Origin of the sequence: Carnobacterium sp. AT7, from assembly GCF_000171855.1 — a bacterium.
GTDB lineage: Bacteria > Bacillota > Bacilli > Lactobacillales > Carnobacteriaceae > Carnobacterium_B > Carnobacterium_B jeotgali.
Map to the genome: position 1 here is coordinate 1 of NZ_ABHH01000018.1, position 48,000 is coordinate 48,000.

The window sequence follows — 48,000 nt, forward strand, 5'->3', positions numbered from 1 at the left end:
CATTGGATTGATCAAATCTTGTTCTTCGTAATAGCGAATCTGTCGAGCAGATAAATCAGTCAACTTCATAACTGTACCAATCGGAAATACCGATCTAGAACGTCTAAGCTCTTTTTCACTCATTTAAGTCCCCCATTCGATTACTTTTATAGAATATCAGTCTTTTTTTCCATTGTCAACAAAAAAATGCATCGAATGTAAGGAAATCTAACATAACAAAATGAACATTACTAGTTTCTATTGGTTAACTGTTCCGATTATAAACACTAAATTGAACTATACCAATTTTAAAAAATCAAAAAAAAGAACCAGTGGATATTTTTCCCACTGGTTCTTTTAGTTCCTACTTACTCTTTTAATACAACGTTAAATACTTTTCTTTTTCCCACTCAGAGACTTGTTCGCGGTAAGCTGCCCATTCAATCTGTTTGGCACTTACAAAACTTTTATAAATATGGTTTCCTAAAGCATCTTGTACAACTTTATCTTGTTGCAAGTATTTAACAGCATTGTGCAACGTAGAAGGAAGATCCTTAATTCCTTTTTTGTATCTTTCTTCTGAAGACATGCGGTAAATATTACGATCAATCGGTTTAGGAGCGATACTTTCCTTTTTCACTCCGTCTAATCCAGATTGCAACAATACTGCAACTGCTAAATAAGGATTTGCACTAGGATCAACACTACGTAATTCTATTCTTGTAGATATTCCTCTCGAACTAGGGATGCGTACCAAAGGAGAACGGTTACGTGCACTCCATGCAATATAAACAGGCGCTTCATAGCCCGGAATCAATCGTTTATAAGAATTTACCGTTGGATTACAAATCGCTGTGTACCCTAAAGCATGATCCAATATACCAGCTAAGAAATGATAAGCTGTCTTACTCAAACCAAGCTCATTTTCTTCATCATACAATACGTTTCCATCTTTGTTGAATAACGACATATTAAAGTGCATACCAGAGCCGCTAACTCCGTATAACGGTTTAGGCATAAAGGTCGCATGCAACCCATGCTTACGAGCAACTGTTTTAACAATCAGTTTAAAGGTTTGAATGTTATCACATGCTTCTACTGCACCGGCATACTTCCAATCAATTTCATGTTGTCCTGGTGCTGTTTCATGATGACTAGCTTCAATCTCAAAGCCTAATTCTTCAAGTTGCAACACAATATCACGACGACAGTTTTCGCCTAAGTCAGTGGGCGCAAAATCAAAATAGCCACCATTATCATTTAATTCAGTTGTTGGTTTTCCATTTTCATCTAATTTAAACAAGAAAAATTCTGGCTCAGGTCCTAAGTTGAATTCTGTATAGCCTTCTTTTTTCATTTCAGTTAGAACACGTTTCAAATTCGTTCTAGGGTCTCCAGAAAAAGGGGTTCCATCTGGATTATAAATATCACAAATTAAACGTGCAACTTTTCCATTTACTTCTTCCCAAGGGAATACTAACCAAGTTGATAAATCGGGGCGCAAAATCATGTCACTTTCTTCAATCCTAACGAATCCATCAATAGATGAGCCGTCAAACATCATTTTATTTTCCATTACTTTTTCTAATTGACTGATTGGCACCTCAACATTTTTTATTGTTCCATCTATATCGGTAAACATTAATCTTAAATAACGAACATTTTGTTCTTTTACACTCATTTCGATTTCTTCTTTTGTAAAATTCTTCATTTTAGTTGTATTTTCTCCCTTTTATTAAATATTTTATAGCCAATGATCTTCAATCTTATCTACTCTAAAAGAACCGTGAAGTCCTTTTTGGATCCATACCTCGCAAAGCTAGAAATTCATCTTGCAAAATTCGGCGAACATCTTCATCCGTTAAAATGGACTTTTCTTCATTTTCCACTTCTTTTTCTTTCAATTCATAGATACGCTTGATACCCGCCATGTTGATTCCATCTGCCAAGTAATCCTTTATCTCAAGAAGTACATCTATATCATTCAAAGAATACATCCGTCTATTTCCTTCGCTGCGTTTAGGACAAATCAACTCTTGTTCTTCGTAATAACGAATTTGACGCGCGGATAAATCGGTCAGCGTCATTACAGTCCCAATTGGAAATACAGACATGGAACGCCTAAGCTCTTTCTCGTTCATGAGGTCCTCCCATCTAGCTTATTACTACAGTAACAATGTCTTTTTAAATTGTCAAAAATTTTACGTGAAATAATCTTTATTACCGAAAAAACAATTCTTCTACAGCTGAGCTGACGGCTAATTTAACATGTTCATACGTCAAGCCACCTTGGACATAAAGTGTATAAGGCGGACGAATTGGACCATCTGCTGTTAATTCCATACTGGAACCTTGGATAAATGTTCCTGCTGCCATAATGACATCATCTTCATAACCCGGCATGTAAGCTCCAATAGGAGAGACGTGCGCGTTTACAGGAGAATATTTTTGGATTGTCTGTGCAAATCTAATCATTTTTTCTTTATTGTTTAAGGAAATCATTTGAATCAGATCTGTTCGTGGTTCATCCCATTTTGGTGTACTTTCAATTCCACAAGCATCTAAAAGTGCAGCTGTATAAACAGCGCCTTTTACTGCTTCTCCAACAGTATGAGGAGACATGAAAAAACCTTGGTACATTTCTTGCAGACTGTATAAAGAAGCACCCGCTTCTCTTCCTATACCAGGAGTAGTTAAACGGTAACCGCACGCTTCAATTAGCTCTGTTTTACCCACAATGTATCCGCCAGTTTTAGCTAATCCACCACCAGGATTCTTGATTAAAGATCCAGCCATCAAATCTGCTCCCACTTCGATTGGCTCTCTTTCTTCAACAAATTCTCCATAACAATTATCAACAAAAACAATCACTTCAGGGTCGATTCCTTTGACAAATCGAATCATTTCTTCAATTTGCTTTATCGTGAACGAAGGTCGGCTGGCATACCCTCTAGAACGTTGAATAGCGACCATTTTTGTTTTTGACGTCATTTTTTCTTTTACTGTTTCAAAATCTATTTGTCCATCCGGCAACAAATCTACTTGATCAAAGCCCATTTGGTATTCCTTGAAGGATCCAATCCCATTTCCTGTAACACCGACAATCTCAAGTAAGGTGTCATAAGGAGATCCAGAAATGTACAACAAGTCATCTCCAGGGCGCATAACACCAAACAAAGCGGTCGAAATAGCATGTGTGCCAGAAATGATTTGTGGTCGAACTAAACCTGCTTCAGCTCCGAAAACTTCAGCATAAACCTCTTCTAATATATCTCTTCCAAAATCATCGTACCCATAACCGGTCGTTGGATTAAAATGCTGTTCCGTAACTTTTTTGTTTCTAAAACTTTGCAAAACTTTATTTTGATTAAATAAAGCTACTTCATGAATGTAGTCATGGACCGGTTTGATTTTTTCTTCTACTTCTTTAATTTTTACAATTAATTCAGGTGCATAGTGATCGTTCCAACTCATGATATTTGATTCTCTCCATTCCATTTCGACGCTGCTTTCGCATACCCCTTAATGACGTATACATTTTTTTCTTCATCGTATTCTTCTGAAATAACTAGCGTTTCTCTTTTTAAACGGACTAACTTATCTCCTTGACTAACGGCTATTTCGATCCGGTAAGGGACCATCAACTCTTGCATTTTTTGCATTATAGCTGTTAGCAATTGCTCGATATCTTCTGGATCATTAGCTGAAATAAATACATTCGGGAAAAGGGATGGATAAAATGAATCTTCGACTAAATCCTTTTTATTATAAACCGTAATCATCGGTATTTTTTCCATACCAAGTTCTTTTAATAACTGAACAACGGTTTGTTCATGTCCGGCCATATTTTCAGCAGAAGCATCTACTACATGCAACAGCAAATCTACACCTTTGGTTTCTTCTAAAGTTGATTTAAAAGACTCAATTAACTGTGTCGGCAAATCTTGAATAAACCCAACCGTATCGGTAAGTGTGACATTCATTCCACTTGGCAACATCAATTGACGTGTCAAAGGATCTAATGTCGCAAACAATTGATTTTCTTCATACGTATCTGCTTGAGTCAACTTATTTAGCAACGTTGATTTCCCCGCATTCGTATACCCCATCAAACCAATTTGAAAGGTTCCACTTTCTTTTCGTTGCTCCCGAGTACGACTGCGGTGTTTTTCCGTTTCTGCTAAATCACGCTTGATATCGGTAATTTGGTCACGAATGTGTCGGCGATCTGTTTCTAGTTTTGTTTCCCCTGGTCCACGTGTTCCAATTCCTCCGCCTAATCGAGACAAATTAATACCTTGTCCAGCTAATCGAGGCAACAAATATTGTAATTGTGCCAACTCAACTTGTAATTTACCTTCTTTGCTTTTAGCTCGCATTGCAAAAATGTCTAAAATCAATTGAATCCGATCAATGACCTTTACTTCGTCTAGTAAAACCTTTTGGATATTTCTCGTTTGACCCGGTGTCAATCCTTGATTGAAGATAACCGTATCTACTTCTAGTTCATCCACTAAAGAAACCAATTCTTCCATTTTTCCTTTACCTAAAAAAGTACGAGAATCTACTCGATCTCTTTTTTGAGTCAGTTCGCCCACTACTTCTCCAAGAGCTGTTTCGGTTAATTGTGCCAACTCTGTCAATGAATATTGGAAATCTTGATTGCTTTCTCTTGTTTGTACACCTACAAGGATAACGCGTTCAGCTGTTTCAGCAGTTTCTTTTGTTTCCATTCCGTTCACCTTCTATTCTAATATTTTAAATACAACAGGAAAGTTTATTCCTTTAGAAATCTTTCCACTTCAATTTCTACTTTTTTTCCGTCTTCAGGAAAGGCTACTAAATCCCACCACTCAACGTGTTCTAAACGATTTTTAAACCACGTCAATTGACGCTTGGCATATCTTCTTGAGTTTTGTTGGATGGCTTCTTTAGCTTCTTGCAACGTCACTTTTTTTTCAAAGTAAGGAAACAATTCTTTGTAGCCAATTCCTCTTGAGGCTTGTGCATCGGGTAACTGTTGTTGATACAACCACTCAGCTTCCTCTATCAATCCTACTTTAAACATCTGCTCTACACGTAAATTGATACGCTGATAAAGTTCTTCACGTTCAGTCGTTAAGCCGATAATTTTAGCTTCATAAAGAAGCTCATTTTCTTTGCGCTCACTTTGATAACTGGAAAAAGGTTGTCCCGTTACGTGGTACACTTCAAGCGCTCGAATAATCCGTCTGCGATTGTTAAAATGAATTTTTTCAGCAGCGACAGGATCGACGTTCGTTAATTGTTCCCATAAATAGAGATTCCCTTTTTCGTTAGCAATTACTTCTTGGGCTTCTCGAAAAGCCAGATCATTTTCACCGCTGCCACCAAAAGTCACATCATACAGTAAGGATTCGATATACAGCCCTGTACCTCCTACAATGATGGGTACTTTCCCCCTAGCTGATATATCTTCAATTAAAAAGCGCGCGCGCTTTTGGAAATCAGATACCGCATAACTCGTTGTGACATCTACTTCATCAATCAAATAATGTGGGATTTCTTTTTGCTCCTCTTTGGACACTTTAGCTGTTCCAATGGTGAGATTGCGGTAAATTTGCATAGAGTCGCCACTAATAATTTCTCCATCAACCGCCTTAGCTAACGACAAACTTAAACTGGTTTTCCCAACAGCAGTGGGGCCTACAATAATAATAATTTTTTTCTTTTTCACACTATTCTCCTTCACCCTGCCACTTATTTCTTATTTCAAGAGCTTTCTGGGGATAATCCGTAATGATACCCGCTAAATTTTTACGAAAACAAAATTGAAGATCATTACTTTTATTAACAGTCCAGACTCGTACTGGCATTTCCGGTATTCGAAAAAGACTAACACTTCTGAACCAACTCAATTTTGGATGCCACATGTTGACTGGAATGTCTGGCGTTAAGAAATGAACATTTTTGCCAGTTTTTTTAAATAATAAGGCAATTTTACAAGTAGCATCAAGTCTTTTTAGCTCAATCAGAGTTTGATAATTAAAACTGGAATATTCAATAGTGAACGGCCAATTCTTTTCAGCTGCAAAGGCAACTACTTTTTCCTCGATTCCTGGATACAAAACTTTATCTGTTTTTAGCTCGATATTGACTAATCCTTGATAGTCAGCTGCGTCTAACAAATAGAAAACTTCTTGTAATGTTGGAATACGAGAAGTGCTGTACTCAGAGGAATACCAGCTTCCGGCATCGAATTGTTTTAATTGGGTTAACGTTAAGTTTTGAACACGGCCTTTTCCATTTGTGGTACGATCAATTGTTTCATCATGGATAACGATCAATTCTTGATCTAAACTTAAATGAACATCTATCTCAATACCATCGCTTCCCACTCGAACAGCTTCTGTGATTGCTTCTATGGTATTCTCCGGATGCGTTCCTTTACTTCCTCGGTGAGCAATAATTTTTGTTTGATTCATGACCGTTGTCCCTCCATTGCTTACGTTCTTAATAATTATAGCATATTTCTATTCTTTGCCCTATAGATTGCTTTTTTTCCATAACAGGAAACAATCGTTTTTTTCTCCAAAGTAACGTACAATAGAACCTGTATTAAGGAGGAAGGCATATGTATTTAACAATCGAAGAAACAGCCCTTTATTTAGAAATTTCTACAACTGATATTATGCGTCTGATTCGTGAAAAACAAATTCGTACTTTATCAGATGGAGAAACTATTTTAATTTATAAAGAGCAATTCAATTTATATTTACGCGAAATTGAGAAGTACAAAAGAGAAGTACAAGAGTATTTAAACGAACCTATCCCAGAAGACATTGATATAAAAGATGAAGATTAACATATGAGCATAATGAAGTAGACTGTCAGGTCCGTTTCATTATGCTTATGTTATTCTCATTCCTACTGTTCCCCTTCACTTATCGAACATACGTTCTTGCAATAGAACTAGCTACTATAAGAAAGGGACCGATTGATGATGATTAAGATGGATTATTCAAATGAACCTAACCAAGATGGTTGCTTAGTTTTAGCAGCTTCTACTAGAGTGAAAAAAGAATATGGCATTAAAACAGGCTCCAGACGATATGAAATTCCTCGTCATTCGTTTATTCAAATTGTTGAACCGCGAATGACCTTATATTTGCGCATCAATGAAATCATCAATGCTATTTTTCTTGAATTTGTATCGGAAAACGATTTGCACCTTTACAGTATTGATGAATCTTTTTTAGATGTAACAGCTTCAAACACTCTTTATGGATCCACAAAAGAAATTGCATTGAAAATACAAGCGACCATTTGGTAACGGCTTCGTTTAGTTGTAACAATTGGCATCGGCGATAACCCACTTATGGAAAAACTAGCTTTGGATAACGCTGCTAAAAAAACACCCAATGGCATAGCAGAATGTCATTATGAAATGGTATCAGAAACCATTTGGAATATCCATCCTATCAACGAAATGTGGGGTATCGGACAACGAACCGCAGCGAATATTTACCGTTTAGGAATTGATTCGGTCTACAGCTTATCAACGAATTCTGCCCAATCCTTAAAACGGACTCATAGGATTATTGGAGAGCAACTATTTTATTATGCTCACGGGATTGACCAAAGCATTATTGCTCAAAATTATATTCCTCTATCAAATTCCTTTAGCAAAAGCCAAATATTAGATAGGGATTACATAGATCAATATGAGATTGAGGTTGTTATTCGGGAGATGGCTGACCAAGTAGCTATAAAACGAAGTGGGCTAGTAGATGGCATCAAGGATAAAAAAAGACACATCACAATTTAATTTAGTGACGTGTCTTTTTATTAGAAACATTTTTAGCCTATTCAATTAATTAATTAATTAATTAATTAGAAACTTTTGTTTTTCCAGTCCAATCACGGTAGCCGCCTTTAAGATGATGAATATCCGTGTGGCCTTCTTTACGTAAGCGAACTGCTGATCGTAAACTTACCGCTTTGTTGTGATCATACAAATAAACTGGTTGATCTTTTCTGATTTCACCACTACGTGTTTTCAAAGTAGAATAAGGAATGTTTCTAGCTCCTAATATATGCCCCGCATCAAAATCTTTTTTCTCGCGGACATCAATTAACTGAACTTTACGCATCTCTTTTTTAAATTCTTCTTCTGTTAATTCAATAGAAGCATTTTTGCGTTTGAAATAACTGTAGACTTCATAACCTGCCCACACTATGATGATAATCCATAAAACTGTATTAATAATCTGACCTGTATTCAATTCTTGTATACCCCTTTCAACTCGTTCTACAGGGATAATTGTACACAAGAATGAGCTGTTTTACTAGCTTTTTTTATTACTACCGTTTTTTCCAATCTTACAACTATACTTACTATGGCATATCGATCAATGAATAAATTGTTTGTTGTTCGATATCTATGATACTTTCATAGCGCCAACCATACAAACTGTATTTGCCATTCTTCGCTATCGAAATAGGCGCATTATCTGGTAGGTCCAAAATAGGTTCAATCGTTTTATGATCAAAATTCAACTTGCCAAATTCAAAATCTCCCGTTTTAAGTTCTAACTGCACCGCTTCTTTTGCAAAAACACCATAAACCGGTGTGTTTCTTGCAGCTTGACTTAAGTAAGGAAAAACTAACCGATCATTCATCGTTACTTTAGGTATAGCCATAAACGATTGATCAACCATGAAAGGGTATTGGTAATTTAATAACAATTCATCATCTGCAAAATCAGAAGGAGTATAGGTTATAAATGTATCTTCATGTACAAAAAAATCTGACACTTGGCTTTTTAATCTCAGCGAATCATTTGTACGGATATCTCCCATATAAAGGTCGCCAGTTTCAAGGGAAAAGTCATCATTATTGTCTACATACAAATACAAATTAGCTGAATACCACATAGGAGTCAACGAAGCTGAAGGTATAGATACGACTTCATTGGTTTCAAGATTCCAATTGCCAACAACTATTTCTGTATCTGATTGATAATAAGAAATAAAAATATGATTTTTATTCGCCGGATTCCAATTCACATTAACGAAACCTTTTGTTTCTAATGGCAACATTTGCATAACGGACCCGCTTTTATCAATTATTCTTAATTCTCCGCCGTTTTCACCGACAACTTGAATCAATACTTGTTGTTTATCTTCTGAAATAATAGCTGTTAAAATAATCGATTCTGCTTCATAAATAGGCGTGATTTCCCCAGTAAAAATGTTAAACAAAGATAAATTATCATTATTTATCTCACCAGTATGCACCAAAACTTCTTCATCAGACATCCAACCGATTACTTTTCTAAAACTTTCATAGTCAATCGGAATTTCTTTATAAGATAATGCCTTTTTTTCTGGCTCAGGAACTTCCGTTGGTTGTTTTTTAGTGCAACTTATTAAAAATAAGGTCGCGGAAAAAAGTAAAATAACTAAGTTGAGGATTTTCACTTTTTTCTTTTTACTTTCCATTCTAATCACCATATTTTTTTTGATTTGTTTACGCGGTTTTATAATGGGATTCTCCTTTGCAAAATCTTTCTCATTAAACTATAACATATACAGCGCCATTTCACACTTTATTAGTCTGTTTTATAGCTAACGAATCCATAAGACGATTTCCATTGCAATACCAAATGAAATAAAAAAAGATGATTTCGGTAAACTGCCGAAATCATCTTTTAGGAATAACATAAGAGGATTATTTTTTTAGGTTATCTCATTTTTAATGTTGATAGACGATTTAATTCGATTACCCAAATTCTGAAGGAATAGGATTGCTTATGACCCAATTGTGGCTTGAAAGTTTTGAATGTTCTAGGATTCAGACAGTCTCAGGGCTCTTACAAGCATATTCATTTATTCCATAAGAGTTTTTTGAAGCACCCACACCCGTTGTTAAACAACCAACTTTTTTAATAAACTACTTATTTTATAAGGTACCATTCATGTGTTCTTTAATTAATGAACTTGCACCGATTACGCCGGCATTGTTTCCTAGTTGGGCTAATCGAATTTTTGTTGTTTCACGAATAGTTGGGTAGGTAAACTTGTCAAAATATGTTTTGATTTGATCTATTAAAAATTCTCCTGCATGAGAAACTCCTCCACCAATCACAATCGTTGATGGATTTAAAACATTTGCCACACTTCCACAAGCCAAGCCTAAGTAGTAAGAAACTTTATCGACAACTTTAACCGCTAATTCATCATTTTCTTTCGCCAAATCAAAAACATCTTTAGCTGTTATCAATTGACCGTCATCAATGATGGTTTTTAAATTTGAATCACCAGCATATTCTTCTGAAAAATCTCTCGCTAAACGTACCACTCCTGTAGCACTTGCAACCGTTTCAAGACAGCCCTTTTTGCCACATGTACAATCGTATCCTTCTGGATTAACTGTGATATGTCCTAACTCACCAGCAGCACCGGCAACACCGTGAATCAAACGCCCACCAGCAATAATTCCACCGCCAACACCAGTTCCTAAAGTAACAAACACAACATCTTCTTCATTTTCTGCAGCACCTCTCCAGCGTTCACCAAGAGCGGCTACGTTTGCATCATTATCAATTGCAAAAGCAATGCCTGTACCTTCTTCAATTAATTGTTTGACCGGTTGAATCGTTGCCCAATTTAAATTGTAGGCTCCCACAACAGTTCCTTCTTTACGATCAACTGTACCAGGAGATCCCATTCCAATACCAATAAAGTCGCTAGGTGATAATTGGTATCTTTCAAGCTGTTCATTGATCGATTCAACTATAGAGGGAACGATATGCGATCCTTTATCTGTTATATCCGTTACAACACTCCATTTTTGTTGAATTTCTCCTTCACTTGTTAAAATAGCAAACTTTATAGTTGTTCCACCTAAATCAATTCCAATAATTTTTTTTGACATGACATTTCCTCCAAATTCAGCATTATTACTCTTTTAATTTTTCTTCTTCTTTTCGATGCTCTTGTTTTAACACGAGTAAAGCAGGCAGGTATTCAGTACTTTCAATTAAACCATTTTCATGCAGTTTTTTTAACTCAACCATCATCAACTCAATATCCCAAGACCGTTTTCCAAGATAAACGTAAATACCAAATCTTTTTAGCAACTGTTGTACATCATACAAATTTGTCATTGCTTCACTCCCTAAAGTCTAAAAGACGAAATAGGTGTATTAAGGTACCCTAGGTAGGCTAATACGACAACCATAACAGCAAAAAGTCCCCCATAAACCAATCGTTTATTGCGCCATTGTTTTACTGGATTAGGTACACTAATCGCTGTTGCAATCAAGAAACCTCCTAGTAAGCCTCCTAGATGTCCTGCCATATCGATTGAAGAACTAAATACGCCAAAAATAATATTAATAATGATCAATGTCCCGAAGCTTTTAGCCATCTGTTGAATAGCCGGGTTATGTTTAAAAGTCTGACCAAGCATAATGGTTGATCCGAATAATCCAAATAAAGCCGTACTAGCCCCTGCAGATAGAGCGTCACTAAAAGCAAAACTTGCAAGATTTCCCGCTATACCGCTGAGTAAGTAGATACCGGCAAACCGCAAATGGCCAAACATACCTTCTAATTGTTCACCTAAATAATAAAGAATTACCGAATTCATCAATAAATGAATAAATCCAATATGCAAGAACATTGGTGTAATCAATCTCCACCATTCTCCCAAAACAATATACGGGTTAAATTTAGCTCCATACTTTAGCAAAGTAACCATATTCGTACTTCCACCATCTAAAGTCATTAAAACAAACGCTAGAATCTGAATGGCTAAAAACAAATAGGTTACGACTGGTTTTCTAAGAAATCGTTTTATTTTCATTTGAGTTCCATACTCCAAACCGTCAACTCCATTCTATTTACTAAACTATCTATTTAAGCGTTCTTACTTATCAAACAATCTTCACTAGTTATTATAGCATAAAGCCTATTGTTCCTGCTTTAAAATTTCGCATAGAAATACTGCTGAAATTTAGATGGTTGATCTAAATTTCAGCAGTATTACTCTTATCAATGGACGTTCGACATTTTATTCCATATTTTCAATATCTTTGCTTAAATTCTTTACAGCGTCTAAGTTTCCTTTTGTGTGTTTCCCTTCAGAATCAACCTCAGATTTGTCTGTATCTTCTTTTGCATCCGTTTCGAAAACTGAAACGGTTACAATTTGATTCGGATTTAAATAATAGGAAGCTCCAGATTCATCTTCTAGTAAAATAAAACTTTCTAACAATTCACCATCTTCATCTGTTGCTTTATTTAGCAATTGTTCAGTAGAACTATTTACTACCAATGATTTCCCATTGCTTAACGCTATTTCACATTTATCCATTTTCAAAACCACCTTCTATTTTAGTACTATTAGTATAACAAATACAAATCATTGAGCCTAATTCTATGACTTTTGAATTAATTTTTCCCATATAAAAAAGCTGAAAGAAAATCTTCCAGCTTAATCTATAACACTATTCTATTTGCGAATTGAAATAACAAAAATGTTATTTTGTTTCACGATGTAAAGTTACAACGCGTTCGCGCGGGCAGTATTTTTTAAATTCAACACGGTCCGGACTGTTACGTTTATTTTTCTTTGAGATGTAATTACGTTCTTTACATTCTGTACATTCCAATGTGATATTTACACGCATGATTTTCCCTCCAAGCATTAAACAGTATTTATTTGAAGACATATTTCGTTGTCTTCTGACTTAAATATCATATCACTTTTTGTATAAACATGCTAGTATTTTTTTAGAGGTTGTAAAGTTTTTTTACTTTACGCTCCTGTTTCGTTTTACTTTCAGTCTAATTATTACCCATCAACACATTAGCCAACTGTTCATAATCCATCTCACTAGATACTTCATACGAACCTGGGCGAATTAGTGCAGCATAATCATTATTTTCTAAAAAGCCATCAAAATCAAAAGCATCTTCAATCAATCCTTGTGCTTGTAATTGTTGGCTAGCAACACTACTCGGATCCCCATCATTGATGGTAACGGTAATTTTTTTCTCACTAGGTTCAGAAGATTCAGCTTCAGCACTTTCCGTTGACTCACTTGTCGCTTCTTCTTTAACCGCATCTGGCTCACTTGTTGCTGTTTCTTTTTCTAAATTAGCGATTTCCGTTTCAGCTAGTAAAGCTTCATATTTTTCTTTGTACGATACTTCTTCTTTCGTTAATGCTGATTCTTCAACCACTGTATCTTCAGAGGCTATAGTTTGAACATCATAAAAGAACAGTCGATAGCCTGCAAGAACAATAGCAGATACTAGAAATCCTAATGATAAATAACGTAAAGCGGGTTTACTCATTCTGTCATTCTCCTTTATCAGGGATTAATTATTTTTCACATACTCATCAATAACAACTTTTACAGTTGCTTCAGATAAACGGGTTTGCATCACAATGTCTTCGATTGCAACACCTTGTGTATACAAACTAACCACATGTTTCTTTAAAACATTATGAATCTTAGCTGAGGTAGGTGTTTCCTTTGTCTGTATATTTAATTCTTCCTCTAAAACTGAAACACGTTTTTTCAAACTATAAATGTCTTGTAACAGTTGCAAAGATAATTCTTCAAATTCTTCTTTAATTTTCTCGCCATTGTCTTTTCTATAAAACGACCAGCCAATCAATGCAATTGCAATGACTAATAAGATAATGACAATTATCCATAAGTCCATTAAATTCACCTCTTCTTTTTATTCTCAAAACTCAGTTTAACATACCTCCGTTTAAAAAAGTACTTTGTAAAATAAATTTAATAATTTAATCTAGCTTAAAAAAGTTGAAACAACTCCTCACATTAATTTGCAGTTTCTGATAAAAAAAGATCTTGCCCGCTTTGTGGCAAAATCTTTTTTTATTATTACTCTTCAGTTGTTGGTTAATTTTCTTCAGCAATATCTTTTGAAAGATCAGCGTAATCGCCAACTTGGAAATAAGCATCAAGAACTTTACGAGCAATGATCGTATTTTCGTGGTTCGTATTTGTATTTGGCAAATAAGGAATGATGACAAAGACCGCAATCTCAGGATTATCATAAGGAGCATAACCTACAAAGGTACGATTGGTTACACTTTCGCCTTTTCTACTTTTGTTGGCCCCGTCATAAAAAGCTTCAGCCGTTCCTGTTTTACCGGCAATGGTATAGTCAGCACCTCTAAAGTAACTTGTAGCTGAACCATTAGCTCCATTAGCCACTTGGTACATTCCTTGTTGAACGCGTTCCATCTCAGTTTCTCCAACATCAACGATATTCAATATATCTGATTCCATTTGTGTTTGAACAGCACCTAAATTCCCTTTAGTGTCTGTTGCACGAATTTCGTCAACAAGACGAGGAGCAATCCGTTTCCCACCATTTGCAATGGTTGAAACATATTGTAGCATTTGAATCGGTGTATAAGTATCGTACTGACCAAATGCAAAAGTCAATGCTAAACCAGGGTCTTCAGCTGTACCTGTGAAACCAGAGCCCTCACCGGGCAAGTCAATTCCCGTTTTTACACCCAGACCAAATTGAGCATAATAACTTCTTAATTTTTTAATAACAGCTTTATAATTGATGTTTAACGACATATTTTTATAATAATTGTATTCCCCACCCATACGCATGGCAATTTTTGACATGTACACATTTGAAGACCGTTCTAAAGCGGTAATATCATTTACCACAACCCTACCTGAACGGTTGAATACTGAACTAATTTTATTTGTACCCGCAAATTCTAATGGTTCATCCGCTAATGTATTATCCGCTAGCGTGATAGCACCATCCATATAACCAGCTAATACAGTCGCTGGTTTAACTACGGAACCCATTTGATAAGTGTTATTGAGAAGACCTAATGTATCATCTTCAATCTCACCCGTTTTCGCATTTCTTTTTTGACCAGTCATTGCTAAAATTTTACCATTATTAGGATTAGCTGCAATAACATAAGCACTGTCGTTCAGCCCTTCGCTTTCAGTAGCTACGGAATTTTTAGCAATATCTTGCACAATCTTTTGAAAATCCATATCAATAGTTAAAACTAGATTATCGCCTTTTTCACCAGCATAACTTTGGATTGTATTAACAATATCGCCATTTTGATTGGTTTCAGTTTCTGATTTTGACTTCGATCCACTTAAAACTTGTTCATATTGTAATTCTAAGTCACTTTTTCCCACACGGTCATTCCGTGCATATCCTCTAGCTAGGTAAGTAGCTGCTTTATTCTCAGGTAATCCTTCAGACTCGCTGGTAACATTTCCAAGGATACTCTTAAGCATGTCGCCTTCTGGATACGTTCTGACCCAGTCCGTCCCAGTATCCACTCCTGGCAAGGTTAAAAGATTTTCACTGACCTTTGCGATTTCGTCATTGGTTACATCTTCACTTTTGATATTGATGGTGGATAGAGAATAAGCACCATTCATTCGTTTAAAAATAGCTGCTGCTTCTTGTTCTTCTTCATCGAACTGGATATCCTCATCAGTAACTTTATCCACTTGTAGTTGGTAAATTTTTGATCCGTCTAATGTCTCTTTTTGTTTATCCGAGATCCGTTCATTTACTTTGTCTTCATTTAAAGCAATCCAAAAATCTTTTAAATCTCTTCTAGATAAATCAAAATCGCTCTCTTGCTCAAACTCAGTAATATTTGGCATCTTGATATATTTCGCTAAATCAACAGCGATTTTTGCCATATCTTTACTAGAAACGCCGGTACCTCTTGTGTATGTGATTGATTGAAGTGCATCATTTCCAACTAGTTTACGCTGTAGTTTGTCGTAAATTTCACCTCTAGGAACGGTTCCTGTTGCTAAAGTCGTTTCTGTTCGTTGAACCTCTGTTTCAAATTCTTCACCTTTTACAATTTGCAGATAGCCTAATCTAACGATTAACATAGCGAATAATAGAAAGACCGTAAAGAATAAAAAATTCAGCCGAAATGGAATATGTGATTTTTTCTTCTTATTATGATTTTTATTATTTGTTTTCAAAAAACGACACCTTCCTGTTCAAATTAACTTGTCTCATTGTATCAAATTTGATTTGAATTAACTACTGATTAAAGAAAACTTTAATTATTTCGTTCCATTCTATGCTATCCTAATACTTGTAAGAATTACAAGTTCGTTGATGGAGTTGAACCTTATGCAAAAAACAATGCAGACCTTTATTCAAAAACAATGGCCCTTATTGTTAGCTTTTATCATCCCATTCCTTACGATGTCACTCATTTATATTTTCCAAGGCATTTACCCTTTTGGGAATGATTCTCTTTTAACTGTTGATTTGGGACAACAGTATGTTGATTTTTATGCGTATTATAGACAAACTTTTTTTGAAGATCCAACCACTTTCTTTTATTCTTTTTCTAAAGCTATTGGCGGAGATATGGTGGGATTATGGGCTTATTACTTGACTAGTCCTTTTAATTTACTTTTTTTGCTATTTCCACATACTCAAATCGTTTTAGCAGTAACCTGTTTGACCTTATTAAAAATCAGCTTAGCAGGACTGAGCTTCGGTTACTTGTTAAAAAAAGCTTTCAATGGAACAGGTTTTATTTTAGCCGCATTTTCCATCAGTTATGCTTTAATGGGATATACGATTGTCAACCAATTAAATATTATGTGGTTAGATGCCCTTATCTTTTTACCGCTCATTGTATTAGGTCTTGAGCGCTTAGTTGATAAAAAATCTGGGTTAGTATACTCTATTTTTCTGGGCATTATGCTATTCTCAAACTATTACATGGCGTATATGATTTGTTTATTTTTGATTTGTTATTTTATTTTTCGCTTAATCGCTGTTTCTTATCCAAAAGGAACTCTATGGCGGATAAAAGTAAGAAAAACGCTTAGTACAATCGGTTTATTCATTTGGCATTCTTTATTAGGTGCAGGACTAGCAGGAATCTTACTACTTCCCACGTTTCATTCTCTTATGGAAAGTAAAGCCAGCTATACAGAATTCGAACTAGAGTGGACGTTAGCCTATCCTTTCTTAGAAATGTTATCAAAATTATTTATTGGCGCTTTTAACTTTGACCAAATGCCTTCTGGTTACCCTAACTTATTTATTGGGAGCTTAGCGCTGGTCTCATTCTTATGTTATTTCTTTAACCGATCTTTTTCAAAAAGAGAACGACTTACTGCCTTAGCCATCATGATTCTATTTGTTGTTTCAATGAATCTTGAAGCTTTCAATAAAATCTGGCACGCTATGCAGTACCCTATTTGGTATCCGTATCGTTTTTCTTTTGTAGTCTGCTTCTTCATGCTAGTAAATGGTTTCCGGAGTTTCATGCATTATGAGGGTATGAGACCTGTCAGCACGTTTATCAGCATGTTGGTAACAGCATTGGTAAGTGTTTATGTTTACCAGGGTGACTTTGACTTTATTTACATCGAGCAAATTATTTTAACGGTATTATTCACGTGTATTGTTATCTTTTTTCTCATTATCAAACCACAAAAGTATGCTTGGTTACCTGTTGCTTTTTTCATTCTCACTACAGTAGAAATGGGGCTAAATGCCCAGATTGATTTATCTCGTTTAAGTTATGTCGACCAAGATAGTTTTACTGTTTACCAAACCGGACTAGATGATAGCATTGATGCTATCCAAGAAGCGGATGATAACTTTTACCGAATCGAAAAAACCTTTTTACGAACAAAGAATGATAGCTTTCAAGCAGATTATCCAAGTATAACTCATTTCAGTTCTACTTTTGAACGGACGATTCCTGCTTTATTTGGTAGTCTTGGTTTTCCGGTTGGGGATGGTTTTCTTACCTATTCTAACGGAACGTTGTTAACGGATGCTTTATTTGATATTCAATACTACATGAGTGAAAAAGAACCTCTTTATTTTACAGATGATGCCAATTTTTCAGAAACTAAAAATACACCAGTAAAAAAAGCTCTTAAACAAACTACCCAATCGGCTTCATTGATGGAATCGCTATTGACTCCACCTGTTTCCGCTGAAAAAAAAGCTACCTTTGAATTGAACGCCATGCAGACAAAACCTGATTTACGTTCTTATACAGAAATTGCCGAAACCGATAAAACGTTTATTTATGAAAATCCAAATGCTCTACCTCTAGCTTTTGGCAGCTCAGATGCTATCTTAGCTGTTTCTTTACTAGAAGATAAACCTATCCAATTGCAAGAGAATATCTTGCGTGCTTTAACTGGTGACCAACGAGTAGAAGAATTCTTTATTCCAACTGATTTTGATAGTACCGTATACCAAAATGTGACTACATCTGATACGTTTAATGAATTAACCTATCAAAAACAAGTTCTAAATAACGATGCTTCCGTAAGTTTTCAATTTACACCGGAAACAAACGATTCATTTTATTTAACACTTAGTCCAAATATTAAAGATGAAGATGTTGAATTATTTTTAAATGGAGAGCCCTTTACTCAGTATGAAACGTATCGGGACCAATTGGTTTTAAATATTGCCAGTCAGAATAAAGGTAATACCATCACATTTAAAATTAATTTAAAAGAATCAACCATCCGTTTAAATGATTTCCAGTTGTATCGTCTAGATTCAACCGCATTTAATCAAGCTATTCATTCTTTGAAAGCTGGTGGTATGATGATTGAAACATACGATAATACCTCGTTTAAAGGAACTGTAGACATCCAAAAAGGACAAGAAGTCTTAATGACAAGCATTCCTTATAGTGAAGGATGGGCAGTCAAGATTGATGGCGTTCCTGTCCAAACAAAACAAGCGTTAGAAAGTTTATTAGTCGTTCCAATCACTGAAGGAAAACATGTTATTGAATTAGACTATAAAGCACCGCTCTTTTTTGAAGGGGTAGTTCTGAGCATTATATCGGCATTGCTCCTTTTCGTAACAACTTATTTTCTAAAAAAAACCATTAAAGGTGGATATTTATGAATTCGTTAATAAAAATTGCTCAACCGAGAATACCCAACCAATTAAGTACAGCTAACTTTGATGATATTGACCACGAATCATTTTATACAAATTGTCAATTTAAAGATTGTACCCTTTCCAATAGGCAGTTAGAAAACATTTGCTTTCAACACGTTTCTTTTGTTAATGTTACCTTCGAACAATGTCAATTTACTCGTTTTGAATGTCTAGATGTGACCTTTGAAGGTTGCAACATCAGCAATAGTGAATGGATTGGCTCAACTTTTCACCGATCTTCTTTTAAAGATACGAAAATGTTAGGTACCAATTTCGCAGAAGCTTCAATTGTTGACGTTCATTTTGATGACTGTATTTTGAATTACAGTTCTTTCAATTATGCTTCTATCAAACAAGTCCGTTTCCAAAATTGTTCCCTTCTTGAAAGTGAGTTTTTCGAAGTTAAATGGAAAAAGTTAGATTTTGTGACATGTCAATTGAATCGCATGTCTATCCTGCAAACGAATCTCAATGGCCTAAATCTAAGTGACTCTGAATTTGAAAGTTTAGCAGTATCCACTGATTTAGTAAAAGGCTGCAAATTAAACGCGGATCAGGCCCTAAGTATTGCGACGATGCTGGGCATTGTTATTGTCTAAAGTCGATTCAGTCCTTCATAACCACTTTCCCACATAAAAAGAACGCATAGAGCATCAACTGCTCTATGCGTTCTTTTTATCGTCTAGTTGTCTGCCTATCCGAATTAGGTTCCATCCAAGCTTGATTGTTGTAACTTCCATTAAACCTAGGGCTGCTGATATCACTATTAGCTGATCCGGAGTTAATAAAATCTGATTGATGATTAAATTCTTTATTTTCTTCCAAAACTGTAACGGGTCTACCTAACCTTTTCTTTGGGTACCAATAATCATTATCTGACGATTCACCTAAAAGTAAAACATAGGTTAAGTCAAACATAGCTTGATTATACTGCTCTTTTTCAGTTTCTTTTGTTAAACCGTATTTTTCTAAAGAAAAAATATCATCAGATTCAGCCTTTTGAATCAGCCTAGTTATTTTTTCTAAAAGGATTGGGTCATTTTCATAACGCGGAATTGCCATTTCGTAATCATAACTAAAGTCTTCTTTGTCTTTATTGGTTACTAGTGTTAGTTGGTTAGCGGTATGACCACTTTCTAGCAAATACGTTACTTTTTCTAGCAATGAATCCATAGACTGATAGACACCTTCAAATTGTTTATCCATTCTACCCACTCCTAACTGATTAACCTACACATTAATTTTACCACAAAAAGAAAGCGTTTACAAAATTAACAATAACCTACTATTGGATACAAAAAAAACAATCCTAAAAGGATTGCTTTTTTGATTATAATTTATTTAGCTGCTTCGTAACGTTTTGCTACTTCTTCCCAATTAACAACATTCCATACTGCTTTCAAGTAAGCAGGACGTTTGTTTTGGTAGTTCAAGTAATAAGCATGTTCCCAAACATCTACTCCAAAAAGAGGTGTTTTTCCATCAGTTAATGGAGAATCTTGGTTTGCTGTTGCCGTTACTTCTAATTTACCGTTGTTAAGAACTAACCAAGCCCAACCTGAACCAAATTGGCCGGCTCCAGCAGTTTCAATTGCTTCTTTTACTTTATCAAAGCTACCAAAAGTTGCATCAATATCTTCTTTTAAAGCTCCAGTTGGTTCTCCACCACCATTTGGTGAAAGAATTTCCCAGAAGAAGCTATGGTTAGCATGTCCGCCACCGTTGTTACGAATAGCTGTACGAATTTCTTCAGGAACTGAATTTAAATCAGTTACTAATTCTTCAATTGTTTTTTCAGCTAACTCTGGATATTTTTCAAGAGCAGCATTTGTTTTTTCAACATATGTTGCGTGATGTTTATCGTGATGAAACTCCATAGTTGCTTGATCGATATGTGGTTCTAATGCATCATATGCATAAGGTAATTTTGGTAATTCGTATGTCATAGTTAATTCCTCCAGTTAATTTTTTAGGTTTCACATAATAAATGTAACACCTTTCACTAAAAAATACAAAGCATTCGGTTATCTTTAGGGTTGAAAAATAACACATTTGTTTTTTAAGTTTATTTTAGCCTATTGAGTTTATTAAATTTAACCGCTACAATAAAACAAAGCAACTTATGCTTATCGTTCATTTTAAAAAATATTTTTGCTTTATAAAGTCAGGAGAGATCACTATCCAATTAATAAATTTAGTTAAAGACTCGCTGCTTCATCCAGAAAAACTCGTTCAAGCGATTCATTTGAAAAAAGGCAAAACAGTTCTCTATTTTCTATTTATTGCTTTTATCGCGACTATCCCGCTGTGGATACAAAGTAGCAACACAATCGATGATTTCGGTCACGATGGACAAATTATTTCTGAAAGTATTCCATCATTTAAAATAGAAAATGACCAGCTTGTTACAAACGAACCGGTAAAAAGTTATATTTATCAAACAGATTCAATTATTTTTACCTTTGACCCAAATGGCGAAAGAACGATTGAAGATGTGGAACAAGATCTGATTGGAAACCAAGTAGGCATCGCATTTTTAGAAAATGGCCTTTATTTTAGTATTCCTAGTTATCCTATTCATTTCCCATATACTCAACTAAACGGTTTAACAAGTGATTCGTTCATCGACCTTATACTGAGTGTTCAATCATTTGGCGGCACTCTACAAATCCTAACCTTTATCATGGTTTTTTTAATTAGTCTATTACTTACGTTTATCTATACTTTATTATCGACTTTATTTGCAAATGTCCTCTCTATTATTACAGGAAAGCAGTTGAAAATTGGTGAGAACTTTAAGATTGTTTTAGTGGCTTCCACATTGCCAACACTCTTTATCGCGTTTCTAAATAGTGTTGGTTTGGTTCCCGCTTTCCAAATAGAGATTAAAACAATGGTAACTTTATTCATTTATTATCTAGCCATTCGAGCCATTCCAAAAGGGAAAAAATAAAGACGCTTGATCAACTAGTGTGCCTGCTTCAAAAAAATCTTATGGAATAAACGGATTTGCTTGTAAGAACTTTGATACCTTCTTAAGATCTTTCATGCCTCAATAAACAAAAAAAGAGTGGAGAAATTTAATTTCTCCACTCTTTTTTCTTATTTTTTCTTATTTGCTTTTTTGATTGCGTTAGCTTGACTACGACGTTCAACACGACGTTTTTTGTCACTGCTTTCTTTGATTGCACGTGACATTTTTTTCTTGTAGCCAGGTTTTACTTTTTTCTTTGTTTGACTGATCATACTTTTCAGTCTAGGATCAACGGTATCAGTAGACGTGTTTTCACGAGTTTTACGGCGTTTGCGGTCATACGTCTCTACTATTTCACCTTTTTGAATTGTTTTAGGCTCAAAAGTAATGCCTAACTTTTCAATGTCGATAATTAGATTTTCATCGCTTGGCGCATATAGGGTGATAGCCGTTCCTTTAAGATTGTTTCTTCCTGTTCTACCAACACGGTGAATAAAGAAACTAAGATCTCTTGGAATTTCAGCATTAATAACATGTGACACACCTTCAATGTCAATCCCGCGTGCAGCTAAATCAGTTGCTACGACAAATTGATATTCAAGATTTTGTACTTGTTTCATCACACGTTTTCTTTCACGTGGAGGAATATCCCCATGAATTTTAGCTACTTTAAGTCCTCTAGATTTAAGACCATCAGCTAATTCATCAACTTTAGATTTAGTATTCGCAAAGATCATAACTAAATAAGGTTGACCAATTGTTAATAGTTCATAAATAACATCAATTCTGTCTTTCCCTTTTGTAGAAATAAGCCAGTTATCAATCGTTGGAGAAATAATTGCTTTAGGTTGAATTTGTTCAAATAATGGATTAGACATATACTTTTTCAAGAACGGTTGTAACTTGATCGGTATAGTAGCTGAGAACACCAACATTTGTAACTTTTCTGGCAACTTGCTTGCAATTTGATCAACATCCGTTAAAAATCCCATGTCTAAAGTCATATCGGCTTCATCAATAACCAATACAGGAGATGTATGAATCAATAAAGATTTTTCAGTGACTAAATCTAAAATTCTTCCAGGCGTTCCAATAACAATATGTGGTTGAGTGCCTGACAATTTAGTCATTTGTCGTTTTTTATCTGTTCCACCTACGAAATTTTGTACAATAATCTTTGTAGGAGCTTTTTCGACTAGTTGAAGTGCTGCTTGATAAATTTGTTCTGCTAATTCTCTACTTGGAGTAGTGATCACCACTTGCACTTCTTTGCGTGATGGATCAATTTTATTTACTAATGGAAGTAAAAATGTATGAGTTTTTCCTGAACCCGTTTGTGATTGACCAATAACACTTTTCCCATTTTGGATAGCTGGTATAAGTTTTTGTTGAACTTCAGTTGGTTGTGTAAAACCAATTTCTGTTATTGCGTCAATTAAAAAAGGTTGTAACCCAAACTTTTCAAATGTCTGTTCCATTTTATCGCCTCATTTCTCTTGATACTCTTTTGCATCTTTTGTATTATAACACAAAACAGAGCGATTCGTTACTTAAATATATTCCATCTTTAAAACCCTTTAAAATAGGACAACGAATATAGAGCACCGAAGAAAAAAATCTTCTGGTGCTCTTATTTAGTTTATTTCATACTCATTTTAATGGCACTCGCTTCAAGTTTGTCTTTTTGCGATTTCCTAATAATAAAGGAACATGTTCAATTTTTACATCTGTGTATTCAAGACCAAACCATTTTATTGGCGAAACAGATACTTTTTTGATTGCTAATTTCATAGACATCATAAAAAGACTCATGTTAGAAAGTTCAGAATCAATCGATAACTCTTCACGTACTAAAACAAAGCAAAAATCACCGATATTTTGATTAAACTTGTTTGTAGACCATTTTTGAGGTTGTTTTTCGATGGTTCCTTCTTTCATTAGATCGATAACAACTTGTCTTAAATAGGTGCTTACTTGTTGATGGACTCTAAAACCAAGACGCAATTGAATTTTAAAAATATCGTTCGTTCCAAAATTTTCTACAGTATACTCCATTGTCCTAGGTTCGTCAGTTACCAGAATATTGACAAACCAGTATACATCTGCACGTTTGGGCTGCTTATCAAATATTGAGTACATAATTTCATTATCGACCATACCCGGCGTTTCTTTACTAGTCAAATAGACTAAGTTAGTAGCATATTGTGGAATCGATTTTTCAGCTTTAATTTCTTTTAAACGCTCTTTATAGTCTTCAAGACTCACTTCTTTTACAAAATCTTGTTCAATTTTATTGGCTTTATGCCATACGACCATAATAATCATTATCGTTGCTGCAATGATGATGGTTACGAATCCACCATGTAAAAATTTTGAGACGCTTGAAATGAAAAATGTTATTTCAAGTAAACCAAAGAAAATAATCATCGTGCCAGCTAACACCATTGGAACTTTTTTAATGAGTAAATAGTTAAATAAAAGAATCGAAGTCATTAACATCGTAATGGTAATAGCTAGTCCATAGGCTGATTCCATGTGTTCAGAATTTTTAAAATACAGCACAACGCCTAAACAAGATACCCATAAGATGTTATTGACAATTGGAATATACAATTGACCTTTAGAACTTGATGGATAAATAATTTTCAAACGTGGCAACAACTTTAATTTTATGGCTTCAGATACTAGTGTGTATGAACCAGATATTAAAGCTTACGAAGCGATGATAGCGGCTAAAGTAGCTGCGACCACCCCAATAATACGAAAATGATCCGGCATTATTTCAAAAAAAGGATTAAAGCCTTTGATAGCTTGTAGTTGTGCATTATCTTTCACTTTTAAAAGCCATGCACCTTGTCCTAAGTAACTCAGCAATAAACAGATTTTCACGTATGGCCATGTTAAATAAATATTTCTACGACCAACATGCCCCAAATCGGAATACAACGCTTCTGCCCCGGTAGTTGCTAGGAAAACACTTCCCAATATTAAAAAGCCGGCCTTATTGTTTTCACTAAATAAAAATTGAATCCCATATATTGGTGAAAGAGAATGGAAAATAGCGGTATTTCCCCATATATTTACTAATCCAATCCAGCCAATCATTAAGAACCAAAGGAACATCAATGGTCCAAAAAACTTCCCAATTACTTCTGTTCCAAATCTTTGAATTAAGAACAACAGAGTAATGATTACAAGAGTGATGAGAATAACCGTTCCTTGTCCAGTTCCGAAGATGGAAACATACGAAGGTAGTGTCCTTAATCCTTCAACAGCAGTCGTAACTGTAACCGCTGGAGTTAGTATTCCATCCGCTAATAGAGCGGCTCCTCCTATGATTGCTGGGACAATGAGCCATTTTGCTTTTTTTCTAATTAAGGCATAGAGAGAAAAAATACCACCTTCTCCGTGATTGTCTGCTCTCAAAGCAATCAATACATACTTAATAGATGTCAATAATGTCAATGTCCAAATCACTAAAGAAAGGGCTCCATAAATAAATTCAGTTGTAACAGAAGCTAACCCCCCATTTCCTTCTATCAAAGCTTTCATGACATATAATGGAGAAGTACCAATATCTCCATAAACAACGCCTAATGTTACCAATAATCCAGCAACTGAAATGCTCTTTTTTGCTTTTGCGTCAACTTATTTTCCAATTGAAAGCTCCTCTCGTATATCTTGTATATCCCTCATAAAACGGAAAAAAAGCAAGACTTATGCATAATTTTATCCATTATACATAGGTCTTGCTTTTTAAGTTTAAACCAGTGTTGCATTAACACTTATTAGTTGATTTAAACACATGAAACATGTTAGCTACTCCCCTATTTAGAAGGCTTATTTAATTTTTTTGGTTGATGAACCTTCTTTATTATTATAACTAAAAAACAATTGTCAATACCTTTATTCAAGTAACCAGAATCAGTGTTATTTTATCAAAATGAAGTCTTAAATTTAATAACGCCTAATTGGCTACTATTTAGTGATTAGATTAAGAATATACAGTCAAATTTCTTACTTTTTAAAAGAAACAAGCACCGAAAGATTGATTCTATATGCATAAACCAGTACAATAGTTTTAGAAAAGATGAACGTCTTTGTTCTAGAAAAGGGGTATTAAGATAGATGACAACTGAACAGAATGTTTTATTTACAATCTTTGGTGGAACCGGAGATTTGGCAAAGAGAAAATTGTATCCATCTCTTTATCGCTTATATAAAAAAGGACTTCTTAAAGAGCAATTCGCTGTAATTGGAACTGCTAGAAGAGAATGGACGGATGATTATTATCGTGAAATAGTAAAGGAAACAATCAAAGATTTGACCATTTCAGAAGAACATGCTGCTGAATTTGCCAGTCATTTCTACTATCAATCACATAACGTAAATGATTCAGAACATTATGTTAATTTAAAAGAACTTGCTGAAAAATTAGATGTGCGTTATCACATCAATGGCAATCGTTTATTTTATTTAGCTATGTCCCCTAATTTTTTCGGCACGATCACTCAACAATTAAATGAACAAGGTTTAGTATCAGATAATGGCTTTAATCGTTTGATTATTGAAAAACCATTTGGCCACGATTACGAAAGTGCTTCTATTTTAAACGAGCAAATTCGAGAAGTATTTGATGAAAGTCAAATTTTCCGTATTGATCATTACCTTGGTAAAGAAATGGTACAAAATATTTCTACTGTGCGTTTCGCCAATAACATGATCGAATCAATGTGGAACAATCGCTATATTGATAATATCCAAATTACTTTAAGCGAATCTCTTGGCGTCGAAGAGCGTGGCGGTTATTATGACAAAAGTGGTGCGTTAAGAGATATGGTTCAAAATCATATTCTGCAAATCGTTTCTCTTTTGGCAATGGAACCTCCAACAAAATTAAAAGATAAAGATATCCGAAATGAAAAAATCAAAGCTTTACGCGCTGTACGTTTGTATAAGCCTGAAGAAGTGAAAGATAATTTTGTGCGTGCACAATATGGCGCAGATTCTAGCAAAGGCACTCAACTAAATCACTACCAAAATGAAATGAACGTTGCCGACGATTCTCAAACAGAAACGTTTGTGGCAGGTAAAATACTAATTGATACATTCCGTTGGAAAGGTGTCCCCTTCTATATTCGTACAGGTAAACGCCTAGCAGAGAAAGGCACACAAATTAACGTTGTCTTTAAAAATGTTCCCTTAAATCTATTTAGTGAAGATGTTGACGAAGACTTGCCTCCAAATGTATTGAGTATTTACATTCAGCCGACTGAAGGCTTCTCTTTACAGTTAAATACAAAAAAAGCGGGTATTGGTTTAGAAACTGATACACTAAATCTTAAACATAAGCATTCCGCTGAAACAGTCGCTAATAGTCCAGAAGCATATGAAAAACTGATTTTTGACTGTTTAAATGGCGATGCAACAAACTTTACGCATTGGGATGAAGTAGCCTCTTCTTGGAAATTCGTTGACGTTATTCGTCAAACTTGGGACCAAGATCATTCAGAACTTCCTAGCTATCAAAGTGGCTCTATGGGACCTGCAGAAAGCGATAATTTATTAGCAAAAGATGGTTTCAAATGGCACTGGAAACCAGTTAATCCTGACGAAGAAAACTAAAAATAAAAAGAGGAAAAGCAAAATTATGCTTTTCCTCTTTTTATTTTTTGGCCTATTTAAGCTCTTTTGATTAGCTAAACGAGCTTATACGGGTCTAATAGATGTTTCTGCTAATCTTTCTTGATCATCAGGATGGCTACCATATCTTGTTCCTGTTTCTAAGGAATCAATTTGTTTAATTTCTTCCTCAGTTAAAGAAAAATTGAAAACATCGCTATTTTCTAAAATACGATTCTCATGAACCGATTTAGGAATAACTACTTCTCCTCTTTCTAAATGCCAACGGATAATGACTTGTGCAGGAGTTTTAAAATACTTTTGTCCAATTTCCATTAATATAGGGTGGTTCAATAGCTCAGATTTCCCTTGTCCTAAAGGACCCCATGCTTCATGAATAATCCCATTTTGTTTCATATAGTCATGCAATTCATTTTGTGGAAATTCAGGATGTGTTTCAATTTGATTAATCATAGGTTGCATCAATTCTTGATTTTTAAGCTCTTCAAGATGATGAATTTGGAAGTTAGAAACCCCAATAGCTTTAATTTTTCCTTCTTCATATAATTCTACAATGGCTTTCCATGTTTCAATATATTTAGGAGCAGCCCAATGAATTAGATATAAATCTAAGTAATCTGTGTTTAAACGATCTAAACTCTCTTGAAACGCAATCTTCGTTTGTTCATACCCTTGGTCATAATTCCAGACTTTAGACGTGATAAATACGTCTTCTCTGTTGATTCCAGCTTCCTTTAAACCACGAGCTAGGTATTCTTCATTCCCATATATCTTAGCTGTATCAAAATGACGATAGCCTACTTCAACTGCGTACTTAACTGCATTAACCAGTTCAGCTTCATCTTTCATCAAAAATACGCCAAGACCTAATTTAGGAATCTTAACTCCATTATACAATTCAATACTTTCTACTAATGGTTCACCCATTTAAGACACTTCCTTTAATTCATTTTAACACCTACTAGTCTAAACCATTTGATTTGGTTTTTACAAGCGAGACGAATCTAAATCAACTTGATTGTAAAAAAAATCTTTGATTGTCTCTCTTAATAATTGGATTGAGCCTGCTTGATCGCTCTCTAAATTCAACACAAGTAACGGTTCATGTAAACTCATTCGCAACAACATCCAGCCTGTACCATAATGACCAGTAGTATTTACGCGGACACCTTCTAAATTAGCCGGCTCAATAGAAAGATCGCTCGTTTTCTCGATAAATAATGTGAAAGCTTCCATCACTTTAGCGCCAGTTGCACGAGTGTCCTCTGACAAGATTTTAAACCGGACTTCATCTGTTTCAATGGGTTGTTTTAAAGAAGTAATCAAATCTGAAAAATCTTTTCCAGCTTTTTGTAAGGTAGCATCGGCCATAAGTATTTTTGCTACTAAATAAGCTCCATCATCTAAAAAGTAATTTTCCTCTAGAGCTGCGTGACCACTTGTTTCGATAGCTAAACTGGTAGGAACGCCTTCATTATTTAATTGGATACCACGGTTAATTACATTGCGATAGCCTGTAATGTAGCGGTCTTGCTTGCCCCCTAAAGATGTAATGAAGGTTTTCAAATGTTCTGAAGTTGCTGAACTCGTAACGATCGTGGTACCTGGATTTTCTTTAATCAAAATAGCCGAGATAACCGCAATTAGATTGTTTCGATTTAGCGTGTCTCCTTTTCTATCTACTAATGCGGAACGATCCACATCTGTATCAAAAATAACCCCCATATCCGCTTTATTCATCAAGACAGCTTCTTGAATACTCTTCATAGCTTCTTTATTGTCAGGATTTGGAATATGGTTAGGAAAATTGCCATCTGGTTCTAAAAACTGGCTTCCACTAATGTTAGCACCTAATGGAAGCAGTACTTTCTCAGCAAAAAAACCTCCTGCACCATTGCCGGCATCAACAACAATATGCCGACTTGCTAAAGGCTGTTCATAATAGTCTTTGTCATTGATACCAACCCGGATTTTAGTTACAAGATCTTTTGCATATTCATCCAATAGTGAACCAGTAGTAATTTTTCCTTGATTATTGTCCCACGTAATCGTTTCCCAACTTGCGTGATTTAAAATATAATCAATATCTTCATGTTCTGCTCCACCGTCTTTTGTGAAAAACTTTAAGCCATTGTATTCAAAAGGCAAATGACTAGCTGTCACCATAACAGCACCATCACATTTGTAAGCATCGTATTTAGTAGACATAAACATAGCTGGAGTAGTCGAAAGGCCGACATCTATCACATCTATACCTGCATTCGTTAACCCTTTGATGAAAGCAGTCTTTATGCGCTCAGCTGACAATCGGCTATCATGTCCCACCGAAACCGTTAACGGTTTATTTTCATTTTCCACACCAAGTTGTTTTACTTCTTTCAACCAGGCAGCAAATCCATAAGCAATGTTTTCGATTCTTTCATCTGTCAACGTTAGTTTGTGTTCTGCCGTTTCAATGGCTATCCCACGAATATCAGATCCATTTTGTAACGATGCTAATTTAAATTCAGGCATAACAGTCTTATTCCCTCCTTTTAAACAGTTAAAAGTTTATAATTCAATCCATTTTTTTAGGTAATCGTGCATTTTTTTTGCATCTTCTTCGTCTTTCGAAATAATTAAACAAGTATCATTCCCGCCCACAGTACCAACCATTTCCGGGAAATCAATGGCATCTAACAATGCAGCCACAACATGAGCATTACCTGGTATAGTCATCAATACGTTTGTAAACTGTACTTGCGTCAGCCGAATCACAACATCGCCTAATGTAGACTGTAATTTTTCTTCATTAGTCATACGATTATTTTGGAATATCGTATACTTGACATTGCCATTAGATGAAGTTGTTTTCACTAAATGCATCTCTTTGATATCTCTTGAAATGGTTGCTTGTGTAGCCTCAACCCCTTCTTGCTTGAGATGATGCAACAACTCTTCTTGTGTAGCAATATCATGATTTGTAATAATTTGTTTGATTGCCAATTGTCGGTTTGATTTTTTCATACTGCAAGGCCTCCTTCTAATTAAACGATTATTCCTTTTTAGTATACCAAACAATTGATGTATACGCTTATATTTTGCAATATTTTTACAAAAGTGTGAATAATAATTCTATTCTTAAAAAACATTGGTATTCTCTTAGGCAATTTGCTATAATGACTAAAGTTCAATTATATTGACTCTATGATGAAGAGAGTACTGATAGGAAACATTTTTAGCGAGTTGGAATGGTGTAAGCCAACAGTGGATACTTTCAGGAACCGCACTTCGGAGAGATTTAAGCTTTGATTATCGTTCATCTAAATTTAGTGGACGCTAGCTTATTCGGTTTTGTTTGCCGTTATCTAAAAACAAGTGGTTTCGTCAATTGACAAAACAACAAGAGTGGTACCGCGGGAAAACCTCGTCTCTTTTTTGATTAGCATAGAATCAAAAATGGGCGTTTTTTTTATGCCCAAATTATAAAAAAATTAAGCGTCAAAAGACGTTTATATAGGAGGAAAAATAATGGATTACAAATTAACAGTTGCTCAGGCTTTAAACGAGCAAATCGGTGACGCTTTATCGATAGACCAAATCGTTAACTTATTGGAAAAACCAAAATCAGTTGAACACGGAGATATCGCTTTTCCAGCATTCGCTCTAGCAAAGACTTACCGTAAAGCGCCACAACAAATTGCAATCGAACTTGGAGAAACGGTTAACTCTCCTATTGTAGAAAAAATAGAAGTTGTTGGACCTTACCTTAACTTCTTTTTAAACAAACAAGAAGTAAGTGCTGCTGTCTTAAAAGAAGTTTTAGAACAAGGCGCTCACTACGGAGACTCTAAGATCGGTAAAAACAGAAATGTTCCTATTGATATGTCTTCTCCAAATATTGCAAAACCGATTTCAATGGGCCACTTGCGTTCAACAGTCATCGGAAATGCTTTAGCAAATATTTTAACAAAAGTTGGCTTTAATCCAATTAAAATCAATCATCTTGGCGACTGGGGAACACAATTTGGTAAATTGATTGTGGGCTATAAACTTTGGGGCAGTGAAGAAGCTGTAAAAGAAAATCCAATTGGCGAACTTTTACGTCTTTATGTTAAATTCCATGAAGAAGCAGAAGAAAAACCTGAGTTAGATGATAACGCTCGTGAGTGGTTTAAGAAATTAGAAGACGGCGATGAAGAAGCTCAAAATCTTTGGAAATGGTTCCGTGAAGAATCTTTGAAAGAATTTAATCATGTATACGATCGTTTAAACATTACATTTGATTCTTTCAATGGAGAAGCTTTCTATAACGATAAAATGCAAGAAGTTGTTGATTTACTAGAAGAAAAAAATGTTTTGACTGTAAATGATGGAGCTACACTGGTAGATTTAGAAAAATACAATCTAAACCCTGCACTGATAAAAAAAACTGATGGTGCTACTCTCTACATTACGCGTGATTTAGCAGCAGCCATCTATCGTAAACGCACGTATGATTTTGCTCTATCTTTATACGCTGTAGGAAATGAACAAAGCAATCACTTTAAACAATTGAAAGCCGTATTAAAAGAAATGGGCTTCGACTGGGCTGACGATATGTACCACGTTCCATTCGGTTTAATCACACAAGGTGGTAAAAAACTGTCTACTCGTAAAGGGAAAATTGTTTTACTTGAAGAAGTTTTAGATGATGCAGTTGCTTCTGCACTGGAACAAATTGAAGAAAAAAATAGTGAGTTACCTAATAAGGAAATTATCGCTGATCAAGTTGGTATTGGCGCCGTTATCTTCCACGATTTGAAAAATGATCGGTTAAATAACTTTGACTTTACTATTGAAGAAGTTGTTCGTTTTGAAGGAGAAACCGGTCCTTACGTTCAATACACAAGAGCTCGTGCAATGAGTATCATAAGAAAATCTGGTTTAGCTGGTATTGACACAACGGTCAATTATCCTTTAGATGATGCTTACAGCTGGGAAATTATCAAATTATTGCAAAACTACCCTGCTGATGTTCAACGTGCTTATGAAAAATTCGAACCTTCTGTTATCGCTAAACATGCGATTCACTTAGCTCAAGCTTTCAACAAATACTACGCAAACAGTAAAGTCCTTGCAGATGATGCTCAAAGACCTGCTCGTTTAGCATTAGTTCAATCTGTTGCGACTATTTTAAAAGAAGATTTAAGATTACTAGGTGTCCAAGCTCCAGACCAAATGTAAGCAAACAAAAAAACTCCGACAGATTAATTTCTGTTGAAGTTTTTTTTGTTTCTAACGGTATTATTCATTAAATGAAGATGTCTAAAAAGATTTGAGACTTTTAACTAAGCCTTCTTTTTTTGATCAATCTTCATCCATCCAAGAATTCGTTAACGTAATTTTTCGAGCAAATTGTTTATTGAATTCTCGCTTGATAAAACGGTTCTTTTTACGTTCTTCAAACCCACTGCAGACAAAATGTTCTTCTTCTGTCTCAGGTTCAATCATTGGAACAATAGCTTTACTTTTATCTTCATTAAATGCAACAAATGTTAAAAAGGCTGTGACAGCTAAATATTGCTCTCCCGTCAATAGGTTTTCACCAATGCCTTTACAAAATACTTCTACAGAAGAACTTCCGACACCTGAAACATACGTTTCAATAGTGATTGCATCATTTCGTTGTATCGGGTGTAAAAAATCAACTGAGTCCGTTGAAGCTGTGACTGATTGTGTCCGAGCATGTCTCGTGACAGCTATTGAAGCTGCTACATCCAACATACTCATTAGCTCTCCACCGAATAATGTTCCGTGATTATTTAATTGATTTGGAAAAATAACATGAGTTTGAATCACTAATGATTCACGACATTTTTTTATAAGTCTTTTTTCATTCATTCTTTAACAGATCCATTCTCTAATAGTAAAGCGATCCCTTGACCGCCGCCAATACATGCGGATGCAATGGCGTATTTTTTCTCTGGGTGATTTTTAAATTCATAACATAGCGAAGTAATAATACGTGCTCCAGACATTCCTAAAGGATGTCCTAACGCAATTGCTCCACCATTTGGATTCAATCGATTGTACAAATCTGAACCGGGTTCAATCCCTAATTCTCTCATGCAACCTAATGTTTGAGCTGCAAAAGCTTCATTAATTTCTAAAATAGCAATGTCTTCAAGTTTTAAATCATTTTGTACCAATACTTTATTGATTGCATAGACAGGACCTAACCCCATGACATTTGGATCACAACCTGCTACAGCAAAGTCAACAATTTTAGCCATGACAGTTAATCCCCGCTCTTTTGCAACAGAAGCTTTAGTGAAAATTTCAAAAGCTGCCCCATCGTTTAATCCAGAAGCGTTTCCAGCAGTAATCGTTCCTTTTCCGTCTTTACGAAATGCAGGTTTTAGTCTTGCCAAACCAGCCATATCTGTTCCAGGTCTAGGGTGTTCGTCTGCTTCAACTAGCGTTAGACTGCCTTTACGACCTTTCACTTCAACCGGGACGATTTCTTGAGCAAGTCGGCCACTTTCGATTGCTTGAGCGGCTTTTCGCTGACTATCTACAGCAAATGCATCTTGTTCTTCTCTAGTAATCTTATATCTTTCAGCAGCTTTCTCTGCTGTATCTCCCATATGGTGGATTTCAGGATATTCCTCAGTCGGTTGAGCATGTATATGTAATGCTAAATTTGCATCAATGACTTGGAAATTTCCTGATTTAAACCCTTCCCATCTCGATTCTAATGGCAAATAATATTCTGAACGAGACAAACTTTCAACTCCACCAGCTGCAACAAAGTCCATATCCATCGTCAACAATTCTTGCACAGCTGTGATAGCTGATTGAATTCCAGAACCACATACCCGGTTAATAGTCATCCCAGTAGATTGTTGTTTTAATCCGGCTTTTAATCCAATGATACGGCCAATATTGCTTTCCTCTTGCGTTCCCATAGCTTGACCTACAATGACTTCTTCTATCTCTTCAGTCGTTAAACCAGCCCGCTTGACGGCCTCTTTTAACGCGATAGCACCTAACTCTCCTGTAGGAACAGTTTTTAATCCTCCTAAATAAGCTCCAATCGGTGTACGAGCTGCACCAACAATAACAATTGGATCATCAGTTCTTAATCTTGGCATATACTAAACCTCTCCTTAATTTATAGGAATGCATTCTTGTTTATTATAATTCTTGTAAATAAGAATATCAAATCACATTTACCCGTTTAAGCAATTTTAAGAAAAGCTTTACTTTTAAGATAATAACCGTCATTTATTTAGCAAAAAAATAAACCAACGCTAGGCACACGCTAGTTTATTTTTAAACTCAATCTAATTTATCATTTTCATAGTGGTGCGTTAATTCTAATTCTTTAAAATTTTGTTGACGAAGAGCTTCAAAAATTAAAATAGCTGCCGTATTTGATAAATTTAATGAACGCACGTGTTCGTCATTCATAGGGATACGCAAGCAATCTTCTTCATGTTCGCGCATGAACTCCTCTGGCAACCCAGTCGTTTCTTTCCCGAAAAGAAAATAATGATCTTCTTCAATTGCTGCATAGTCAACATCACTATAAACACGGTTACCAAATTTAGTAATCAAATGCAGTTGCCCATTTTTTGCAACTTCCATAAAAGCAGCCAAATTTTTGTGATACGTTATATGAACTTCATTCCAGTAATCCAAACCTGCTCTTTTCAAATGTTTGTCATCTGTTTGAAAGCCTAATGGTTCAATTAAATGCAAATGTGTATTCGTTGCTGCACAAGTGCGTGCTATGTTTCCCGTATTGGCAGGGATTTGTGGTTCAAATAAAGCAATATGATTTGTCATGTTAACTAAGTTCCTCCTAAAATAATTCAATCAATGAACTATCTTTTTTTCTCTCTTTTGTTCTTGATTGCTTCGATTGCTTGATCGATTTCTCGGTAAGCTTCTGGGTCTTCTTCTTTTGCCAAAGCCTCAGTTAAAAAATCAATAACCATTTCATCTCTAGCAGAAACGATTTTTGCGATAGACCACGCAGCAGTCCCTCTGATAACCGGCCTGACATCTTCTTCAATACAACGCAACAAATCTGGCAAAGCCGATTTATCACGGTAGTTGCCTAAAGCAATAATGGCATTGCGTTGCAAAGGTTTCTTACCACGCCAAGCCCCCGACATATGACCGAATTGTTCTTTAAAGTCTCGGTTACTGATGGTCAGCATGGGTCTTAACTTTGGCATGATACTTTCAGGTTCAGGCTCCATCTCAGGATGAAAATGGGCATTTTTCCCTTTGTTGTAGGGACAGACGATTTGACAAATGTCACATCCGTAAATAACGTGTCCCATTTTCCGTCTAAATGGTTCTGCCATCATTCCTTTAGTTTGAGTTTGATAAGACAAGCACTGTTTGGCATTAATTCGTCCGTCTCCCAGTAAAGCACCGGTTGGACAAGCGTCGACACAACGAGTACATTCGCCACACCCAAAAGGGACAGACGGGTCTGGTGCAAAATCAAGATTAGTAATAATTTCTGCTAAATAAACATATGAACCAAATTCTTCGGTAATCAGCAAGCCATTTCTTCCAATGAAACCCAATCCTGCACGCTGTGCTACTGCAACATCAACCAGTTCTCCAGTGTCTACCATTGGCTTGTATGTCACTGATTCGCCAGCTTCATGACGAATGTACTCAATCAATCGATTCATTTTATCTCTTAAAATATCATGATAATCCGTTCCCCAAGATGCCCGTGCAAATTCACCACGGCGCTCCCCTTTTACCCTAGGCGGCGGATCAGCAATTTTAGTTGGATAAGCCAAAGCAATTGAAATAATCGAACGTGGGCTTTGAAATATCAATTCGGGATAAATACGTTCTTCGATCACTTTATGCTCAAAGCCAGAATGATGCCCTAGTTCTTGCTGCGCTCTTAGTTTATCTTCTAGTTCAGTAAATGGCTCTGCCGTTGTAAAGCCAATTTTATCTATCCCAATACGCTTACTTTCTATAATGATTTTTTCCTTTAATGAAGTTGCTTCTTTGACCATAAGCTTCACTCCCATAAGATAACTCTTCACTATTATTCTATCGCAAATTAGCCCTAAAAACAAAAAAATTAGTAACGTATTAAAATAAGCACAAAAAAAACGCATCGCTTCGGTGTCCAGCACTGCGAAACAATACGTTATTAAGCCTATTACAATTCACTAACTTTTATCAAAATCTGATGGATTCCTGATAAAAACGAATGACGTTTAAGAACTTATAGGTAATATAACATCGCTGTGGTATTGTTGCAAGGTTATTGGGCTGATATTTTCAATGAAACCGGTATATATTAGAAAAACAGTTCACAATTCGTTCACACATCTGCTTATTTTTGTCCAACCAAGACACAAACATCAATTGTTACACTTTGCAGAGGATGAGCCAAAGCGTATTCTTTCGAAGAAGGACTAGCACCCCAACTTAGCGGTGTCATCTTCATTAAGTCTTCAAATAATGATTGAGTCAGTTCGAATGAATAATTTACACGTTTCATTTCCATTGAGGGAAAGTGCTCTTTAAATTTTTCAATCACAACTTCATTTGAGTAAGTCTGTTTTTCTGCTTGATCACGATAAAATAATTTTCTCAATTCGATTAAATAATCTTTTTCAGGAACAACTTTTATCACTTGACCGCCTTTTTTTAGTAGACGATCAAACTCTTTATAATTTGAAGGCGAAAAAATATTCAAAATCGTATCATACTGCTGTGAAGCAAAAGGAGACTGAGCTAAATCAGCTACACACCAAAATGCCGTTGAAAAATGATTTGCGGCTAATTGAATCGCATCTTTTGAAATATCAAAACCAATTTTTTGACCCTTCAACCCTAGTGTTGTTAAATAATCTAGTTGAGAACCTTCACCACAGCCGACATCTAATGTATGACCGTCTTCTTTTTCAATAATACATTTATAAAGCTCGTCTAATAAAGGATGAAATAATCCGGCAGTTGCAATATTGAATCTAGAAGACAACATTTCTTTATCGTATTCGTTTTTTGTCCCCTTTAATAAGAAATAAAGAGTCCCTTTTTTTGAAATATCAAAAAGATGCCCGTTTAGACAACTCAAACTATTGCCTTCTAATTGATCAAACGTATCTTTACAAATAGGACATTGAAACAATTCCCTATTTTCTTGCATAAACAATGCGGCCTTTTCTATTTTTTTCATAAACAACCTTCTTTCATCCAACTTAGTTCATTATTCATTATCTATCATGTACAACGTTCATTTACCCGTTTACCAATATACCATTATTCCTAAATAATTTCATAGTTTCCAGCTAAAAAGCTCTCCAAATTCATTCTATTTGTCTAATTAAATTAAAAATGGTATAACAAAGTTAATATAGCTTTCAGAAAGGATGACAATGATTATGCCATGGGATGTCAATGATTACCCTAACTCATTAAAGAATTTCGACCCGCTTTTACGAAAGAAAACGATTGAGATTGCAAATGCTCTTCTAGCAAATGGATACGAAGATGAACGTGCTATTCCAATTGCTATCTCTCAAGCTAAAGAATGGCTGAAAGATGCTTCTAAAGAAGAAAAGAAATCTTTTGAAAAAGAACAAAACCCAAAAAAATCCGATCAACATGACACTTCAAGTTCAAATCCTAAATTATTAGATAATGCTGTCGAAGTTTTCTATGAAGAAAATCACTGGGTCGTAAAAACGAAAGAAGCTAAACGGGCAAGTGACACATTTGATAAAAAAATAGCTGCTGTAAAACGTGCACATGAAATTGCTGCTAACAAAGAGTCAAATGTAATTATTTATAAAAAAGACGGTTCACGGCAAAACTAAATTAATAAAAAAAAGAGGTTAGAACAGAATCGCTTATTCATAAAATAGACATTGGTTCTGTTTTTTGGAGTATATTTTAGAATAAACAGTCATATATAAAAAAGAGGCTAGGATTTTTATCCCAGCCTCTTTTTTTGATTAATGAATGTTTAAAAGTTATTTACTGGATGATTTACAGCTTTCGCTTCATCCATTTCCATTTTTGCCTCATCAACTACAGCTAATGAGATATCTTTTGCTTCTGAAGCTGTTTGACTTACTTGGTCTTTTAAACTTCCAGCTGTGTAAGTTGCTTCCTTTACAGCATCATTTAAGTTTGCTTTCAAATTTTCTTTGCTGCCTGGTACACCATCTTTGACATCTTTTAAATCAGATTTCAAGATTTGAGAATCCATTTTAATTTGTTCTGCTAATTGTTTTGAAACTAATTGTATATCTGTTTTCAGCCCGATCGCAGCATCTGTTGCAATAGCTTTAAAATCTCCACCACGTTCTTTAGCGATAGATAAGTAGTCGGTAGATGTTTCTTTCATCATTTCCGTTTTTTCTTTTAACTCTCTTTGGTACTCTTCACCAGATTTAGGCGCAAATAAGTAAGCTGCCACATAAGCTGCTGCTCCTCCAATTGCTGCTCCTAACAAAAATGTTCCTTTTGACATTGATACATCGCCCTCTCTGTAATAAATAGTAGAATCAACCATGGTAAGCACCTAGTGATTCTTCGTTATTTCTAAAGCTAACGTTACTTCTATAATTATTTTACACTGTATTGCTCCATTATAACAAAAGTTATCCCTTATTTTTTATGAAGTTAAGCGTTTTTGTACACTAATGTAGTCGATGCACAAACAAATAGCATCCATTGCAGCATCTAAATCAACTAGTGAAACCGGTGTTGGTGCTAAACGAATGCTGTTATCATTTGGATTATGGCCATACGGGTAAGTCGCACTCGCTTCTGTCACAGCAACTCCTATTTTAGCTAAAGCTGCAACAATTTCAGTTGCACATCCATTTTCCGTAGTCAAATGGACAAAATATCCACCTTTAGGTTCTGTCCATTCCACTACATCTTTACCAGCAAAGTAATCCGTTAATTTCTGATGAATCAATTCAAATTTTGGTTTCAAAATCTCTGCATGTTTTTCCATATGCTGAGCAACCTGATTCTTATCTTTTAAAAACTTCACATGACGCATTTGATTTAGTTTATCAAATCCAATTGTTTGATAAGAAAGTTCTTTTGCAACTAAATCAATGTTTTTCTTACTCGCTCCTAAAGCGGCTACACCTGCTCCAGGAAAAGTAATTTTTGATGTTGAACAAAACATCAAAGCACGATCAGGATTTTTAGCTTTTTTACAAGCTGTTAACAAATTTTTTGCACTTTGTTTATCTTCACCCAAATGATGGACAAGATAAGCATTGTCCCAAAGAATCATAAAGTCCTCAGATTTTGTTTCCATACTAGCCAATTGATCGACCACATCATCTGAATAGGTTATACCTGTTGGATTACTATACGTTGGCACACACCATATCCCTTTGATAGCAGAATCATTTGCTACTAATTTTTTAACTTCATCCATATCAGGACCAGTCTCGTTTAATTCAATTGGTATCATTTCAATGCCTAAATTCTCAGTCATTGCAAAGTGTCGATCATACCCTGGACTTGGACATAAAAATTTAATTGATTCCTTAGAAGAACTCTCTGCCTTTCTGTTCAATAACTTAGAAACGATAACGAGGTGCATCAAACTCAGACTAGAATTTCCACCAATCAAAATTTCATCCATTTCAGTTTCTAAAAGTTCTGAAAAAAGCTTTTTAGCTTCGTAAATACCCGTTAATTCCCCATAATTGCGAATGTCGATCGTACCCTGACTCAAAAAATCTTCCGGAGTAGAAAGTAAACCAAGCATTGGTTCAGACAACTGCAATTGTTCTTTACTTGGTATACCTCTTTTTATATTTAAGTTTAAAGGATGTTCTGTAAAATCAACGTATTTTGTTTTTAATCGATCGTAATAGTCGCTTAATTCATTTGCCGTTTGTGTCATTTTCATAACTCCCTTCTCTTTTACTCTTCTCAAAAAAGTATAGCGAAGAACAATTAAGAAAGCAAAACAAACTTATTTATTCCTCTTATTCCGAAAACCATTTGACTAAACCCTTACAAGCTAAGAAAAGAATACCTAACACAATAAAAATACCCAACATGCCATATCCCATCAATTCCAGACCTTGCTGTAAAGCTGTATAATCAACATCAAACATCTTTTCACCACTTTCTCTTCTCGATTTAAGCAAAATAACCAAGTAATAAACCGCCAGCAATAACGGAAGCAATCTGACCAGAGACATTTGCTCCGGCTGCATGCATCAAGATAAAGTTTTCTTTATCTTCTGCTTGAGCCATTTTTTGAATGACTCGAGCAGACATGGGAAATGCAGAGATGCCAGCTGCACCAATCATTGGATTGATTTTTTCATTCCGGAAAAGATTAATAAATTTTGCAAATAAAACTCCGCCAACTGTATCCATAATAAAAGCAATTAGCCCAAACCCAATGATTAATAAACTATCTACCGTTAAGAATAGTTCAGCAGTCATTTTTATAGAAATAGTCAAGCCTAGTAAAATGCTGATAATGTTTACTAGCTCATTTTGAGCAGTATAACTTAATCGATCTAAGACACCACATTCCCTTAACAGATTACCAAACATTAAAAACCCGACTAATGGCAAGGAGACAGGCGCAATAAATCCTGCTACAATAATCACAATAATTGGAAAAAGAATGCGGTTTTTTTTTGAAATAGTTGTTGATGTATATTCCATACGAATCATTCGTTCTTTTTTTGTCGTTACAGCTTTAATAGCTATCGGCTGGACGATTGGGACTAAAGCCATATAGGAGTAAGCAGCAACCGTTATAGGACCTAATAGCTGAGGCGCTAGTTGCAAGGCTACAAAAATAGATGTTGGGCCATCGGCAGCACCAATAATGCCAATCGAGGCTGCTTCTAAAATATCAAATCCAAAAATAACTGCAACTAAAATAGTGAAGAAAATACCGAATTGAGCGGAAGCTCCATATAATAAAAGAACGGGATTTTGTAGCAAAGGACCAAAATCAATCATTGCGCCGATTCCAATAAAAATTAGCAACGGAAATAATTCGGTCGCAATACCAAAGTCAAACAACACATTTAGAATGCCTTCTTGTTCTTGATTATTAATAACTTGATTGACTAAGCCAGATTGAGGAAAATTCACCAATAGTGTTCCAAGACCCATTGGCACTAGCAATGTTGGTTCATATTTTTTCTTGATACCTAGGTAGATTAAACATCCACCTATCCCCATCATAATGACCTGTCCAAGTGAAATGGATAGCAACCCTGAAAAAAAAGTGTCCAAAAAATCTCCTCCCTTACCAAGAATCTAAAATTGTAATATAAGAACCATTAAGTTGGATCTATGACAATTAAAGACTCTCCTGCTTCTACCGCTTGACTAGGTTGCACATTCACCTTAGATACAACGCCACTAACAGGAGCTACAATTTCGTTTTCCATTTTCATTGCTTCCAGCAAGCACACGGTTTCTCCAGCATGTACATCTTGATTTTCTTCTACCTTAACAGCTAGTATTCTTCCAGGCATAGGAGCTGTGATCATTACTTCTTCTTGAGAAAATGTTTTTAATTGCTTCGTGCTCGTCTTTTCTTTATCGGTGATTGAAGTAAGAGATGGTGTTTTTTTGTTCACTTCATCTAGTAGTTCTTTTACGGTAACTTGATAAATTTTCCCATTTACTGTAATCTCATAATTTTTCATTTAGCGCACTCCCTTACCGAATTCGCTCAATTTTTGTTACGCAATAGGTTTTGTCTTGTTGCTCATCATTAGCTAAAATCAACGCCATTAAGACTGCAACCATTCGTGTCTCTTCATCTTCATCTACTGCTAAATCATTTTGTTTTTCAGGAGAAAAGGATTCTATTTCTTGGTATTTTTTCGGTCTAAATTTCATCATTTGGTGAATGAGTTGCCAGCCAATAAGCACTAAAAAAAAAACTAGGAGTCCAATAACGGTGATTACTACTATATCTAAATAAGAAAATTTTTCCATTTATTCACCTCATTTTATATAGGCTGATATTCTGATCGTTTCTTCCATTTCTACCGCAGCTTTTTTTTGCTCTACTTTTGGAAACTCGTATTTTTTTTGTAAAAACGCTTTGCCAACTTGCGGAAAAAGGGCATAGGTTAAAACATCTTCATCTGTTTTTGCTAAAGTTCCTATTTCTTCTTTCAATCGTTCAAATTCTGGTTGAATATGGTCAGCCGGTCGATCTGTAATTACTGTATCTTCATCAATAATCTGTTTTCTAAAATCTTCACTGATAGGCATTGGCGGACGGCCATATGAACCATGTAAATATTCTTTGATTTCATTTGGAACCATCTTGTACCTTTCTCCGGCTAATACATTAAAGACCGCTTGGGTTCCCACCATTTGACTCATAGGGGTTACCAATGGTGGGAACCCCATGTCTTTTCGAACTTGTGGAACCTCTTTCAAAACAGCTTCATACTTTTCAGTTGCATTCGCTTGTTTTAATTGCGAGTATAAATTTGACAACATCCCTCCAGGAACTTGATACAATAGTGCTTTTGGATCAACACCCATCATTTTAGGGTCCAACAGCCGATTAGCCAAATACTTGTCTCGAATAGGTTTAAAGTATTCAGCAATTTCTTCTAGTAACTGAAGATTTAGCTTTGTCGCAACCAACCCTTCATTTAAAGCAATAGCCATTGATTCAGTAGGCGGCTGACTCGTTCCCTCCGAAAATGGTGAAATAGCTGTGTCAATCATATCTACACCTGCTTCTACAGCCATTAAATAAGTCATTTGTGAAACACCACTCGTTGCATGTGTGTGTAAGCTCAGCGGAATAGTTAACACTTCTTTCAGTGAGCCCACAAGTTTTTTTGCGATGTAAGGTGTAAGAATTCCTGCCATATCTTTAATGCAAATAGAATCAGCTCCCATATTTTCCAACTCTTTGGCTAGCTGGGTATAATAGTCAATAGTGTGCACTTCACTTATGGTATAACATATGGTCAACTGGGCATGCTTGCCGTATTTTTTAACTGCTCTTAAAGACGCTTCCAAATTTCTAATGTCATTTAGGGCATCAAAAATTCTAAAAACATCTATTCCATTTTCACTAGCTTTTTGAACAAATTTTTCGACAATGTCATCTGCATAATGCCGATACCCAAGCAAATTTTGTCCTCTTAATAGCATTTGTAATTTTGTGTGCGGTGCCCGCTCTTTTATCGCCCTTAACCTTTCCCATGGATCTTCATTTAGAAACCGAATAGCTGCGTCAAATGTAGCTCCTCCCCAACATTCAAGCGAATAGTATCCAACTTGATCCATCTTTTCAATGATAGGCAACATTTCTTGTGTTGTCATTCTTGTCGCCATCAAACTCTGATGAGCATCTCTAAGAACCGTTTCAGTAATTTCAACCGTACGTTCTGTCATATTTCCATACTCCTCTCTACTGACGGAAAGAGAACAACCAAAATCTATTTTTATTAAAAGACATTAGTTTAGTCAAGAAGTGATTGCATCGCTTCAAGAGCTTCATCTGGTAAAAGATTCATTTTGTTCGTTTTATTCTGCTCTTGAATATAAGCTACACGCATTTGCAACCTTTCTTGAACCAATTTACGGTACTCTGGATTGTTAAAGTCGGGCTCATAATCCTCTACTACAAGGTAACTTAGCTCATTGCTTGTTCCAAATGATCTGAACTCGGCTCTCCCCTCAACAATTGATTCAATACTACTTAAAGTAACAGCAGCTGTCACTTTCTTGTCTAAAAAATAACCCGTATTTAAAATGTAGCAGTCGATACTTTGATTCGTAAATAATGCCTTAAAATGATTGTAATCTTCTTTAAGTGGATAAATACGAAATGGATTTGCATACGGCTCGATTACTAATTTATTGATATCGATTCCTTTTTTTAAACGTTCAGCTGTTGAACGTTTAGTAGCCAAAGTTGCCCCAAACGTTGCAGCAAGAACTGGATCCGTCACTTTAATGACAGGAGGGAGACTTTCATCCTTCATAATCCAATAAATTGCGTCGATGGGTTCATTGAATTTATCTACTCGATTTGAAGTAGAATAACGTGATTTTATCGTTCTACCATTTCCATTCCTCAAATCTTCTGTCAAGAGAACCTTATCCCCGTTTTCATCTAGCGTGACTGCGACATTTTGTACCGTTACAAAATAATCGATTTCTGGATGATTTGAAGGATAGTCTTGCGTCTTATCAAAATAAGCTGGTTCTAAAGCAATAGAAGAACCATCCTCTAAAGAAACAATAAATGCATCATCATGCAAAACTTCAACTGCATATTTATTTTCGTGTTTTGCATGTGTCAGTGTTGATTTACCTGAACCAGATAGCCCAAAAAAAGCCGATACATAATTTTTTCCATTGGTTAATGTAAATTTCTTTTGCCCACCATGACAAGCGACATAACCCAACCTATGTGCTGTACCCCAAGCCAATGTTAACGTTGCTTTCTTTAACTCACCAAAATAATTCATTCCTAAAATGATGGCTGCATTATGCTTTGAATCAAAATAAGCTAGCCCCATGGGGTAATCGGGATGATGCCATTCAGGATTTTGATAGATTAAAATATCACCCTCATTTATTGCTCTAGATTGCACATATAATTCATCGTATACTTCATTGCAAATTTGGAAATTCAACAACCAGGAATACAAATTATTTTCTTGACCAACAGGTACGCTCAAATGTGCTTTCACCATGAAATCAGGATCTAATCCAACATAAGCAGTAGCTTTATAACGCATTTTATTTTCACCTTGATAAATAGCTTCACGGATAATTGGGGCCAGTTTAGCATCTTCCTCAGGATTTTCTCCCAAAATACGTTTTGCTGCAGCTGTTCTCCCGACCACCGCTCCTCCATTCTCAACTAATACATTTGCTCCATAAGGCAAACCTAATTTTTCCGGATGCTTAACTATTAGGTCTGTTACAATGGTGTGCATGGAATCTTTAGCCAGTAAATAAGCTTCTTCAGTCGTTTTTATTTCTGTAGTATTGTTACCGTACATGGACGTTTCCACGACTGAGCGAAATGATGAAAAAATAGGATTGTCTTTTCTAATTTCTGATTTTGAAAAAGTTGACTTTGTTGCCATTTAAATCCCTCCAATTTTTTTAAAATAGAATGTATTTAAATTCATAAATCAAGTTTAAAGGCTAAAAACAAAGCGGATACATTTTCTTTATATATAGATAAAAATTTCTGTTAATTCACCTCTACATCATAACAGATTAAACAAAAAAAAGCCCTTAAGAACAAGAACATTCTTAAGAGCTTTTTATTATACCGGCGGCCGGAATCGAACCGGCACGCCCTCGCGGGCACAGGATTTTGAGTCCAGCGCGTCTACCAGTTCCGCCACGCCGGCATATGGACTACTTTTTTTCATCTTTTCGAACATAAGGCGGTAACCGGATTTGAACCGGTGATGAAGGTTTTGCAGACCTCTGCCTTACCACTTGGCTATACCGCCATCTTTTTAGTTGAATGGTTCATTCAATTAAACTGGGCTAGCTGGATTCGAACCAACGCATGAGGGAGTCAAAGTCCCTTGCCTTACCGCTTGGCTATAGCCCATGAAAAAAAAAGGCGACTGATGGGGATCGAACCCACGCATGCCGGAACCACAATCCGGTGTGTTAACCACTTCACCACAATCGCCATGGTAATTATTTTTTTTGCCCATCTTACATTAAAAATGGCAGGGGTAGTAGGAATTGAACCCACACTGATGGTGTTGGAGACCATAGTTCTACCTTTAAACTATACCCCTATCTTATAAAGGTTATTTCTTTTAAAAAATGGTGGAGGGGGGCAGATTCGAACTGCCGAACCCGAAGGAGCGGATTTACAGTCCGCCGCGTTTAGCCACTTCGCTACCCCTCCAATAATGGTGGCCTGGGACAGAATCGAACTGCCGACACCTTGAGCTTCAATCAAGTGCTCTACCAACTGAGCTACCAGGCCATTATATAAATGGTTTATTTAATTTTTCAAACCAACGGTCTCGACGGGAATCGAACCCGCGATCTTCTGCGTGACAGGCAGACATGTTAACCCCTACACCACGAGACCTTTTTATAACTTAAACCAATGGAGGTTGACGGGATCGAACCGCCGACCCTCTGCTTGTAAGGCAGATGCTCTCCCAGCTGAGCTAAACCTCCGAAGAATCTTATCAATGCTTTTTTTAACCAGTAACGTCGTTACTGATGACCCGTACGGGAATCGAACCCGTGATACCGCCGTGAAAGGGCGGTGTCTTAACCGCTTGACCAACGGGCCGTTTTTTCAAACGGAGAGTAAGGGATTCGAACCCTTGAGACAGTGTTCACCGCCTACATGATTTCCAATCATGCTCCTTCGGCCACTCGGACAACTCTCCAGGTGGGGTTCACTTAAACTAATCTCGTTTATATTTACATAGTTTGACTATGGAACTCCGCAAGTAGGACTCGAACCTACGACATCATGATTAACAGTCATGCGCTACTACCAACTGAGCTATTGCGGAATAATTGAATGTGCGTGGCAACGTCCTACTCTCACAAAGGGAAACCCTTCACTACCATCGGCGCTAAGAAGCTTAACTTCTGTGTTCGGCATGGGAACAGGTGTGACCTTCTTGCCATCATCACCACACAATTTCAATCAAGAGAACGTTGTTCTCTCAAAACTGGATAAGTTAAAAATCGTTTTTCGTTCTGAAACCCTCTTACACCGTTTAAAAAATTTGGTTAAGTCCTCGACCGATTAGTATTGGTCCGCTCCATCTATCGCTAGACTTCCACTTCCAACCTATCTACCTGATCATCTCTCAGGGGTCTTACTCACTTACGTGATGGGAAATCTCATCTTGAGGGGGGCTTCACGCTTAGATGCTTTCAGCATTTATCCCGTCCACACATAGCTACCCAGCAATGCCCTTGGCAGAACAACTGGTACACCAGAGGTGTGTCCATCCCGGTCCTCTCGTACTAAGGACAGCTCCTCTCAAATTTCCTACGCCCGCGACGGATAGGGACCGAACTGTCTCACGACGTTCTGAACCCAGCTCGCGTACCGCTTTAATGGGCGAACAGCCCAACCCTTGGGACCGACTACAGCCCCAGGATGCGATGAGCCGACATCGAGGTGCCAAACCTCCCCGTCGATGTGGACTCTTGGGGGAGATAAGCCTGTTATCCCCAGGGTAGCTTTTATCCGTTGAGCGATGGCCCTTCCATGCGGAACCACCGGATCACTAAGCCCGACTTTCGTCCCTGCTCGACTTGTAGGTCTCGCAGTCAAGCTCCCTTATGCCTTTACACTCTGCGAATGATTTCCAACCATTCTGAGGGAACCTTTGGGCGCCTCCGTTACACTTTAGGAGGCGACCGCCCCAGTCAAA

At 36.0% G+C, this 48,000-nt stretch carries 45 protein-coding genes, 12 tRNA genes, 2 rRNA genes, 1 pseudogene and 1 other annotated feature; of the genes and pseudogenes, 9 read left to right on the forward strand and 51 right to left on the reverse strand.

Going from position 1 to position 48,000, the window contains the following annotated elements; all coding sequences use genetic code 11:
* The 7 genes from CAT7_RS07780 to CAT7_RS07810 form a co-directional block, all read right to left on the reverse strand.
* On the reverse strand, positions 1-123 hold a 123-nt coding region (locus tag CAT7_RS07780; RefSeq protein ID WP_007724134.1), incomplete at its 3' end, for a MerR family DNA-binding transcriptional regulator.
* A 232-nt stretch (positions 124-355) separates the two neighbouring features.
* Positions 356-1,690, reverse strand: a complete 1,335-nt coding sequence (glnA, locus tag CAT7_RS07785) for a type I glutamate--ammonia ligase (protein WP_007724135.1) — start codon at positions 1,688-1,690, stop codon at positions 356-358.
* Between the two features lie 64 nt (positions 1,691-1,754).
* Positions 1,755-2,120, reverse strand: coding sequence for a MerR family transcriptional regulator (locus tag CAT7_RS07790; protein ID WP_029276418.1), 366 nt, complete (start codon positions 2,118-2,120; stop codon positions 1,755-1,757).
* Positions 2,121-2,199: 79 nt separating this feature from the next.
* Positions 2,200-3,453: a methionine gamma-lyase family protein gene (locus tag CAT7_RS07795; RefSeq protein ID WP_007724137.1), complete on the reverse strand. Its 1,254-nt coding sequence runs from the start codon at positions 3,451-3,453 to the stop codon at positions 2,200-2,202.
* Positions 3,450-4,712 carry a GTPase HflX gene (hflX, locus tag CAT7_RS07800; RefSeq protein ID WP_007724138.1) on the reverse strand — a complete coding sequence of 421 codons (1,263 nt, stop codon included), beginning with the start codon at positions 4,710-4,712 and terminating at the stop codon, positions 3,450-3,452. The genes CAT7_RS07795 and hflX overlap by 4 nt, the downstream gene beginning before the upstream one ends.
* Positions 4,713-4,756: 44 nt before the next feature.
* Positions 4,757-5,695, reverse strand: a complete 939-nt coding sequence (miaA, locus tag CAT7_RS07805; protein WP_007724139.1) for a tRNA (adenosine(37)-N6)-dimethylallyltransferase MiaA — start codon at positions 5,693-5,695, stop codon at positions 4,757-4,759.
* A 1-nt stretch (position 5,696) separates the two neighbouring features.
* Positions 5,697-6,443, reverse strand: coding sequence for a glycerophosphodiester phosphodiesterase (locus CAT7_RS07810; protein ID WP_007724140.1), 747 nt, complete (start codon positions 6,441-6,443; stop codon positions 5,697-5,699).
* Between the two features lie 149 nt (positions 6,444-6,592).
* Here CAT7_RS07810 and CAT7_RS07815 point away from each other — a divergent pair, with 149 nt between their 5' ends.
* The 3 genes from CAT7_RS07815 (at position 6,593) to CAT7_RS12030 (ending at position 7,786) form a co-directional block, all read left to right on the forward strand.
* Positions 6,593-6,823 carry a helix-turn-helix domain-containing protein gene (locus tag CAT7_RS07815; protein ID WP_007724141.1) on the forward strand — a complete coding sequence of 77 codons (231 nt, stop codon included), beginning with the start codon at positions 6,593-6,595 and terminating at the stop codon, positions 6,821-6,823.
* Between the two features lie 135 nt (positions 6,824-6,958).
* Positions 6,959-7,291, forward strand: a complete 333-nt coding sequence (locus CAT7_RS12025; protein ID WP_007724142.1) for a Y-family DNA polymerase — start codon at positions 6,959-6,961, stop codon at positions 7,289-7,291.
* A 45-nt stretch (positions 7,292-7,336) separates the two neighbouring features.
* Positions 7,337-7,786 carry a hypothetical protein gene (locus CAT7_RS12030; RefSeq protein ID WP_007724143.1) on the forward strand — a complete coding sequence of 150 codons (450 nt, stop codon included), beginning with the start codon at positions 7,337-7,339 and terminating at the stop codon, positions 7,784-7,786.
* A 61-nt stretch (positions 7,787-7,847) separates the two neighbouring features.
* On the opposite strand, the gene CAT7_RS07825 is transcribed toward CAT7_RS12030, so the two are convergent.
* The 10 genes from CAT7_RS07825 to CAT7_RS07870 all read right to left on the reverse strand — a co-directional run bounded on the left by CAT7_RS07825 (position 7,848) and on the right by CAT7_RS07870 (position 16,010).
* Complete coding sequence (locus tag CAT7_RS07825) at positions 7,848-8,198, reverse strand: rhodanese-like domain-containing protein (RefSeq protein WP_407390367.1); 351 nt, start codon at positions 8,196-8,198, stop codon at positions 7,848-7,850.
* Between the two features lie 157 nt (positions 8,199-8,355).
* Positions 8,356-9,462, reverse strand: a complete 1,107-nt coding sequence (locus CAT7_RS07830) for a hypothetical protein (protein WP_029276410.1) — start codon at positions 9,460-9,462, stop codon at positions 8,356-8,358.
* Positions 9,463-9,922: 460 nt separating this feature from the next.
* Positions 9,923-10,897, reverse strand: coding sequence for an ROK family glucokinase (locus CAT7_RS07835; protein ID WP_007724155.1), 975 nt, complete (start codon positions 10,895-10,897; stop codon positions 9,923-9,925).
* A gap of 25 nt (positions 10,898-10,922) precedes the next feature.
* Positions 10,923-11,129 carry a YqgQ family protein gene (locus CAT7_RS07840; RefSeq protein WP_007724157.1) on the reverse strand — a complete coding sequence of 69 codons (207 nt, stop codon included), beginning with the start codon at positions 11,127-11,129 and terminating at the stop codon, positions 10,923-10,925.
* Between the two features lie 11 nt (positions 11,130-11,140).
* On the reverse strand, positions 11,141-11,830 hold the full coding sequence (locus tag CAT7_RS07845; protein ID WP_050771812.1) for a rhomboid family intramembrane serine protease: 690 nt from the start codon (positions 11,828-11,830) through the stop codon (positions 11,141-11,143).
* Between the two features lie 207 nt (positions 11,831-12,037).
* The gene (locus CAT7_RS07850; RefSeq protein WP_007724162.1) at positions 12,038-12,340 is read right to left on the reverse strand and encodes a hypothetical protein; all 303 of its coding nucleotides are present in this window, start codon (positions 12,338-12,340) and stop codon (positions 12,038-12,040) included.
* A gap of 166 nt (positions 12,341-12,506) precedes the next feature.
* On the reverse strand, positions 12,507-12,656 hold the full coding sequence (gene rpmG, locus CAT7_RS07855; protein WP_007724164.1) for a 50S ribosomal protein L33: 150 nt from the start codon (positions 12,654-12,656) through the stop codon (positions 12,507-12,509).
* Positions 12,657-12,813: 157 nt separating this feature from the next.
* On the reverse strand, positions 12,814-13,326 hold the full coding sequence (locus tag CAT7_RS07860) for a hypothetical protein (RefSeq protein ID WP_007724165.1): 513 nt from the start codon (positions 13,324-13,326) through the stop codon (positions 12,814-12,816).
* Positions 13,327-13,350: 24 nt separating this feature from the next.
* Entirely contained in the window at positions 13,351-13,701 is a 351-nt protein-coding gene (locus CAT7_RS07865) for a hypothetical protein (protein ID WP_007724167.1), read from the reverse strand.
* Between the two features lie 203 nt (positions 13,702-13,904).
* A complete protein-coding gene (locus CAT7_RS07870) occupies positions 13,905-16,010 on the reverse strand; it encodes a peptidoglycan D,D-transpeptidase FtsI family protein (RefSeq protein ID WP_007724168.1) in 2,106 nt (701 codons plus the stop codon).
* Positions 16,011-16,164: 154 nt separating this feature from the next.
* Between CAT7_RS07870 and CAT7_RS07875 the strand changes: the two genes are divergently transcribed.
* Both CAT7_RS07875 and CAT7_RS07880 read left to right on the forward strand, forming a co-directional pair.
* A complete protein-coding gene (locus tag CAT7_RS07875) occupies positions 16,165-18,939 on the forward strand; it encodes a YfhO family protein (protein WP_007724169.1) in 2,775 nt (924 codons plus the stop codon).
* On the forward strand, positions 18,936-19,574 hold the full coding sequence (locus CAT7_RS07880) for a pentapeptide repeat-containing protein (protein WP_007724170.1): 639 nt from the start codon (positions 18,936-18,938) through the stop codon (positions 19,572-19,574). The genes CAT7_RS07875 and CAT7_RS07880 overlap by 4 nt, the downstream gene beginning before the upstream one ends.
* Positions 19,575-19,650: 76 nt before the next feature.
* Here CAT7_RS07880 and CAT7_RS07885 read toward each other — a convergent pair whose 3' ends face one another.
* Positions 19,651-20,181, reverse strand: coding sequence for a hypothetical protein (locus CAT7_RS07885; RefSeq protein ID WP_007724172.1), 531 nt, complete (start codon positions 20,179-20,181; stop codon positions 19,651-19,653).
* Between the two features lie 131 nt (positions 20,182-20,312).
* Positions 20,313-20,921 (reverse strand): superoxide dismutase, encoded by a 609-nt coding sequence (locus tag CAT7_RS07890; RefSeq protein WP_007724173.1) that lies wholly within the window; start codon positions 20,919-20,921, stop codon positions 20,313-20,315.
* A gap of 176 nt (positions 20,922-21,097) precedes the next feature.
* On the opposite strand from CAT7_RS07890, the gene CAT7_RS07895 reads away from it, so the two are divergent.
* Complete coding sequence (locus tag CAT7_RS07895) at positions 21,098-21,928, forward strand: DUF1189 domain-containing protein (RefSeq protein WP_007724174.1); 831 nt, start codon at positions 21,098-21,100, stop codon at positions 21,926-21,928.
* A 149-nt stretch (positions 21,929-22,077) separates the two neighbouring features.
* On the opposite strand, the gene CAT7_RS07900 is transcribed toward CAT7_RS07895, so the two are convergent.
* Together CAT7_RS07900 and CAT7_RS07905 are read right to left on the reverse strand one after the other, a co-directional pair.
* Positions 22,078-23,427 (reverse strand): DEAD/DEAH box helicase, encoded by a 1,350-nt coding sequence (locus CAT7_RS07900; protein ID WP_007724175.1) that lies wholly within the window; start codon positions 23,425-23,427, stop codon positions 22,078-22,080.
* Positions 23,428-23,599: 172 nt separating this feature from the next.
* Positions 23,600-25,573, reverse strand: a pseudogene (locus CAT7_RS07905) (KUP/HAK/KT family potassium transporter).
* A 504-nt stretch (positions 25,574-26,077) separates the two neighbouring features.
* Between CAT7_RS07905 and zwf the strand changes: the two are divergent.
* Positions 26,078-27,574, forward strand: coding sequence for a glucose-6-phosphate dehydrogenase (gene zwf / locus CAT7_RS07910; RefSeq protein ID WP_007724184.1), 1,497 nt, complete (start codon positions 26,078-26,080; stop codon positions 27,572-27,574).
* 84 nt (positions 27,575-27,658) lie between these two features.
* On the opposite strand, the gene CAT7_RS07915 is transcribed toward zwf, so the two are convergent.
* The 3 genes from CAT7_RS07915 to argR are packed head-to-tail and all read right to left on the reverse strand — an operon-like array spanning position 27,659 to position 30,598.
* On the reverse strand, positions 27,659-28,519 hold the full coding sequence (locus CAT7_RS07915; protein ID WP_007724189.1) for an aldo/keto reductase: 861 nt from the start codon (positions 28,517-28,519) through the stop codon (positions 27,659-27,661).
* A gap of 60 nt (positions 28,520-28,579) precedes the next feature.
* Positions 28,580-30,106: a phosphoglucomutase gene (locus tag CAT7_RS07920; protein ID WP_007724190.1), complete on the reverse strand. Its 1,527-nt coding sequence runs from the start codon at positions 30,104-30,106 to the stop codon at positions 28,580-28,582.
* Between the two features lie 36 nt (positions 30,107-30,142).
* A complete protein-coding gene (gene argR / locus CAT7_RS07925) occupies positions 30,143-30,598 on the reverse strand; it encodes an arginine repressor (protein ID WP_007724192.1) in 456 nt (151 codons plus the stop codon).
* 171 nt (positions 30,599-30,769) lie between these two features.
* Positions 30,770-31,009: a binding site (T-box leader), on the forward strand.
* Positions 31,010-31,102: 93 nt separating this feature from the next.
* On the opposite strand from argR, the gene argS reads away from it, so the two are divergent.
* Positions 31,103-32,797: an arginine--tRNA ligase gene (gene argS / locus CAT7_RS07930; protein WP_007724194.1), complete on the forward strand. Its 1,695-nt coding sequence runs from the start codon at positions 31,103-31,105 to the stop codon at positions 32,795-32,797.
* Between the two features lie 123 nt (positions 32,798-32,920).
* On the opposite strand, the gene CAT7_RS07935 is transcribed toward argS, so the two are convergent.
* The 5 genes from CAT7_RS07935 to CAT7_RS07955 all read right to left on the reverse strand — a co-directional run bounded on the left by CAT7_RS07935 (position 32,921) and on the right by CAT7_RS07955 (position 37,787).
* Positions 32,921-33,454, reverse strand: a complete 534-nt coding sequence (locus CAT7_RS07935; protein WP_007724195.1) for an acyl-CoA thioesterase — start codon at positions 33,452-33,454, stop codon at positions 32,921-32,923.
* Positions 33,451-34,707 (reverse strand): thiolase family protein, encoded by a 1,257-nt coding sequence (locus tag CAT7_RS07940; protein WP_007724196.1) that lies wholly within the window; start codon positions 34,705-34,707, stop codon positions 33,451-33,453. Before CAT7_RS07940 ends, CAT7_RS07935 begins: the two co-directional genes overlap by 4 nt.
* Positions 34,708-34,894: 187 nt before the next feature.
* Positions 34,895-35,404, reverse strand: coding sequence for a tRNA (uridine(34)/cytosine(34)/5-carboxymethylaminomethyluridine(34)-2'-O)-methyltransferase TrmL (trmL, locus tag CAT7_RS07945; protein WP_007724197.1), 510 nt, complete (start codon positions 35,402-35,404; stop codon positions 34,895-34,897).
* A gap of 38 nt (positions 35,405-35,442) precedes the next feature.
* Positions 35,443-36,612 (reverse strand): tRNA epoxyqueuosine(34) reductase QueG, encoded by a 1,170-nt coding sequence (queG, locus tag CAT7_RS07950; protein WP_007724204.1) that lies wholly within the window; start codon positions 36,610-36,612, stop codon positions 35,443-35,445.
* A 326-nt stretch (positions 36,613-36,938) separates the two neighbouring features.
* Complete coding sequence (locus CAT7_RS07955; RefSeq protein WP_007724205.1) at positions 36,939-37,787, reverse strand: methyltransferase domain-containing protein; 849 nt, start codon at positions 37,785-37,787, stop codon at positions 36,939-36,941.
* 205 nt (positions 37,788-37,992) lie between these two features.
* Between CAT7_RS07955 and CAT7_RS07960 the strand changes: the two genes are divergently transcribed.
* Complete coding sequence (locus CAT7_RS07960; RefSeq protein ID WP_007724206.1) at positions 37,993-38,427, forward strand: DUF2188 domain-containing protein; 435 nt, start codon at positions 37,993-37,995, stop codon at positions 38,425-38,427.
* A 149-nt stretch (positions 38,428-38,576) separates the two neighbouring features.
* On the opposite strand, the gene CAT7_RS07965 is transcribed toward CAT7_RS07960, so the two are convergent.
* The 22 genes from CAT7_RS07965 to CAT7_RS08065 form a co-directional block, all read right to left on the reverse strand.
* A complete protein-coding gene (locus CAT7_RS07965) occupies positions 38,577-39,086 on the reverse strand; it encodes a YtxH domain-containing protein (RefSeq protein WP_007724207.1) in 510 nt (169 codons plus the stop codon).
* Positions 39,087-39,230: 144 nt separating this feature from the next.
* Positions 39,231-40,496, reverse strand: a complete 1,266-nt coding sequence (locus CAT7_RS07970; RefSeq protein WP_232208124.1) for an aminotransferase class I/II-fold pyridoxal phosphate-dependent enzyme — start codon at positions 40,494-40,496, stop codon at positions 39,231-39,233.
* Positions 40,497-40,575: 79 nt separating this feature from the next.
* The gene (locus CAT7_RS12325; protein WP_007724210.1) at positions 40,576-40,749 is read right to left on the reverse strand and encodes an OadG-related small transporter subunit; all 174 of its coding nucleotides are present in this window, start codon (positions 40,747-40,749) and stop codon (positions 40,576-40,578) included.
* The gene (locus CAT7_RS07975; protein WP_007724218.1) at positions 40,733-41,854 is read right to left on the reverse strand and encodes a sodium ion-translocating decarboxylase subunit beta; all 1,122 of its coding nucleotides are present in this window, start codon (positions 41,852-41,854) and stop codon (positions 40,733-40,735) included. Before CAT7_RS07975 ends, CAT7_RS12325 begins: the two co-directional genes overlap by 17 nt.
* A gap of 47 nt (positions 41,855-41,901) precedes the next feature.
* Positions 41,902-42,273, reverse strand: coding sequence for a biotin/lipoyl-containing protein (locus CAT7_RS12610; RefSeq protein WP_007724227.1), 372 nt, complete (start codon positions 42,271-42,273; stop codon positions 41,902-41,904).
* A gap of 13 nt (positions 42,274-42,286) precedes the next feature.
* Positions 42,287-42,568 (reverse strand): OadG family protein, encoded by a 282-nt coding sequence (locus CAT7_RS07985; protein WP_007724229.1) that lies wholly within the window; start codon positions 42,566-42,568, stop codon positions 42,287-42,289.
* A gap of 9 nt (positions 42,569-42,577) precedes the next feature.
* On the reverse strand, positions 42,578-43,996 hold the full coding sequence (locus tag CAT7_RS07990; protein WP_007724230.1) for an oxaloacetate decarboxylase subunit alpha: 1,419 nt from the start codon (positions 43,994-43,996) through the stop codon (positions 42,578-42,580).
* 68 nt (positions 43,997-44,064) lie between these two features.
* Positions 44,065-45,705, reverse strand: a complete 1,641-nt coding sequence (locus CAT7_RS07995; RefSeq protein ID WP_007724233.1) for a phosphoenolpyruvate carboxykinase (ATP) — start codon at positions 45,703-45,705, stop codon at positions 44,065-44,067.
* 189 nt (positions 45,706-45,894) lie between these two features.
* Positions 45,895-45,978: transfer RNA gene (locus tag CAT7_RS08000), tRNA-Leu, on the reverse strand.
* 34 nt (positions 45,979-46,012) lie between these two features.
* Positions 46,013-46,083 (reverse strand) — tRNA-Cys (locus CAT7_RS08005).
* A 32-nt stretch (positions 46,084-46,115) separates the two neighbouring features.
* Positions 46,116-46,187, reverse strand: a tRNA-Gln gene (locus CAT7_RS08010).
* 11 nt (positions 46,188-46,198) lie between these two features.
* Positions 46,199-46,271 (reverse strand) — tRNA-His (locus CAT7_RS08015).
* A 38-nt stretch (positions 46,272-46,309) separates the two neighbouring features.
* Positions 46,310-46,383, reverse strand: a tRNA-Trp gene (locus CAT7_RS08020).
* Between the two features lie 29 nt (positions 46,384-46,412).
* Positions 46,413-46,496, reverse strand: a tRNA-Tyr gene (locus CAT7_RS08025).
* A 5-nt stretch (positions 46,497-46,501) separates the two neighbouring features.
* A tRNA-Phe gene (locus tag CAT7_RS08030) sits at positions 46,502-46,577 on the reverse strand.
* Between the two features lie 35 nt (positions 46,578-46,612).
* Positions 46,613-46,685 (reverse strand) — tRNA-Asp (locus tag CAT7_RS08035).
* A 19-nt stretch (positions 46,686-46,704) separates the two neighbouring features.
* A tRNA-Val gene (locus CAT7_RS08040) sits at positions 46,705-46,777 on the reverse strand.
* 46 nt (positions 46,778-46,823) lie between these two features.
* Positions 46,824-46,895 (reverse strand) — tRNA-Glu (locus tag CAT7_RS08045).
* A gap of 11 nt (positions 46,896-46,906) precedes the next feature.
* Positions 46,907-46,995: transfer RNA gene (locus CAT7_RS08050), tRNA-Ser, on the reverse strand.
* A gap of 55 nt (positions 46,996-47,050) precedes the next feature.
* A tRNA-Asn gene (locus tag CAT7_RS08055) sits at positions 47,051-47,124 on the reverse strand.
* Between the two features lie 12 nt (positions 47,125-47,136).
* Positions 47,137-47,252, reverse strand: a 5S ribosomal RNA gene (gene rrf, locus CAT7_RS08060).
* A gap of 91 nt (positions 47,253-47,343) precedes the next feature.
* A 23S ribosomal RNA gene (locus CAT7_RS08065) occupies positions 47,344-48,000 on the reverse strand; the annotation flags it as partial.

What these genes read in the sequence shown, in the direction of transcription:
- glnA (WP_007724135.1), bottom strand. Translation starts at nt 1,690, where the DNA reads ATGAAGAATTTTACAAAAGAAGAAATCGAAATGAGTGTAAAAGAACAA.
- CAT7_RS07790 (WP_029276418.1), bottom strand. Translation starts at nt 2,120, where the DNA reads ATGAACGAGAAAGAGCTTAGGCGTTCCATGTCTGTATTTCCAATTGGG.
- CAT7_RS07795 (WP_007724137.1), bottom strand. Translation starts at nt 3,453, where the DNA reads ATGAGTTGGAACGATCACTATGCACCTGAATTAATTGTAAAAATTAAA.
- hflX (WP_007724138.1), bottom strand. Translation starts at nt 4,712, where the DNA reads ATGGAAACAAAAGAAACTGCTGAAACAGCTGAACGCGTTATCCTTGTA.
- CAT7_RS07810 (WP_007724140.1), bottom strand. Translation starts at nt 6,443, where the DNA reads ATGAATCAAACAAAAATTATTGCTCACCGAGGAAGTAAAGGAACGCAT.
- CAT7_RS07815 (WP_007724141.1), top strand. Translation starts at nt 6,593, where the DNA reads ATGTATTTAACAATCGAAGAAACAGCCCTTTATTTAGAAATTTCTACA.
- CAT7_RS12025 (WP_007724142.1), top strand. Translation starts at nt 6,959, where the DNA reads ATGATGATTAAGATGGATTATTCAAATGAACCTAACCAAGATGGTTGC.
- CAT7_RS12030 (WP_007724143.1), top strand. Translation starts at nt 7,337, where the DNA reads ATGGAAAAACTAGCTTTGGATAACGCTGCTAAAAAAACACCCAATGGC.
- CAT7_RS07830 (WP_029276410.1), bottom strand. Translation starts at nt 9,462, where the DNA reads ATGGAAAGTAAAAAGAAAAAAGTGAAAATCCTCAACTTAGTTATTTTA.
- CAT7_RS07835 (WP_007724155.1), bottom strand. Translation starts at nt 10,897, where the DNA reads ATGTCAAAAAAAATTATTGGAATTGATTTAGGTGGAACAACTATAAAG.
- CAT7_RS07840 (WP_007724157.1), bottom strand. Translation starts at nt 11,129, where the DNA reads ATGACAAATTTGTATGATGTACAACAGTTGCTAAAAAGATTTGGTATT.
- CAT7_RS07845 (WP_050771812.1), bottom strand. Translation starts at nt 11,830, where the DNA reads ATGAAAATAAAACGATTTCTTAGAAAACCAGTCGTAACCTATTTGTTT.
- CAT7_RS07850 (WP_007724162.1), bottom strand. Translation starts at nt 12,340, where the DNA reads ATGGATAAATGTGAAATAGCGTTAAGCAATGGGAAATCATTGGTAGTA.
- rpmG (WP_007724164.1), bottom strand. Translation starts at nt 12,656, where the DNA reads ATGCGTGTAAATATCACATTGGAATGTACAGAATGTAAAGAACGTAAT.
- CAT7_RS07860 (WP_007724165.1), bottom strand. Translation starts at nt 13,326, where the DNA reads ATGAGTAAACCCGCTTTACGTTATTTATCATTAGGATTTCTAGTATCT.
- CAT7_RS07865 (WP_007724167.1), bottom strand. Translation starts at nt 13,701, where the DNA reads ATGGACTTATGGATAATTGTCATTATCTTATTAGTCATTGCAATTGCA.
- CAT7_RS07875 (WP_007724169.1), top strand. Translation starts at nt 16,165, where the DNA reads ATGCAAAAAACAATGCAGACCTTTATTCAAAAACAATGGCCCTTATTG.
- CAT7_RS07880 (WP_007724170.1), top strand. Translation starts at nt 18,936, where the DNA reads ATGAATTCGTTAATAAAAATTGCTCAACCGAGAATACCCAACCAATTA.
- CAT7_RS07885 (WP_007724172.1), bottom strand. Translation starts at nt 20,181, where the DNA reads ATGGATAAACAATTTGAAGGTGTCTATCAGTCTATGGATTCATTGCTA.
- CAT7_RS07890 (WP_007724173.1), bottom strand. Translation starts at nt 20,921, where the DNA reads ATGACATACGAATTACCAAAATTACCTTATGCATATGATGCATTAGAA.
- CAT7_RS07895 (WP_007724174.1), top strand. Translation starts at nt 21,098, where the DNA reads ATGCTTATCGTTCATTTTAAAAAATATTTTTGCTTTATAAAGTCAGGA.
- CAT7_RS07900 (WP_007724175.1), bottom strand. Translation starts at nt 23,427, where the DNA reads ATGGAACAGACATTTGAAAAGTTTGGGTTACAACCTTTTTTAATTGAC.
- zwf (WP_007724184.1), top strand. Translation starts at nt 26,078, where the DNA reads ATGACAACTGAACAGAATGTTTTATTTACAATCTTTGGTGGAACCGGA.
- CAT7_RS07915 (WP_007724189.1), bottom strand. Translation starts at nt 28,519, where the DNA reads ATGGGTGAACCATTAGTAGAAAGTATTGAATTGTATAATGGAGTTAAG.
- CAT7_RS07920 (WP_007724190.1), bottom strand. Translation starts at nt 30,106, where the DNA reads ATGCCTGAATTTAAATTAGCATCGTTACAAAATGGATCTGATATTCGT.
- argR (WP_007724192.1), bottom strand. Translation starts at nt 30,598, where the DNA reads ATGAAAAAATCAAACCGACAATTGGCAATCAAACAAATTATTACAAAT.
- argS (WP_007724194.1), top strand. Translation starts at nt 31,103, where the DNA reads ATGGATTACAAATTAACAGTTGCTCAGGCTTTAAACGAGCAAATCGGT.
- CAT7_RS07935 (WP_007724195.1), bottom strand. Translation starts at nt 33,454, where the DNA reads ATGAATGAAAAAAGACTTATAAAAAAATGTCGTGAATCATTAGTGATT.
- CAT7_RS07940 (WP_007724196.1), bottom strand. Translation starts at nt 34,707, where the DNA reads ATGCCAAGATTAAGAACTGATGATCCAATTGTTATTGTTGGTGCAGCT.
- trmL (WP_007724197.1), bottom strand. Translation starts at nt 35,404, where the DNA reads ATGACAAATCATATTGCTTTATTTGAACCACAAATCCCTGCCAATACG.
- queG (WP_007724204.1), bottom strand. Translation starts at nt 36,612, where the DNA reads ATGGTCAAAGAAGCAACTTCATTAAAGGAAAAAATCATTATAGAAAGT.
- CAT7_RS07955 (WP_007724205.1), bottom strand. Translation starts at nt 37,787, where the DNA reads ATGAAAAAAATAGAAAAGGCCGCATTGTTTATGCAAGAAAATAGGGAA.
- CAT7_RS07960 (WP_007724206.1), top strand. Translation starts at nt 37,993, where the DNA reads ATGCCATGGGATGTCAATGATTACCCTAACTCATTAAAGAATTTCGAC.
- CAT7_RS07965 (WP_007724207.1), bottom strand. Translation starts at nt 39,086, where the DNA reads ATGTCAAAAGGAACATTTTTGTTAGGAGCAGCAATTGGAGGAGCAGCA.
- CAT7_RS07970 (WP_232208124.1), bottom strand. Translation starts at nt 40,496, where the DNA reads ATGAAAATGACACAAACGGCAAATGAATTAAGCGACTATTACGATCGA.
- CAT7_RS12610 (WP_007724227.1), bottom strand. Translation starts at nt 42,273, where the DNA reads ATGAAAAATTATGAGATTACAGTAAATGGGAAAATTTATCAAGTTACC.
- CAT7_RS07985 (WP_007724229.1), bottom strand. Translation starts at nt 42,568, where the DNA reads ATGGAAAAATTTTCTTATTTAGATATAGTAGTAATCACCGTTATTGGA.
- CAT7_RS07990 (WP_007724230.1), bottom strand. Translation starts at nt 43,996, where the DNA reads ATGACAGAACGTACGGTTGAAATTACTGAAACGGTTCTTAGAGATGCT.
- CAT7_RS07995 (WP_007724233.1), bottom strand. Translation starts at nt 45,705, where the DNA reads ATGGCAACAAAGTCAACTTTTTCAAAATCAGAAATTAGAAAAGACAAT.